This is a genomic window from Streptoalloteichus hindustanus (assembly GCF_900129375.1).
Lineage (GTDB): Bacteria > Actinomycetota > Actinomycetes > Mycobacteriales > Pseudonocardiaceae > Streptoalloteichus > Streptoalloteichus hindustanus.
The window spans coordinates 516,693-574,363 of the sequence record NZ_FQVN01000003.1; the positions used below are offsets into that span (position 1 = coordinate 516,693).

The 57,671-nt window shown below is 72.0% G+C and carries 49 protein-coding genes (1 of these 49 only partly in view); 22 read left to right on the top strand and 27 right to left on the bottom strand.

Features of this window, described 5'->3' with window-relative positions; translation table 11 throughout:
• Positions 1-286: 286 nt before the first annotated feature.
• A complete protein-coding gene (locus BUE43_RS35585) occupies positions 287-673 on the top strand; it encodes a DUF6247 family protein (RefSeq protein ID WP_268844422.1) in 387 nt (128 codons plus the stop codon).
• Between the two features lie 173 nt (positions 674-846).
• Here the strand turns inward: BUE43_RS35585 and BUE43_RS11555 are convergent, their stop codons facing one another.
• Positions 847-2,742: an Hsp70 family protein gene (locus tag BUE43_RS11555; RefSeq protein WP_073481974.1), complete on the bottom strand. Its 1,896-nt coding sequence runs from the start codon at positions 2,740-2,742 to the stop codon at positions 847-849.
• A 168-nt stretch (positions 2,743-2,910) separates the two neighbouring features.
• On the opposite strand from BUE43_RS11555, the gene BUE43_RS11560 reads away from it, so the two are divergent.
• From BUE43_RS11560 to BUE43_RS11570, 3 genes are all read left to right on the top strand, one after another.
• Positions 2,911-7,560, top strand: coding sequence for an ATP-dependent helicase (locus BUE43_RS11560; RefSeq protein WP_234995663.1), 4,650 nt, complete (start codon positions 2,911-2,913; stop codon positions 7,558-7,560).
• A gap of 385 nt (positions 7,561-7,945) precedes the next feature.
• Positions 7,946-8,869 (top strand): lytic polysaccharide monooxygenase auxiliary activity family 9 protein, encoded by a 924-nt coding sequence (locus tag BUE43_RS35080; protein ID WP_073481977.1) that lies wholly within the window; start codon positions 7,946-7,948, stop codon positions 8,867-8,869.
• Between the two features lie 189 nt (positions 8,870-9,058).
• Positions 9,059-9,559 (top strand): pyridoxamine 5'-phosphate oxidase family protein, encoded by a 501-nt coding sequence (locus BUE43_RS11570; RefSeq protein ID WP_073481980.1) that lies wholly within the window; start codon positions 9,059-9,061, stop codon positions 9,557-9,559.
• Positions 9,560-9,578: 19 nt separating this feature from the next.
• Here the strand turns inward: BUE43_RS11570 and BUE43_RS11575 are convergent, their stop codons facing one another.
• The 3 genes from BUE43_RS11575 to BUE43_RS11585 all read right to left on the bottom strand — a co-directional run bounded on the left by BUE43_RS11575 (position 9,579) and on the right by BUE43_RS11585 (position 11,792).
• On the bottom strand, positions 9,579-10,247 hold the full coding sequence (locus BUE43_RS11575) for a GntR family transcriptional regulator (RefSeq protein WP_073481982.1): 669 nt from the start codon (positions 10,245-10,247) through the stop codon (positions 9,579-9,581).
• A 41-nt stretch (positions 10,248-10,288) separates the two neighbouring features.
• Positions 10,289-11,080, bottom strand: a complete 792-nt coding sequence (locus BUE43_RS11580) for a maleylpyruvate isomerase N-terminal domain-containing protein (protein WP_073481984.1) — start codon at positions 11,078-11,080, stop codon at positions 10,289-10,291.
• 232 nt (positions 11,081-11,312) lie between these two features.
• Positions 11,313-11,792 carry an SAV_6107 family HEPN domain-containing protein gene (locus BUE43_RS11585; RefSeq protein ID WP_159447726.1) on the bottom strand — a complete coding sequence of 160 codons (480 nt, stop codon included), beginning with the start codon at positions 11,790-11,792 and terminating at the stop codon, positions 11,313-11,315.
• A 251-nt stretch (positions 11,793-12,043) separates the two neighbouring features.
• Between BUE43_RS11585 and BUE43_RS11590 the strand changes: the two genes are divergently transcribed.
• From BUE43_RS11590 to BUE43_RS11600, 3 genes are all read left to right on the top strand, one after another.
• A complete protein-coding gene (locus tag BUE43_RS11590; RefSeq protein ID WP_073481986.1) occupies positions 12,044-12,553 on the top strand; it encodes a YbaK/EbsC family protein in 510 nt (169 codons plus the stop codon).
• Positions 12,550-13,137 carry a GNAT family N-acetyltransferase gene (locus BUE43_RS11595; protein ID WP_073481989.1) on the top strand — a complete coding sequence of 196 codons (588 nt, stop codon included), beginning with the start codon at positions 12,550-12,552 and terminating at the stop codon, positions 13,135-13,137. The genes BUE43_RS11590 and BUE43_RS11595 overlap by 4 nt, the downstream gene beginning before the upstream one ends.
• Before the next feature lie 208 nt (positions 13,138-13,345).
• Positions 13,346-14,506 (top strand): methyltransferase domain-containing protein, encoded by a 1,161-nt coding sequence (locus BUE43_RS11600; RefSeq protein ID WP_083959574.1) that lies wholly within the window; start codon positions 13,346-13,348, stop codon positions 14,504-14,506.
• A 32-nt stretch (positions 14,507-14,538) separates the two neighbouring features.
• Here BUE43_RS11600 and BUE43_RS11605 read toward each other — a convergent pair whose 3' ends face one another.
• The gene (locus BUE43_RS11605) at positions 14,539-16,230 is read right to left on the bottom strand and encodes a DUF885 domain-containing protein (RefSeq protein ID WP_073481992.1); all 1,692 of its coding nucleotides are present in this window, start codon (positions 16,228-16,230) and stop codon (positions 14,539-14,541) included.
• Positions 16,231-16,410: 180 nt separating this feature from the next.
• On the opposite strand from BUE43_RS11605, the gene BUE43_RS11610 reads away from it, so the two are divergent.
• On the top strand, positions 16,411-17,106 hold the full coding sequence (locus BUE43_RS11610) for a DUF3153 domain-containing protein (RefSeq protein ID WP_234995664.1): 696 nt from the start codon (positions 16,411-16,413) through the stop codon (positions 17,104-17,106).
• A gap of 10 nt (positions 17,107-17,116) precedes the next feature.
• Here BUE43_RS11610 and BUE43_RS11615 read toward each other — a convergent pair whose 3' ends face one another.
• From BUE43_RS11615 to metF, 9 genes are all read right to left on the bottom strand, one after another.
• Positions 17,117-17,542, bottom strand: coding sequence for a hypothetical protein (locus tag BUE43_RS11615; RefSeq protein WP_143174090.1), 426 nt, complete (start codon positions 17,540-17,542; stop codon positions 17,117-17,119).
• Positions 17,543-17,568: 26 nt separating this feature from the next.
• Positions 17,569-18,174 (bottom strand): hypothetical protein, encoded by a 606-nt coding sequence (locus tag BUE43_RS11620; RefSeq protein WP_143174091.1) that lies wholly within the window; start codon positions 18,172-18,174, stop codon positions 17,569-17,571.
• A gap of 62 nt (positions 18,175-18,236) precedes the next feature.
• On the bottom strand, positions 18,237-18,611 hold the full coding sequence (locus BUE43_RS11625; RefSeq protein WP_073482004.1) for a hypothetical protein: 375 nt from the start codon (positions 18,609-18,611) through the stop codon (positions 18,237-18,239).
• A 538-nt stretch (positions 18,612-19,149) separates the two neighbouring features.
• Positions 19,150-19,698: a hypothetical protein gene (locus tag BUE43_RS33400; RefSeq protein WP_143174092.1), complete on the bottom strand. Its 549-nt coding sequence runs from the start codon at positions 19,696-19,698 to the stop codon at positions 19,150-19,152.
• A gap of 72 nt (positions 19,699-19,770) precedes the next feature.
• A complete protein-coding gene (locus BUE43_RS35085) occupies positions 19,771-21,447 on the bottom strand; it encodes an RHS repeat-associated core domain-containing protein (RefSeq protein ID WP_143174093.1) in 1,677 nt (558 codons plus the stop codon).
• A 54-nt stretch (positions 21,448-21,501) separates the two neighbouring features.
• Positions 21,502-24,594 carry a LamG-like jellyroll fold domain-containing protein gene (locus BUE43_RS11640; RefSeq protein ID WP_073482013.1) on the bottom strand — a complete coding sequence of 1,031 codons (3,093 nt, stop codon included), beginning with the start codon at positions 24,592-24,594 and terminating at the stop codon, positions 21,502-21,504.
• A 6-nt stretch (positions 24,595-24,600) separates the two neighbouring features.
• A complete protein-coding gene (locus BUE43_RS11645) occupies positions 24,601-25,809 on the bottom strand; it encodes a hypothetical protein (protein ID WP_073482016.1) in 1,209 nt (402 codons plus the stop codon).
• On the bottom strand, positions 25,769-26,656 hold the full coding sequence (locus tag BUE43_RS35090) for a hypothetical protein (protein ID WP_234995665.1): 888 nt from the start codon (positions 26,654-26,656) through the stop codon (positions 25,769-25,771). Before BUE43_RS35090 ends, BUE43_RS11645 begins: the two co-directional genes overlap by 41 nt.
• A 787-nt stretch (positions 26,657-27,443) precedes the next feature.
• Positions 27,444-28,337 (bottom strand): methylenetetrahydrofolate reductase [NAD(P)H], encoded by an 894-nt coding sequence (gene metF / locus BUE43_RS11655; protein WP_073482021.1) that lies wholly within the window; start codon positions 28,335-28,337, stop codon positions 27,444-27,446.
• Positions 28,338-28,453: 116 nt separating this feature from the next.
• On the opposite strand from metF, the gene BUE43_RS11660 reads away from it, so the two are divergent.
• The 3 genes from BUE43_RS11660 to BUE43_RS11670 all read left to right on the top strand — a co-directional run bounded on the left by BUE43_RS11660 (position 28,454) and on the right by BUE43_RS11670 (position 32,904).
• Positions 28,454-29,566, top strand: a complete 1,113-nt coding sequence (locus tag BUE43_RS11660; protein WP_073482024.1) for a polyprenyl synthetase family protein — start codon at positions 28,454-28,456, stop codon at positions 29,564-29,566.
• A 473-nt stretch (positions 29,567-30,039) separates the two neighbouring features.
• Positions 30,040-31,524, top strand: a complete 1,485-nt coding sequence (crtI, locus tag BUE43_RS11665) for a phytoene desaturase family protein (protein WP_073482027.1) — start codon at positions 30,040-30,042, stop codon at positions 31,522-31,524.
• 189 nt (positions 31,525-31,713) lie between these two features.
• Positions 31,714-32,904 (top strand): L,D-transpeptidase, encoded by a 1,191-nt coding sequence (locus BUE43_RS11670; protein ID WP_073482030.1) that lies wholly within the window; start codon positions 31,714-31,716, stop codon positions 32,902-32,904.
• A 91-nt stretch (positions 32,905-32,995) separates the two neighbouring features.
• On the opposite strand, the gene BUE43_RS11675 is transcribed toward BUE43_RS11670, so the two are convergent.
• Positions 32,996-33,355, bottom strand: coding sequence for a hypothetical protein (locus BUE43_RS11675; RefSeq protein ID WP_073482033.1), 360 nt, complete (start codon positions 33,353-33,355; stop codon positions 32,996-32,998).
• Between the two features lie 163 nt (positions 33,356-33,518).
• Between BUE43_RS11675 and BUE43_RS11680 the strand changes: the two genes are divergently transcribed.
• From BUE43_RS11680 to BUE43_RS11705, 6 genes are all read left to right on the top strand, one after another.
• Positions 33,519-34,367, top strand: a complete 849-nt coding sequence (locus BUE43_RS11680; RefSeq protein WP_073482036.1) for a helix-turn-helix domain-containing protein — start codon at positions 33,519-33,521, stop codon at positions 34,365-34,367.
• 1 nt (position 34,368) lies between these two features.
• A complete protein-coding gene (locus tag BUE43_RS11685; protein ID WP_073482039.1) occupies positions 34,369-34,554 on the top strand; it encodes a DUF397 domain-containing protein in 186 nt (61 codons plus the stop codon).
• A 344-nt stretch (positions 34,555-34,898) separates the two neighbouring features.
• A complete protein-coding gene (locus BUE43_RS11690) occupies positions 34,899-35,753 on the top strand; it encodes a polysaccharide deacetylase family protein (RefSeq protein WP_200797464.1) in 855 nt (284 codons plus the stop codon).
• Between the two features lie 295 nt (positions 35,754-36,048).
• A complete protein-coding gene (locus tag BUE43_RS11695) occupies positions 36,049-36,489 on the top strand; it encodes a CBS domain-containing protein (RefSeq protein WP_407697114.1) in 441 nt (146 codons plus the stop codon).
• A 542-nt stretch (positions 36,490-37,031) separates the two neighbouring features.
• Positions 37,032-38,477, top strand: a complete 1,446-nt coding sequence (mptB, locus tag BUE43_RS11700) for a polyprenol phosphomannose-dependent alpha 1,6 mannosyltransferase MptB (protein WP_143174095.1) — start codon at positions 37,032-37,034, stop codon at positions 38,475-38,477.
• Between the two features lie 94 nt (positions 38,478-38,571).
• Positions 38,572-39,576: a phytoene/squalene synthase family protein gene (locus tag BUE43_RS11705; RefSeq protein WP_073482045.1), complete on the top strand. Its 1,005-nt coding sequence runs from the start codon at positions 38,572-38,574 to the stop codon at positions 39,574-39,576.
• Positions 39,577-39,601: 25 nt separating this feature from the next.
• Here BUE43_RS11705 and BUE43_RS11710 read toward each other — a convergent pair whose 3' ends face one another.
• Positions 39,602-39,967, bottom strand: coding sequence for an Rv2175c family DNA-binding protein (locus BUE43_RS11710; RefSeq protein WP_073482048.1), 366 nt, complete (start codon positions 39,965-39,967; stop codon positions 39,602-39,604).
• A gap of 203 nt (positions 39,968-40,170) precedes the next feature.
• On the opposite strand from BUE43_RS11710, the gene pknB reads away from it, so the two are divergent.
• Complete coding sequence (pknB, locus tag BUE43_RS11715; RefSeq protein WP_268844423.1) at positions 40,171-42,303, top strand: Stk1 family PASTA domain-containing Ser/Thr kinase; 2,133 nt, start codon at positions 40,171-40,173, stop codon at positions 42,301-42,303.
• Positions 42,304-42,656: 353 nt separating this feature from the next.
• Here pknB and BUE43_RS11720 read toward each other — a convergent pair whose 3' ends face one another.
• The gene (locus BUE43_RS11720) at positions 42,657-44,033 is read right to left on the bottom strand and encodes a class II 3-deoxy-7-phosphoheptulonate synthase (protein ID WP_073482051.1); all 1,377 of its coding nucleotides are present in this window, start codon (positions 44,031-44,033) and stop codon (positions 42,657-42,659) included.
• A 158-nt stretch (positions 44,034-44,191) separates the two neighbouring features.
• On the opposite strand from BUE43_RS11720, the gene BUE43_RS11725 reads away from it, so the two are divergent.
• Both BUE43_RS11725 and BUE43_RS11730 read left to right on the top strand, forming a co-directional pair.
• Complete coding sequence (locus tag BUE43_RS11725) at positions 44,192-45,292, top strand: DUF2891 domain-containing protein (RefSeq protein ID WP_143174096.1); 1,101 nt, start codon at positions 44,192-44,194, stop codon at positions 45,290-45,292.
• Between the two features lie 683 nt (positions 45,293-45,975).
• Positions 45,976-47,319 (top strand): FAD-dependent oxidoreductase, encoded by a 1,344-nt coding sequence (locus BUE43_RS11730; protein WP_073482058.1) that lies wholly within the window; start codon positions 45,976-45,978, stop codon positions 47,317-47,319.
• A 121-nt stretch (positions 47,320-47,440) separates the two neighbouring features.
• On the opposite strand, the gene BUE43_RS11735 is transcribed toward BUE43_RS11730, so the two are convergent.
• The 3 genes from BUE43_RS11735 to BUE43_RS11745 form a co-directional block, all read right to left on the bottom strand.
• The gene (locus tag BUE43_RS11735) at positions 47,441-48,466 is read right to left on the bottom strand and encodes a 6-phosphofructokinase (RefSeq protein WP_073482061.1); all 1,026 of its coding nucleotides are present in this window, start codon (positions 48,464-48,466) and stop codon (positions 47,441-47,443) included.
• A gap of 311 nt (positions 48,467-48,777) precedes the next feature.
• Complete coding sequence (locus BUE43_RS11740; RefSeq protein WP_073482064.1) at positions 48,778-49,275, bottom strand: polyadenylate-specific 3'-exoribonuclease AS; 498 nt, start codon at positions 49,273-49,275, stop codon at positions 48,778-48,780.
• 70 nt (positions 49,276-49,345) lie between these two features.
• Positions 49,346-50,068, bottom strand: a complete 723-nt coding sequence (locus BUE43_RS11745) for a lysophospholipid acyltransferase family protein (RefSeq protein ID WP_073482068.1) — start codon at positions 50,066-50,068, stop codon at positions 49,346-49,348.
• Between the two features lie 210 nt (positions 50,069-50,278).
• Between BUE43_RS11745 and BUE43_RS11750 the strand changes: the two genes are divergently transcribed.
• On the top strand, positions 50,279-50,824 hold the full coding sequence (locus tag BUE43_RS11750; RefSeq protein WP_073482071.1) for a hypothetical protein: 546 nt from the start codon (positions 50,279-50,281) through the stop codon (positions 50,822-50,824).
• A gap of 46 nt (positions 50,825-50,870) precedes the next feature.
• Here the strand turns inward: BUE43_RS11750 and BUE43_RS11755 are convergent, their stop codons facing one another.
• From BUE43_RS11755 to BUE43_RS11780, 6 genes are all read right to left on the bottom strand, one after another.
• Entirely contained in the window at positions 50,871-51,830 is a 960-nt protein-coding gene (locus tag BUE43_RS11755) for an ROK family protein (RefSeq protein WP_073482687.1), read from the bottom strand.
• A gap of 8 nt (positions 51,831-51,838) precedes the next feature.
• On the bottom strand, positions 51,839-52,309 hold the full coding sequence (locus tag BUE43_RS11760; protein WP_073482074.1) for a hypothetical protein: 471 nt from the start codon (positions 52,307-52,309) through the stop codon (positions 51,839-51,841).
• A 208-nt stretch (positions 52,310-52,517) separates the two neighbouring features.
• Positions 52,518-53,750 (bottom strand): ArsA family ATPase, encoded by a 1,233-nt coding sequence (locus tag BUE43_RS11765; protein ID WP_073482077.1) that lies wholly within the window; start codon positions 53,748-53,750, stop codon positions 52,518-52,520.
• Positions 53,751-53,882: 132 nt separating this feature from the next.
• Complete coding sequence (locus BUE43_RS11770; RefSeq protein ID WP_073482080.1) at positions 53,883-54,323, bottom strand: SRPBCC family protein; 441 nt, start codon at positions 54,321-54,323, stop codon at positions 53,883-53,885.
• A gap of 74 nt (positions 54,324-54,397) precedes the next feature.
• Positions 54,398-55,186 carry a metallophosphoesterase family protein gene (locus BUE43_RS11775; RefSeq protein WP_073482083.1) on the bottom strand — a complete coding sequence of 263 codons (789 nt, stop codon included), beginning with the start codon at positions 55,184-55,186 and terminating at the stop codon, positions 54,398-54,400.
• A gap of 57 nt (positions 55,187-55,243) precedes the next feature.
• Positions 55,244-55,681, bottom strand: a complete 438-nt coding sequence (locus tag BUE43_RS11780) for a polyketide cyclase / dehydrase and lipid transport (RefSeq protein WP_073482087.1) — start codon at positions 55,679-55,681, stop codon at positions 55,244-55,246.
• 122 nt (positions 55,682-55,803) lie between these two features.
• Between BUE43_RS11780 and BUE43_RS11785 the strand changes: the two genes are divergently transcribed.
• Positions 55,804-57,606: an AMP-dependent synthetase/ligase gene (locus BUE43_RS11785; RefSeq protein ID WP_073482090.1), complete on the top strand. Its 1,803-nt coding sequence runs from the start codon at positions 55,804-55,806 to the stop codon at positions 57,604-57,606.
• A 51-nt stretch (positions 57,607-57,657) separates the two neighbouring features.
• Here BUE43_RS11785 and BUE43_RS11790 read toward each other — a convergent pair whose 3' ends face one another.
• Positions 57,658-57,671 carry the 3' portion of an SAM-dependent methyltransferase gene (locus tag BUE43_RS11790; RefSeq protein WP_200797465.1) on the bottom strand. 751 nt of this gene lie beyond the right edge of the window, so 14 of the gene's 765 nt are visible here — the last part of the coding sequence; its start codon lies off the right edge, out of view; its stop codon occupies positions 57,658-57,660.

The following is a 57,671-nucleotide window of genomic DNA, read 5'->3' on the forward strand; positions in this document are numbered from 1 at the left end:
GCGAAGTTGATGACGAAACCCCCCGACCACGGGCTCCAGCACGACGTGTCCGTCCCACAGGAGCAGCCTCAGGGCGTGACTCGCGGTCCTCGACCGGCGTGAGGCATACAGTTTCGCGTTACGCGAAAGTCAAAACATTTCGTTTTTCGCGTAACTCGTTACCGGCACACGCAAGCCAGTACTGCGACCACCCTCAGGTGCTCAGGCTTCTCACCCGGAACCACATCACCTCGTGGGCACCTTCCAGGGCCGGCTCCTGTCGGAGATTGGCCCTACCGTGTTCGGCGTGGCGGCCCCGCACCCCGAGCCGGAACACCCTGTCCCCGCAGCCGGGGACCCGGAGGGACTCGAACCAGCGGTCCAATGGGCAGGTGACGCCACGGCCGCGGCGAGGTACAGCTCACCGGCGGCCATCCGCGCCGCGCTCGTACCCGAGCAAGTGGCGGACTTCGACTCGGCCTGTGAGGCCGCCCTCGCCGACGCGCGTCGGTCTCTGCGCCTGGACCAGCTGCGCCACGTGCTGCGGACGTGGCGACGCATGGCGCTGCTGGCCAACCAGGACCCCGGCGCAGTCCGGAGGATGCTGGCCACCACCGACGAGGTCCAACGCGCCGGACGCCCTCGACAGGGCAGCGTGCCGTGGGAGCGACTGCGCGCCGACCTCGGCCCCTGACCCGTCACGACAAGGGCCATGAGCAGGAGGCAGGATCGGAACCTCCCGGCGTTTCGCGCCGCACTTGGGGTTCCGAACCGCTAACGACTGCTCGGGCTGTGTGACCGGAGGGCGACAGCCGTAGGCAGGTGCGGAATCTGCGCACGGCTGTCGTCGGCGTCGGGGTTCTGGGGTCAGGTGCCGGGTTGGACGTTCTTCTCGAAGAAGTCGGACATGGAGTCGGCGTTCAGGGTGCCCTGGCCCGCCTTCACGCCGATGAGGTAGCCGACGAGCGGGCGGTCCTTCACGGTGAAGACCGTCACGCCGACGGTGCCCATGGCGGAGCGGTAGTGGCCGCGCAGGCCGTTGCCGGCCCAGTCGGCCTCGACGCGGTTGCCCTTGGTCATGCCCAGGACCGTGTCCGCCGTCTGCTCGGCGAGTTCCATCGACTCGAAGTGGGAGTAGACGACGGTGTAGCCGACGCCGTCGGCGCCCTTGACCTGGCAGGTGACGGCGACGCCGGTGAACTTGACCAGGTCGCCGTACTCCAGGCCGGACGAGCAGTTGCCGTCCGCGACCTTGCCGGCGAGCTGGCGCAGGCAGGGGGTGAAGCCCTTCTCGTCCTTGTCGCCCGGCTTCTGGCACTCCTGGGCCGTGGGGAGGCTCGACCCGTTGGCGACGTAGACGCCGGTGATCGTGGCGATCGCCGCCACCAGCAGTCCGGCCAGGCCGATCAGGATCGGCTTGCGCCGCGACTTCCTGGCGGGCGTCGGGCTCATCGGCGGCGTGCCGTAGGAACCCTGGTAGGGCTGGTTCGCGCCGGGGATGCCGTGGGCCGGGGTGGCGGCGGCGATCGCGGCGGCCGACACCTGCTGGGAGGTGCCGGCCGGGTAGCCGGCGGCGGGGAAGCCGCCGCTGGCGGGGCCGGGAGCGGTCGGGGTCGCCGCCTGGGCCGGGAAACCGCCGGTGGGCGGGCCGGTGCGGGTCATCTGCGACAGGTCCTGGGTGCGCATGCTGGTGCCGTCCTGCGGCACGTGGTGCGCGCCCAGCGCGACGCCGGTCTCCGGCTGGTCCAGGCTGCTCGGCACGACGCGGAGCTGTTCGGCGATCAGGGTGGCGATCAGCGGGATGCGGCTGGAGCCGCCGACCAGGTAGATGCCGGCCAGGGACTGCGGGGTCATGCCGGTGGAGCGGATGGTGGCGGCCAGCAGCTCGACGCTGCGCAGCAGGCTGGGCCGGATCAGCCCCTCCAGCTCGGGCCTGGTCACCAGCACGTCGTCGAACGGCTCCGGCAGCGGGACCTCGGTCTGCGGGTGCCGGGACAGCGCCTCCTTGCCGGCCTTGACGTCCTCCCGCAACGCGCGCTGGGCGCGGCGGTCGCCGGTGGAGACCGGGCGCAGCAGCCGCTGCCAGCCAGCCGGGTCGCGCTGGGACACCTGCCGGCCGACGTGCTCCAGCAGCGCCTGGTCGACGTCGAGGCCGCCGAGGTCGGGCAGGCCGTCCTCGGCGAGCACGACGAAGCCGTTCTGCGTCGCGCCGACGACCGCGCAGTCGAACGTGCCCGCGCCCAGGTCGTAGACGGCCAGGGCCTGGCCGGGCGCCAGCGAGCGGTCGGGGAAGGAGGCGAAGTGCGCCGCCGCCGCGACCGGCTCCGGCACGAGCACGAGGTTGGGGCCGAGGCCGGCCAGCCGCGCCGCGCCCAGCAGGACGTTGCGGCGCACCGGCCCCCACTGCGCCGGGTGGGTCAGCCGCACCTCGTCGGGGGCCGCGCCGCCGAGCTGGCGCGCGGTCTCCTCGGCCACCCTGGCCAGCACGGCGGCCAGCGCCTCGTTGACCGGCACGATCGTGTCGCCGAGCAGGAGGCTGCCCTCGTCGACCCGGCGCTTGGGGTTGGGCTCGAAGCGCGCCGGGTCGAGCCGGGCGCGTCTCTCGGCGTCCCTGCCGACCACCAGCGTGCCGTCCTCGGCGGCGAACACCGCCGACGGCATGGTCGCCGCGCCGTCCACCTCGATCACCCGGGGTGGAAGGCCGTGGGCGGACAACACCGCCACGGTGTTGGACGTGCCCAGATCCACCGAAAGGACGCGCACCGCTCTCCCCTCGTCGCCGTCGCCACGCCGGTCCCGGTGTCCCCGCGTCGCGCAGTGCTGCTGGGCAGTGATGCTGCCACGTCACGCCCGGTCAGCGGGGCGGGACGGAGGAGATCGCCGCGACGGCGGGGGCGGGTGGTTGTCGGTGCCCTGGGTGAGGATGGGGACGTGACCAGCAGGGACGAGGTGTTGGCCGCGTTCTCGCCGGCGACCCGGGCGTGGTTCGCCGGGGCGTTCGCGGCGCCGACCGACGCGCAGGTCGGGGCGTGGGCGGCCGTCGCGGCGGGTGAGCACGCCCTGGTCGTCGCCCCGACCGGCTCGGGCAAGACCCTCGCGGCGTTCCTGTGGGCGCTGGACCGGCTGGCGCACGAGGGGCCGCCGGCGGAGCCGAAGCGGCGGTGCCGGGTGCTCTACGTGTCCCCGTTGAAGGCGCTCGCGGTGGACGTGGAGCGGAACCTGCGCGCTCCGCTGGCCGGCATCCGGCAGGCCGCGCACCGGCTCGGGCTGCCGGAGCCCCAGGTCAGGGTCGGGATGCGCACCGGCGACACCCCGGCCGAGGACCGGAGGGCGTTCGCCCGCACCCCGCCGGACGTGCTGGTCACGACGCCGGAGTCGCTGTTCCTGATCCTGACCTCGGCGGCGCGCGAGTCGCTGCGCGGGGTGGAGACGGTCATCGTCGACGAGGTGCACGCGGTCGCCGGGAGCAAGCGGGGCGCGCATCTCGCGCTCTCGCTGGAGCGGCTGGACGCGCTGCTCTCCCGGCCCGCGCAGCGCATCGGCCTGTCGGCCACGGTGCGCCCGGTGGAGGAGGTCAGCGCGTTCCTGGCCGGCGGCCGGCCGGTGCGCGTGGTGCAGCCCGCGCCGCACAAGACGGTGGAGGTCCGGGTCGAGGTCCCGGTCGAGGACATGGCGAGCCTCGGCGAGCCGACCGGGGAGGTCACCGGCTCGGCCGCCGGCGGCGAGCGGCGCACCTCGATCTGGCCGGCCGTGGAGCAGCGGGTGCTGGCGCTGGTGCGCGAGCACCGGTCGACGATCGTCTTCGCCAACTCGCGGCGGCTGGCGGAGCGGATGACCTCCCGGCTCAACGAGCTGGCGCTGGAGGAGGCCGAGCTCGCCGGGGACCTGGACGGCGCCGTGGACAACGCCGTCGCCGGGGGCGACCGGGCGCGGGAGCGGTTCCCCGCCGAGGCGGTCGGGCAGTCGGGCACGACGACGGGCACCACCCCGGTGATCGCCAAGGCGCACCACGGCTCGATGTCCCGGGAGCAGCGCAGCGCGGTGGAGGAGGAGCTGAAGTCCGGGCGGCTGCCGTGCGTCGTGGCGACCTCGTCACTGGAGCTGGGCATCGACATGGGCGCGGTGGACCTGGTGGTGCAGGTGGAGGCGCCGCCGAGCGTGGCGTCGGGGCTGCAACGGGTCGGCCGGGCCGGGCACCAGGTGGGCGCGGTGTCCCGGGGCGTGGTGTTCCCGAAGTTCCGGGGCGACCTGGTGGCGTGCGCGGTGGTGGCCGAGCGGATGACCGGCGGCGCCATCGAGGCGGTGCGGTACCCGCGCAACCCGTTGGACGTGCTGGCGCAGCAGATCGTCGCGATGGTGGCGTTGGAGCCGTGGGCGGTCGACGAGCTGGCGGGGGTGGTCCGCCGCGCCGCGCCGTTCGCGTCCCTGCCGGACTCGGCGCTGCACGCGGTGCTGGACATGCTCGCCGGGCGGTATCCGAGCGAGGAGTTCGGGGAGCTGCGCGCGCGGATCACGTGGGACCGGGTGACGCAGGAGCTGCGGGGCCGGTCCGGCGCGCAGCGGTTGGCGGTGACCTCCGGCGGCACGATCCCGGACCGCGGCCTGTTCACGGTGGTCACGCCGGGCGGGGAGGACGGCTCGTCGGGGTCCCGGGTCGGCGAGCTGGACGAGGAGATGGTCTACGAGTCGCGGGTCGGCGACACGTTCCTGCTGGGCACCTCGGCGTGGCGGGTGGAGGACATCACGCACGACCGGGTCGTGGTGACGCCGGCGCCGGGCCAGCCGGCGCGGATGCCGTTCTGGCGCGGCGACTCCCCCGGCCGTCCGCTGGAGCTCGGCAGGGCGCTGGGCCGGTTCGTCCGCGAGATGTCCACAATGGACGATCGGGCCGCGCGCGAGCGGGCCGGGCTGGCCGGGCTGGACGAGTGGGCGTGCGACAACCTGCTCGGCTACCTGGCGGAGCAGCGCGCGGCGACGCGGCACGTGCCCGACGACCGCACGGTGGTCGTGGAGCGGTTCCGGGACGAGCTGGGCGACTGGCGGCTGGTCGTGCACTCCCCGTTCGGCGCGCCGGTGAACGCGCCGTGGGCGTTGGCGATCGGCGCGCGGCTGCGCGAGCGGCGCGGCGTGGACGCGCACGTGGCGCACTCGGACGACGGCATCGTGGTGCGGCTGCCGGACGCCCTGGACGAGCTGGGCGCGGACGTGCTCCCGACGGCGGAGGACGTGCTGCTGGAGCCGGACGAGGTCGAGCAGGTCGTGGTCGCGGAGGTCGGCGGCTCGGCGTTGTTCGCGGCGCGGTTCCGGGAGTGCGCGGCGCGGTCGCTGTTGCTGCCCCGGCGCGACCCGAAGCGGCGCACGCCGCTGTGGCAGCAACGGCAGCGCGCGGCGCAGTTGTTGTCGGTGGCCGCCCAGTACGAGCAGTTCCCGGTGGTGCTGGAGGCGATGCGCGAGTGCCTCCAGGACGTCTACGACCTGCCGGGGCTGCGCGAGCTGATGTCGGACGTGCGGGCGCGGCGGGTGCGGGTGGTCGAGGTGGAGACGCCCGCGCCGTCGCCGTTCGCGCGCAGTCTGCTGTTCGGCTACGTGGGCATGTTCCTGTACGAGACGGACGCGCCGCTGGCGGAGCGGAGGGCGGCGGCGCTGTCGCTGGACTCGGCGTTGTTGGCCGAGTTGCTGGGCGCGGAGGCCATCCGGGAGCTGCTCGACCCCGAGGTGCTGGCCGAGGTCGAGGCCGGGTTGCTGCGGCTGACCCCGGACCGGCGGGCGCGCGACGTCGAGGACGCGGCGGACCTGCTGCGCTTCCTCGGCGATCTGTCCACTGTGGAGGCTGAGGCCCGGGGCGTGTCGGCGGAGTGGTTGGCCGAGCTGGAGGCGACGCGGCGGGCGATCCGGGTGCGGATCGCCGGTGAGCAGCGGTGGATCGCGATCGAGGACGCCGGCCGGGTGCGGGACGCGCTCGGCGTGGCGTTGCCGGTGGGGGTGCCCGAGGCGTTCACCGAGCCGGTCCCCGACCCGCTGGCCGACCTGTTGGTCCGCTACGCCCGGACGCACGGCCCGTTCGCCCCGGCCGACCCCGCCGCGCGGTTCGGGCTCGGGATCGCCGTGGTGACCTCGGTGCTGGAGCGGCTGACCGGCGTCGGCCGGCTGGTGCGGGGCGAGTTGCGGCCCGGCGGCACGCACACCGAGTACTGCGACGCGGAGGTGCTGCGCCGGCTGCGGCGGGCGTCGCTGGCGCGGCTGCGGGCCGAGGTGGAGCCGGTGGAGCCGGCCGCGCTGGGCCGGTTCCTGCCCTCCTGGCACGGCATGGCCCGCGGTCGCGGCGGGCCGCGCTCGACGGCCACGGTCGACGACGTGCTCGCCGTGGTCGAGCAGCTCGCCGGAGCGCCGCTGCCGGCGAGCGCGGTGGAGTCGCTGGTCCTGCCGTCCCGGCTGCCCGGTTACTCCCCCGCGATGCTGGACGAGCTGACCGCCGCCGGCGAGGTGACGTGGACCGGGTGCGGGGCGCTGGCCGGCGGGGACGGCTGGGTCGCGCTCGCCCCGACCGACCTGGCCGACCTGCTGCTGCCCGATCCCGAGGAGTCCGCGGCGGCGACGCCGGACACGCCGCTCCACCGCGCCGTTCTGTCCACTTTGGAGGGTGGCGCGCTGTTCTTCCGCGAGCTGGCCGACCGGGCGGGCGCGGCGCTGCTCGCGGCGGGCGAGCCGTCGCCGGACGACGAGGGGCTGATCACCGCGATCTGGGACCTGGTCTGGGGCGGTCTGGTCACCAACGACACGTTGGCCCCGGTGCGGGCGCTGGTGTCCGGGCGCGGCGCGGCGCACAAGCCGCGCCGGGCCGCTCCGCGCGGTCGGTACGCCCGTCTGCGGGCGCCCCGTCCGTCGATGCCCAGTCGCACCGGCCCACCGACCGTCGCCGGGCGCTGGTCGCTGGTTCCCGCCAGGGAGACCGATCCGACCCGACGCGCCCACGCCCGCGCCGAGGCTTTCCTGGAGCGGCACGGGGTGTTGACGCGCGGGGCGCTGGACACCGAGCGGGTCAGCGGCGGTTTCAGCGGGATCTACCGCGTGCTCCGGGCGATGGAGGAGTCCGGGCAGATCGTGCGCGGGTACGTGGTGGAGGGGCTGGGCGCGGCGCAGTTCGCGGTGCGCGGCGCGGTGGACCGACTGCGGGCGGTGTCGCGCGCCCAGGGGGACGGCCCGCGCGAGGGCGCGGAGACCGTGTTGCTGGCGGCGGCCGATCCGGCGCAGCCGTACGGCGCGGCGCTGTCGTGGCCGGAGCCCGTGGGGGCGACGAAACACCGGCCGGGCCGCAAGGCCGGCGCGTTGGTCGCGCTCGTCGACGGGGTGCCGGCGTTGTACGTGGAACGCGGCGGCCGGTCGCTGCTGTCGTTCACCGAGGACGGGGACGCGCTGCGGGCCGGCGCGGAGGCGTTGGCCCGCGCGGTGCGGTCGGGCTGGCTGGACCAGCTCGCCGTGGAGCGCGCCGACGGGGAGGGCGCCCTCGCCTCGCACCTGGCCGACGTGTTGCGGGACGTCGGATTCCGGGCCACCCCCAAAGGCCTTCGCCTACGAGCCTGAGTCCGATGTCCCGCGCACGACTTCCCGCGGCGCGTCGAGGTTGTCACGAAGCCGTCGGCACGGCCGGTGGGAGTGGACAGATTTCCGTCGTGTCAGCCCACCTCCAGGGAATAACGGGGCGGTAACCCTACGTTCTCCACCCCTCCCTGACAACCCCCGTGAGCAGGGAAGTACGCGCCCGTTTTCTCAATAACGGTCGAATAACCCGACCATGGCCGCAACCCCCGCCGACACCGCCATCCCAAACTGGTCTAGACCAGATGGCGGAACAGCTGTGCTCCCGCCAGCGGAATTCCCGGGTCAGCGGGTCGCCATCCTTGCTCCGGCACGCATAATGGAACATGATCCGCCGCCGTCCCCTGCAATCGCACACTGGGAGTTTCCCGTGACGAAGCGACGCACGACGGCGACCCTTGCCGTCCTCGCCAGCGTTCCGGTCCTGCTGTCGTTCCTGTCGGCCGGGACCGCCGCCGCGCACGGCTCGATGGAGAACCCGATCAGCCGCTCGTTCCTCTGCCGCAACGAGGGCCCCGAGGAGCCGAAGTCCGAGGCCTGCAAGGAGGCCATCCGGATGGGCGGCACCCAGCCGTTCTACGACTGGCACGAGGTCAACATCGGCAACGCGGGCGGCCGCCACCGCCAGATCATCCCGGACGGCCAGCTGTGCAGCGCCGGACGGGCGAAGTACCGCGGGATCGACCAGGCCCGCGCCGACTGGCCGGCGACCACCCTGCCGCAGTCCGGGCCGTTCACCTACAACTACCGGGCCACCGCGCCCCACCCCGGCACCTTCGAGCTGTACGTGACGCGGGACGGCTACGACCCCACCCAGCCGCTGAAGTGGTCGGACCTGGAGGCCAAGCCGTTCCTCACCGTCCGCAACCCTCGGGTGCAGAACGGCATGTACCGACTGAAGGGCCAGATCCCCGAGGGCAAGTCCGGCCGGCACCTGATCTACGCGGTCTGGCAGCGCTCGGACAGCGCGGAGGCGTTCTACTCCTGCTCCGACGTGGAGTTCGGCGGGGACGGGGCCGTGGTCCCGGCGCCGGCCGAGGTGAACCCCGCGTTCGCCAGGGAGATCGAGGAGCAGACGAAGAGCGGCGTCCACGCCGGGCACGGCGGCGGCCACCAGGCCCACGGCGTCGACCAGGCCGCCGTGGCGGCGGCGCTCGCGGACAAGGAGCAGGCCGCGGGCGGTTCGTCGTCCGACGTGTTCCCGCTGACCGTCGGCGGGGCGGCTGTGCTGACCCTGGGCGCCGGTGCCCTGATCCTGTTCCGCCGCCGGCGGGCCGCGCGGGGACAGGACTGACCGAAGGGCGCGTCCCTCCACTGTGGAGGGTTGAGGGACGCGCCCGCCTCTCCTGGCGAAGGAACCAGACTGTCCACAGTGGACCGTGAATGACGGGACCCGCCTTCGGCGCGCGACGCCGGGCGCGCCGCCGAGGGCGGGTCCCAGTTCGGTGCCCGTGATCATTTGTCGTTCTGCCACGCTGACCGGGTGCACGAAACCCCCGAGGACCTGGAGTGGTTGCAGCGCCTGCTCGACGACTCGTACGCCGCGGCGGGCTCCCCTCTCCGCTCGGTCATCACTCCGGAACGTCGTCTCGACGCCGCGGGCGCGGTCAGCGAGATGGGGGCGATGCGCGTGATGGCGCTCGCCACCACCACGGCCACGGGCGAGCCCCGGGTCGGCCCGGTCGACGGCCTGTTCTACCGGGGGCGCCTCCACTTCGGCTCGGGAGCCAACTCCCTGCGGTTCCGCCACGTCCGGGCCCGCCCCGCCGTCTCCGCCTCGGTCATCGACGGGGAGCGGTTGCAGATCACGGTCCACGGCAGGGCCCGCGAGGTGTTCCCGGCGCAGGACGACGGCCTGGAATCGTTCCTGGTCGGGGTGTACGGCCGCGCGGCGTGGGACAGCTGGATGAGCGCCCTGCCCTGGGCCCGGATCGAACCCGACCGGATGATCACCTTTCGGAACCAGGCCGCGCGGGAGCGCTGAGGCGCGCGGCGGGCCGCCGTCAGCACTCCCAGGCGTGGACGGCGCTGTCGGCCAGCAACGCCCCGAGCGTGGCCCAGTTCCGCTCCACCAGACGGCCGGCGCGCTCGGCGTCCCGTTCCTGGCACGCGGACACGATGTCGTCGTGCGCCCGCACCGACTCCCCGCCCAGCACGGAGGAGAAGCGCAGCAGGACGAGCCGGCGCAACGACGGCGTGTACCGGTCGATGGTGGCCGCCACCGCCGCGTTGCCGCAGACGGTGACGGCCACCCCGTGGAAGGTCTCGTCCGCCCGTTGCGCCGCGAGGACGTCGCCGGCCTCCAGCGCCGCCGCGAACTCCGCGTTCGCCTCCCGCATCGCCACGAGATCACCCGCGGTCAGCCGGGGCACGGCCGCCCGCACGGCGAGCCCGTGCATGGCCTGGACGACGACCTGCGCGTCCCGCGCGGCGCCGCCCGCCAGCGGGGTCACCCGCGTGTAGCTGTGCGGTTTGCTCTCGACCAACCCCTCGTCGGCCAGCCGCGCGAGGGCCTCCCGCACCGGGGTCCTGGACAGCCCGAGGTGTTCGGCCAGGTCGACGTCCCTGATCAGCTCGCCCGGCGGCAGGGTCCCGTCGACGATCGCGTCGCGGATCGCGGTCAGCGCCCGGTCGCGGAGCAGGACCCGGTCGTCCCCGCCGATGTGAGACATGCCCGCACACGCTCCCAGTGCTGTTCGTGGGGGTCAAGGAATCACCGCATGGCCAGTCGCAGCAACGCCCACAACTGCGCCACCGCGTCCTGGTCCCCGCGCATCGCCACCGCCCGGTCCGGCAGCCGACCCCACAGCCACAGGTAGACGGCGGCGGGGTCGCCGGTGACGAGCGCGTCCGCCGTCCGCGCCTCCTCCGGCGTCACCCGACGGGCCTGGGCGCCCGACGCGCTGGCCCGGGCCAACCACGCCCGTTCGCCCAGCACGACGCCGACCCGGGCGTCCCGGGTGCCCGCGACGCCGAGCGCGCCCAGGCGGTGGCCGAACCACAACAGCAGCGCCTCGTCCACCCCGTCGACGGCGATGTCGTCCGGGATCTCGGCCACCTCCGTCCCCCTGGCGCCCTGGACGTCCACGCGGTGCACCACGGTCTCGTGCGCGAGCCGCCGCCACCAGAAGCCGCAGGTCGGGTCGGCCGGCCACCAGGTGCGGCAGGGATCGGTCGGCCGGTGCCGCCGCAGCTCGGCCAGCAGGTCGACCAACGCCGCGAGCAGCGCGTCCTCCGGAGCCGCGCCCGGCCCGGCCTGCCCGACCGGCCCGGCCGAAGCTGCCGGCGCGGAGCCGGGAGGCGGGACGCCCCCGTCGCCGCTCCGCAGCCAGGCCAGGACCGCGCGGTAGATCTCGGTCACGTGCCGCACCGTCTCCCCGAGGGTCAACCCCGGGCAGCCCGGCACCGCCAGCACGCGGTCCGCGCCGCGCGCCGCCCCGGCAAGGAGCCGCCCCTCGTCCGCCAGGACGTCGAGCAGCCGGCCGTAGTCGATCAAGGCGGTCATCGCGAACTCCGATCGGTGGGGCCACGGCGTGGGTCGTGGGCGGGGAGCGGGCCGGCGAACCCGCGCTCGCCCCGGAGCCGACCCCCGGGCGGACAGCGGTCCGGGTGAGGCATTGCCAGCACGCGAACCGAACGAACCTGCTTGTGGCGCACCGGAACCCGGTGCGTCCGTAACCCTCAACCCTTTTCCTCCACCCGCGACGAGGTCCTTCCGGCATTCGGCCGAGCGGACGTCAAGGACGCACCCCGTGCACCGCGCGCTCGGCCAGGTCCACGAACTGGCCGACCTGGCGCACCATGTCGTCGGCGTCCCTCGGGGACACCAGCCGGGTGACCCCGGCCTGCACCAGGGAGCGCGTGCGCGCCCCGGCCGCGAAGAACGCGGCCCACTCCCGCAGCTCCGGCGCCACCGACGTGAGCAGCTTCCACACGCTGGTGGGCTTGCGCCCCTCGGCCAACGGCCTGGCCCTGGTGGCGAGCACCGCGGCGGCGGCGCGCAGCGCCGCGAGGTGCGCGGTGGTGTAGCGGTCGGCGTCCCGGGCGGCGCTCCCGGCCTCGGCCAGGCCGCGGCGGGCCTGCGCCAGCAGGGCCAACGCGGCCGGCGGGGGCAGCGGGCGCACGGCCAGCTCGTCCCTGGTCAGGGGGCGGGGACGCACGTCGGCCCGGTCGCCTCGGCGCGGGGCGGGAATCGAAAAGTCCAGCGGAACAGCCATCACGGCCTCCTCACGACGTCGCCTGCGCGGACGTGTTCCGCCGTGGGGAAGCCGGCGGCGCACCCGGCGGCGGGGTGCTTCCCCCACCCCGCCGACCGGGCGGCTTGTCGGGTCCGTCCTGGCGGACCCGGTTCGACCGTTCGATTCGAACGAACGTTCGAACAGGCTCAGGTTAACCCCGGGCACCGACAACCTCAAGCACCCGCGGGGTGGGGCGACGCGAGCCCGCCCCGGCGTGGTGTCATGGGTGGGTGAGTTCACTGGCGCACCCGGCGATCCGGAAGGTCACGACGGCGCTGAGCGAGGCGGGCCTGCTGGCGGCCGCCCGCGGCGTCCGGGTTCTCGACCAGGAGGTGCGCACCGCGGCACAGGCCGCGGCGGTCGTGGGCGTCCCGGTCGGCGCGATCGCGAACTCGCTGGTGTTCGACGCCGACGGCGAACCCTTGCTCGTGCTGACCTCCGGCGCCCACCGCGCCGACCCGGTGCTGCTCGCCGAGCTCGCGAACGTGGCCAGAGTGCGCCGCGCCGACCCCGACTTCGTCCGCACGGCGACCGGTCAGGCCATCGGCGGCGTCGCCCCGGTCGGCCACCCCGCGCCGCTGCGCACCCTCGTCGACCGCGCGTTGGCCGACCACCCGGTGGTCTGGGCGGCCGCCGGCCACCCCAAAGCGGTCTTCCCGACCACCTGCGCGGAGCTCGCCGCCCTGACCGGCGGCGCGGTGGTCCCGGTCGCGGTCGCGGACGGGAGCGCGGTCCGGTGACAGCGGCACGGTCCCCGGTCTCGGCCCAGCTCGTCGAGTGGACATCCGACCAGCTCCGGGCGCGGCTCGGCGAGGCGCTGACGGTCTACGTCACGGCCATGCGCTACCCGATGAGCACGGTGCAGCAGCGGGCGCCGATGTGGCTCTCGCACATGTTGCGGCCGGGCTGGCGGTGCACGGCCGCGGTCGGCGCGGACGGCTCGTTGCTGGGAATCGGCTACGGCTACCTCGGCGCGCCCGGCCAGTGGTGGCACGAGCAGGTGCGCCGGGGCCTGGTCTCGGTGCGCGGCACGGGCGCCGCCAGGGAGTGGATGTCCGACTACTTCGAGCTGACCGAGCTGCACGTGCGGCCGGACGCCCAGGGGAACCGGATCGGGGAGAACGTGTTGCGCCGACTCCTCGACGGCGTGCCCGCCGGACGGGTGCTGCTCTCCACCCCCGAGGGACCGACCAAGGCGTGGCGGCTGTACCGCCGCGTCGGGTTCGAGGACCTGCTGCGCGACTACCTCTTCGCGGGCGACCCCCGGCCGTTCGCGGTGCTGGGACGCACTCTTCCGCTGCCGTCGGACGAGTCCGGCCACTGATCGCAGGAGACCGCCGGAGCCGCACGGTGGTCGGTCGGAACCCACACCTTCGGGGTGGACCAGCGCCGCGCCTCAGCCGCACATGTTGTTGAACGAGGCAAACTCACCCTCGCTCCTGTGTCGGTCACGTCCGAGAGGCTTGCGGTGGGCACGCAGACGAACGGCGAGCGGTTCCCCTTCCCGACCTCGACGCGCGCGCTGACCCGCGATGGTGCCGGCGAGTGACGGCCTGCCGGCCGGGCTGGCGGGCGCGGTCGCGCTCACCGGCCCCGGCGGCGCCGCGTGGCGGGAGGCGTTCCGGCACGTCGACCGGGCCGGGTTCGTGCCGGCCCACGTCTGGGTCGGCGAGGGCCAGGGACCGCCCAAACCGGTGTCCAGGGACACCGATCCCGACCGGTGGGCCGAGGTGGTCGCCTCGGACGTGCCCGTCCTGACCCAGTTCGACGACGGCGCGACCCGCTGGCCCGACACCAACGGCCGGCACTGCACGGGCTCGGTCTCCCCGCCCAGCCTGGTGCTGACCCTGTTGGCGGCGCTGGCGGTCGAGGACGGCAACCGCGTGCTGGAGGTCGGCACCGGCACCGGGTACACCACGGCGCTGCTGGCCCACCGGCTCGGGCCGTCCCGGGTGACCAGCGTCGAGATCGACACCTACCTCGCGGCCACGGCGCGCGCCGCGCTGGCCGCGCACGGGTACCTCGTGACCGTGGCCTGCGCCGACGGGGCGTTCGGCCACCCGACCCGGGCGCCCTACGACCGGGTCCTGTCCACGGCGGCGGTCACCGTGGGCCGGCTCCCCTACGCCTGGGTCGCGCAGACCCGGCCGGGCGGCCGCATCGTCGCTCCACTGAGGACGGACTACTCCGGCGGCTCCGTCCTGACCGCCTTCACCGTGCACGAGGACGGCACCGCCACCGGACGCCCTCTGGGCCGCGTGCCGGCGATGCCGCTGCGACAACACCGGACGCGGCGGGTCGACACCGGCTCACTGCCGCACAGCGATCCCGGCGCGCAGCTCACCCAGACGACGCTCAGCCTGTGGCGCGTGGCCAGGAGGTTCGACGCGCGGTGGGCGATCGGGACCCAGGTGCCCGACTGCCACTGGCGGCACGAACCCCCGAGGGACGGCGCCCGGGAGCACGGGTTGTGGTTGCTGGACCCGGTGACCTCGTCCTGGGCTCACGTCCGGTACGGGGCCGCGCCCGGTCCCCAGTCGGTGTGGCAGGGCGGGCCGCGCCGGCTGTGGAACGAGGTCGAGATGGCCTACCTGCGGTGGAAGGACGACGGCAAGCCCGGCGTGGACCGGTGGGCGTTCACCGTGGCGCCGGACCGGCAGACGGCGGGCCTCGTGGCCCCGGGCGAGCGATGAGCGCCCGGGACCACGAGGTCGGCACGAGCCGGTCAGAGCTTGACGAGCTGCTCCCGCAGCGTGTCCAGCCCCATGGCACCCATCTCCAGCGCCTGCATGTGGAACCGCTTGAGGTCGAAGGCGTCGCCATGCCGCTGGCGCGCCTCCTCCCGCGCGGCGAGCCACAGCCGCTCGCCGAGCTTGTAGGACGGGGCCTGCCCCGGCCAGCCCAGGTAGCGGTCGATCTCGTCGCGCACGTGGCCCGGGTCGGTGATGGTGCGGGTGAGCATGAACTCCAGGCCCAGCTCCGGCGTCCACCGCTCGCCCTCGTGGAACCCGGTGCCGGCCGGGATCTCCAGCTCCAGGTGCATGCCGAGGTCCACCACCACGCGGGCGGCGCGGAACAGGTGGGCGTCGAGCATGCCCAGCAGGTTGCCGTCGTCCTCGAGGTAGCCCAGCTCGCGCATGAGCCGCTCGGCGTAGAGCGCCCAGCCCTCGCCGTAGCCGGACACCCAGCACATCAGGCGCTGGAACCGGTTCAGCCGGGCCTGCTGGTAGACGGCGGTCGCGATCTGGAGGTGGTGGCCGGGCACGCCCTCGTGGTAGACCGTCGAGACCTCGCGCCAGGTGCTGAACTCCTCCTTGTCCGCCGGCACCGACCACCACATGCGGCCGGGGCGGGAGAAGTCGTCGGTCGGGCCCGTGTAGTAGGCGCCGACGCCGCCACCGGGGGGCGCGATCTTGCACTCGAGCTTCATGAGCGCGTCGGGGATCGCGAAGTGCACGTCACGCAGGTCGACCAGCGCCTTGTCCGACAGCTGCTGCATCCACGCGGCGAAGGCGTCCTGGCCGTGCACCTGGTAGCGCGGGTTGGCGTCGAGCGCGGCGGCGGCCTCGGCCAGGGTCGCACCCGGCTTGATCCGCTCGGCGACCCGCTTCATCTCGGCCTCGATGCGGGAGAACTCGGCCCAGCCCCACTCGTAGGCCTCGGCCAGGTCCAGCTTCGCGCCGGTGAAGTACCGCGACCAGAGCCGGTAGACGTCCTCGCCGACCGCGTCCTTGGCCGGAGCCTTCGGCGCGAGGTCCTCGCGCAGGAAGCGGGCCAGGTCGGCGTAGGCCTCGGCGGCGGCCTTCGCGCCGGTCTCCAGGTCGGTGCGCAGGGCGGGGCCGACCCCGTCCGCGCCCTCGGCGGAGGCGATCAGGTTGGCGAAGAACGACCTGCCACCCCGCAGGCCGGCCCAGGTCTCGCACTGCTCGGCGACCCTGGTGACCTGGCGGATCGCCGCGACGTTGCCCCGGTCGGCGGCGCGCGCGAGCGAGGCGCGCAGCTGGGCGACCGCCTCGGGCATCGCGGTCAGCCGGCGGGCGACCACCGTCCAGTTCTCGGCGCTGTCGGTCGGCATCAGGTCGAACACCTGACGCAGGTCCTGCACCGGGCTGGCGATGACGTTGAGCGCCGACTCGTCCAGCCCGGCGTCGTGGATCTCCACGTTCAGGCCGACCCGCTCCTGGAACACCGCCTTGGCGGTCTCCTCGTCGGCGTCGGCGGGCCGCGCGGCCTCGAGGTCGGCCAGGGCGCGGCGGGCCAGCTCGGCGCGGGCCTGGTGGCCCTCGGGCGAGAAGTCGGTCAGCTTCTCGTCATGACCTGGAACGCCCAGGTAGGTGGCAGTGATCGGGTCGAGGGCCGCGTAGTCCTCGACGTACCGGTCACTGATCTCGTGCACACCGGTAGGGGTGGATGCCATGTGCGGGACGCTACCTGTTCACCCCGGGTGTTCCGCACCCCGTTTGGCCCTGTGCCACCACCGACTCATCCACCCGAAACGGTGATGCCGACCCCCGGGTTCCTCCGTTCGGCGCGGCGTCCGCGTGATCGCGGCCCGCTCGGGGCGCGCCGACGGTCACCCGACTGGCACGATGACCGGGTGCGCTCTGGGGTGGAGCAGCCGACCGCCCGGCGCCGTGCTCGGCCATCCGTCACGGTGCTGCCGGTGCTCGTGCTGGTCCTGGCGGTCCTGCTCGGCGGCTGCGTCCGGGTGAAGGCCGCGATGGCCGTCAACGAGGAGGACCGGGTCTCCGGCGAACTGGTGGTCGCCGCCCTGCCGACCAGGGAGGGCGACTCCGGGCCGCAGCTCCAGGTCCCCGACACGCTCCGCAGCCGGGTGCGGGTGCAGTCCTACTCCACCGACGGCTACGCGGGCTCGCAGCTGTTCTTCAACGAGCTGGGCTTCGAGGAACTCCGCGTGCTCACGAGCCTCACCTCCGCCACCAACTCCCGGTACCAGTTCTCCCTGCGCCGCACCGGCGAGACCGTCACGCTGGCCGGATCGGTCGACCTGACCCAGGTGCCGCCGGACCGCACCGACGTGCAGGTCCGGATCAGCTTCCCCGGCCAGGTGCTGACCACCAACGGCGACGAGGCGTCCGGCACGGTGAACTGGCTGCCCAAACCCGGGCAGGTCAACGAGCTCGCCGCCACCGCCCGCTACGTCGGCGCCGCCTCCGGCTCCTGGCACGGCTGGGCCCTCCTCGTCGCCGCCACCTGCGTCGCCGTGGCCCTCTTCGTCATCGGACTGGCCTTCCTCGCCCACCGCCGCCACGTCCGCCGCGAAGCCCACTGACCCGCCTCAGCTACTCCCGCCCCCGCGCCGAGGCGACTCGCCGGCGAAGAAACCCCGGCACCTCCTCCAGCCCAACCACCACCTCGAAGTACCCGGCCTCATCCGCGAACGCGAGGTGATCGAGCCGAGGAGGCGCAATCGCCTCCCACTCAGTCGCCCCGACCCGGAACTCGATGAACCAGAGCCACGGCCCGCTCGGTGCTTCGTCCAGATCAACGTCGATCTCCAGCTCACTTCCGGCTGGCAGGACATCCACGACCGACTCGCGCCACTGATCCAGCAACGGCAATAACCGGACCCGTCCCTCAAGCCACTGTTCGTGTGCCTCTCGCACCTCCAAAGCCTCCTTCTCGACCCTGTGCCGCCGCTCCCCCTCCCGCCACGTGGACCATCTCTGTAGTCCTGCCCGGACAGCAACCTTGAGGTACCTGTGCATCTTCCCTCCGAATGGGAGGTATCCCATCACATGCCCGAGGGGAGATATATCGCGTTCAGGCGGTCGACGTCATCACATCCGACCCAGAACCCCGCTGAGCAGAAAACCCATTTCGCAACGTCACTCGACCGCCAAGGGCCTTCGTACAGAACGCCGCGCCCAACAGCCCGCACAGCGAAGAACGCTTCCTCGCCTACTGCAACGCCCGGTGCCAGGTCAGCATCAGTCAACAACATGACGTCACGCGGCTCACTCCTCTCCGGAAGAACAGCAAGCAAGGGATCAGCGTCCCAAACCCTCCCGTAGTAGCCGGACACGCCGACAACCCGAAAATCATCAAGCCGGACGTCGACGTAGACCACCCCGAACGAGAGGATCCCGCATCCAGCCTCAACGACCCCACCCTCGGTGTAGAACTCACCCCAACCCTTGTGCTGAACGACCACAGTGCGCGCCAGCACAGAACCGGGGGCCGCGGTCCCGGACACGAACCTCAGGGAGCCCGCACCGAAGCCCGAACCACCCAAGTCGCCCGCCAGCAGGTACACAATCGAGAGCGACAGATCGACGCACGCTGCCAGCGTAGCCACTCTGGGAAAGGACATGCGCGGGAAACGAGACCTCTTCCTCACCAACCCCTCCGTCAACTTCCAGGTCCGATCACGTCACCCTCACCCGGCGGCAGCGGGAGAAGTCAGACGACAAACGCCACCTCGCGCGCCGCGAAGCGCAGCTCCATCATCTCCAGGTCAACCCTGAACAGGGCGGTGTCACGCTCGATGTCATACCAGTAGTCGAGACCGTGGAACACCTGCCCATCGTCGGGGCTGGCGTCCTTCTGGGACGCCTCCATCGTGGAAACTTCCCGGAAGGCAAGGGCGAACCTCTCGCGAGCGGCGATCGTCTCGAAGTGGAGGAACAGGCTCGGCACACTCAGCCCCAAGCCGAACTCCACACGCATGATGTCACAAGAATTATGGAGGTCAACGAATCCCAGAGCGGTGCCCGCGCATCCGATGATCTCGCTATCGAAGTTCCACCGATCCAGCCCCACGAAACCGACTTCCACAGCAAACTCCCCAACTGTCCAGCCACCAGGCTTTGACTTCGCCCAACCAGGACTGCCCGCCACGGCTCATTCGAGACGTCGCCACTCTCTGCGCCCGGATCTGGATGCGAACAGCGGAACAGAGAAGAGTAACTCCTCCCCCTCCCACACGCAAGGCGTAGCACCTGCCGTTCCGAGAACCTATCTGAACCTTCAGCTCACCAAGATAATTAAGTGTTGACGATATTCAACAGGCCCCACATGTCTCGGTCGTCGCACTCGGCGAACTCCATCACCTGCCCACCGTCGACATCAAGAAGGACCAATCCCTCCATCACTCGGAGTCCGAGTTGATGGCGCCCAAGGCCGTTGAGATTGATATCCATCATGAGGTCTTGCCCAGTTCTGTACGATCGCACGTCGAGCTGCTCAGCGCTCGTCGGAAACCGCCCTGGCGATCCAGCGCTCGACTCTCGATCCAAGGTCGATTCTCATGATTTCCTCTTTCGGGCAAATACGCGTTACGTCCTCAAACTTCTCCACCCTGACTATGGCGACACTAACTAAGTGAGGTCAACAATTGGCCGAACACAGCTGCGAGCACCGCCAGCAAGTACAAGGCCGCCGGCCTGCGTGGCAGATCCACAGGCGGAGGCACCGCAGCGCCGTACAGACGCCCGTCCTCCAGTGCCTTACTCAACCGAGACCCGATCTTTCCGGCACGCGCAGCATAACGTTTCGAAAGTTTCGACCACAACCATAGGTGGTCAAACTCCCACACTTCCTCATCTTTATTATTGAGTAGGATGTGAATACGATTGGACTCCTCATAGATTCTGACGATCTCACTCCAGGGGTACGCGGAGACAGTAAACCAACGCACAATTGTAATTCCACCGACATTCCAAACGATCCTCGGCCGCAAGCCTGATCGCCACACAAGCTCCAGCGGCAGGAGGGAAGCAAAGAGGGTCAACAATCCGGGCGGCACCCAAGACGGCACGGAAACAAGTTCCGCTTTAGGGAATACTGTCGCTCCAAGCAGGAGTACAGCCAGGGCTGAATAGTTAATTACACGACTGCGCAGAATTTCATTCTTGTCTTCCAAAGAATCTCCTCTCAAGACTGGCCGGAGACCGGTGGTGTCACCGGTCTCCGGCCAGTCTATCAATAACGCAAACTAGTTCCATCGCGCCCTGTAGGCCGCCTGTTTACGCGACTTCACGTACCTCTTAGCAGCCCACAATGACGACGGAGAAAAACTTCGCCGCGCAGCGAAATATCTGCCAGCATACCGCCCCACCAAGCGATGGCTCTGCACGACCGGGTACTTCGATGCCACGTGTCGCGCAACAGCCCAGCCTTTGAATCCCTTAAACGCGCCACCTACTCCCCCCAGGATGGCATGCGCCCACGGGTTTTCACTGCGCCTATTGACGTACCAGTTTGCTGCACCCAGGCCAGCGCCAACTGCAAAGCCAACACCAACGGCACAGCCGACTCCCGCTGACCCAACACAAACTAACCCGACCGCGACGCCCGTTGCAATGCCCCGCACCCAGTGGTTGTCCAGGCCCCTTTTAATCAGGTTCTTAAGACCGCCCCAACTCCAACGTCCGTCGAGGTCCCTGTCATTGATGGGATCGGCGTTGACGTAGTCGTAGTCGTTGGCGGAGCCGCCTTCCACCGGGTCGACTGACAGGAAGCGACCGAGTGAGGGCAGGTAGGGGCGGGCGCCCATCTGCACCACGGCGAGACTGCCCAGGTGCTCGTAAGGACGTTGGTGCTGGCCGAGCCAGCCGTAGTCCATCTGCCCCGGCTGGTTGTCAGGGACGTTGTCCGAGTTGACGGAACCGGAGTTGGAGAGCGGCTCGCCGTACGGGTTGTAGGTCCGCAGCTCGCCGACCTGTTTCCCGTCCTGGCCGGTCGTCAGCGACAGGTCACCACGCACAGAGGGGTGATCCCAGGTCGGCTGAGTCGCGCCATCACCACCCTTGAGCGTGAACAGCACACCGCCAGGCAGAGAGAACGACCGCGTGATCATCCGCTTGTCACCACTGAGGGCGAAGTCGGCAGTGTCACCCGTCCCCGTGTGCCCGTAGAGGACGGTGGTGTCCTTGCCGCCCTGCACGTCACGTCGCACGATCCGGTCCGTCACGTCCCTGAGGTAGGCGACATCGGCGGCCTCTGGTCCGGTCACCCTCAGCGTCTGGTGCCGGCCGGCCGAGTCCCAGCCGAGGAAGGTCGAATGGTCGCCCTGCTTGATCTCGGTGGTGTTCCCCTCCGAGTCGTAGCTGAAGGTTGCCGCGACCGCCCCGTGCGTGGAGAGAACCCGGTCGGCGGCGTCGTAGCAGTAGCCGGTCTCGGCCCTGCCGCCTGGGCTTTCGTCAATCAGCCGCACACGGTTGGTGTTCGCGCCGGCATTCCCCTGGGTGCCGCTCGGACAGGTCGCCGACGCCTGAGAGGTGAAGTCGTAGGTGTAGTGGTGTCCTGTCACCCACGCCTCGGTCAGTCGCCCCACAGCGTCGTAGACGTAGTTCGGACCGTTCGGGCGCGCATCGACACCGTTGAGGGACTCGTCGATGATGGTGCCCGACCGCGACCGGGTCACCGCGGAAGTGATCTCCCGCCCGTCAGCCGTCTTCCAGGTCAGCGAGAGGACACGTCCCGCACCGTCCTTGCCGAGCTTGGAAAGCGACGTCCCGTTGCTGTAGTTGACCGAGCTGATCTCGCCAGCCGCGTCGTAGGAGACGGTGGCGAGCACGGTGTCACCGAGCTTGGTGCTGAGCACCCGTCCCGCGTCGTCGTAAGTCGGCGTGCTGACCTGCGGCGGGTCGGCGGGATTCGGCGGAGTCACCTTCTCCGAGACAGCCCGGCCGGCTCGGTCGTAGCTGGTCTCGGTACGGGTCCCTCACACGTCGGTGTAACTGACAGTTCGGCCCAGCAGGTCCGCCTTGGTCGTGGCCGTGCCGTGCACGTCACCGACCGAAGTGGTGAGCGGGTCTCCGCCAACCTTGTAGTCGTGAACAACCTTCCGCTCACCGGCAGTGGAGTTCGCCGGGTAGGTCTTCTCGACGACTCGACCACGCTCGTCGTACCGGGTACAGATCCAACCGCCGCCACCGGCGCTTTCCGCGATCACCCGGCCGCGCAGGTCGTAGACCTGCTCTTCGGTGCGCGCTGGGCCGGACGCGGGCTTGGGTCCGGTCGAGCCCTTCGCCAGACCCGACTGCGGAATCGGATCCACCGCAGATGTGCACGGGTTGTCGCGCGTCTCGGTGTTCCCGTAGTGGCTGTAGACGGTCGCCGCGCCAGAAGGCGTCTGCTTGCCGACTCGTCTGAGGTAGCCGTTACCCGGCTTCTCGTAGGCGGTCTTGGTGGTCAGACGAAGGCCACCCGGGTCGGAGGTCGAGGAACCCGCCAGACCGTAGGCGGGGTCCAGCCCCTCCCGGTAGTTGGTCGTACTGCGGTGCTCGGGGACCGAGTCGGAGTCGAGCTCGACCGTTGAGGTGGTGAGGCCGTAGTCGGGAGTGAGCTTGTCCGCGGGCACCTTGGCCCAGTCGAAGCCGTTCTCCTTCCGCCAGGTGAAGTCGATCCCGTTGCTGCCCCGCGTCTGGTTTCCGGACAGTGCGTGCCGGATGTAGTCGATGCGTAACCGGTGTGGGCCAGCGGACAGGGCGATGGCCTGCCGCCCCTGGTTCACGCGACCGGCCGCCCCCATGTGCTTGCTGACCTCCTTCTCGCTCAGGGGACGGTCGTAGACCGCGACCTCGTCGATCAGAGTCTGCGCGGTGTTCCCGTCAACCCGGGCTCCGATGCGCACGGGCGCGGCGTTGGCCCCGGGCTTCGCACCCGGAGTTCCCTCGCCCGCCTTCTTGCCGTTGATGTAGTAGGCCACCTTCCCCTGGGAGTCCCGGGTCACCACCACGTGGTTCCAGTGGTTGGGGGCCAAGGTCTCCGTCGAGAGGCCGGGCCCCGCGGTGGTGCCCGCGCCCTGGAGGAAGTCCAGCTTGAAGTCCGGCCGCAGCACCAGGTCGAACGAGGCGTTCCAGCCGGAGGCGTTGTCAACCTTGTTGATCAACATCTGGTGCGCGTTCTCCACCACGCGCGGCTTGACCCACATCTCGACGGACATGGCCCCGGTCAGGTTGAGCGCGTCGTGGTGCGGAATCTCCACCTTCCCGCCGGAGAAGTCGACGGCTCTGCTGTTGTCATCCGGCATCGCACCATCACGCTGGCGAGCCACCGATCCCGAGTAAGTGCCGTTCCGACCGTTGCCAGAGCTGTCCCTAGCGGTCTCGTCGTTGTCTCCGAGACGCCAGTAACCACGTGGCTTCGACTCCACGACGTTGGGGGCATAGGTGCGGTCGACCACGAGGTTGTCGTCGACGTAGAACCGCATGCCATCCGTCGCGCCATCTTCCGCCGTGCCGAACATGTAGGAGCCCGCGCTGTCCACCTGGAGCTGACCGGTGAGGCGTCCCGAGTAGGCGCTCTTCAGGTCCAGTCCTTCGGCTGGGGCGTTGGCGCTCCAGTCAGTGTTCGGCCCACTGGTGTTGTAGCTGTTCGCCGGGCCGGACATGGTGGCGTTGGACCACCACGCGGCCGACAGACCGGTCATGCCCTCGTCGTAGGACGTCCGCTTGCTGGGGATCTTGTCACATCCCGCTGGGGCTGGGCTCTTGGGTCGCCGGTCACCGCCGAAGCACGCCTCCGGAGCGGGTCCGTAGGTCTCGACCGGGTTGCCCTTCGCGTCGTAGATCGTCGTCGTCTTCCGCCCGGCGGCGTCCGTCTTCGACAACTCCTTGTCGGCGTCAGCCCACTCGTGTTTGCCGGCCTTTCCGGTCGCGTCCGTGTCAACGAGCATCCGCCCGGCGGCGTCACGCGTGACCCGACGTGAGTAACCCGAGGCGGGACTCACTCCGGCAACGTCCACTTCCGTCCAGTCCGGTCCGTACGAGTAGTCGTGCCTCGGGCGCTGCGTCGGCTTCTGGTCGACTCCCGTCGGTTCCGGCGCCTCCACCCACAGAGCACGTTTCTGCCCGTCGTACCCCAGCCGATGGTTGGGGGCTTGCGTGTCGCGCTTCTGCGGGTCGACGACGATCCAGTCCATCGAGGCGCTGGTTCGCATCTGGTCGAGCAGGTGAACGCTGTTGAAACTGAACTGCGTGAGCTCCGCGCCCGGGTTCTGGAGCTGTGCCAGCCGGCCGTTGAGGTAGTAGAGATGCGACTTGGCGCCGTCCGGAAGTGCCACCGTGCACAGGAAGCCGGGAGGCGGAGGCCAGTCGTAGCCGGTCCACTTCGGGCATTCCTGGGATCCCGAGTAGTGCAGGGTGATCGCCCGGTTGGAGACCGGGTCGATGATCTTGGTCAGGCGAGGGATCGGATTCGACGCGTCCGGCGTCGTCCACTCCATCCGAGCCGCGGCCGGCTTGCGCGCGTCGACGGGCGACGTAATCGACACGATGTTCCCGGAGGAGTCGAACACGTAGGTCGTGCCGTCAGAATCGATCAGCGTGAGCTTGCCGTCACCGTCGCGCGACAGGGTGCCGTACTCGCCGGCAGGTGGGGCGTACCCACCATCGGCGAGCTTGGTGTAGGTGTGCGCGGCGCCCGTGGTGTCCGTGAGCACAACCGTGCTGTCCGTCAGGGCAGCCTTGGTGTAGCCCGTGCCCGTGCCGTCGAGGTCAGCGGACACCGACCACCCCGGCGGCATCGTGGCCGCGGTCGGCGAGAGCCAGGACGAGGGGACCTCCACCGGAGCGTCAACGTCCTTCTTCGCCCAGAGGCGGACGAAGGCGTCCCGGAGGTGTTCCTGGTACTCCACCCGGATCGGGTAGTACTTGCCGACCTCCAGTTGCTTGGCGGTCCCGAACCGGGGCGGCTCGGTGCCGCCCATCCAGGTCGACCACTCGTCGAACACGAGGTCATTGCCGATCCACACCCGCATGCCGTCGTCGTGCTGGCCACCGAACACGTAGCTTCCGGTGGCAGGCACACGCACGTAGCCCTACCAGCGAATGCGGAACCCGTCCTTGGGAATCACCGGCTCATAGGGTGAGCCGTCGGGCCACCAGTACGAGACCTGGGGATCGGTGCGCACCAGCACCGGCGAGTCCGTGTCCTTGATCCCGTCGTTCGAGGTGCCCGTGTAGTAGGAGCCGACGAGGCCGGTTTCCTCCACGCCCTGGGAGTTGTAGGTGAACTGGACGGAGACGTCGCCACCAACGGTCTTCATCGCTGGAGTCGAAGCCCTGGTGATGACGTTTCCGGTCGAGAGGTTGACCGTCACAGGTCCTACCGCGTCACCGGGCACCGGGCCCTGAGCACCCAGCCGCAGGTCCACCTTGAACTTGCGGGAGGCGGCCAACGTCGACACCGTCTCCGGCATCTTGTCCCTGGCCCGTGCCGTCCAGGTGTAGTTCACGCCGTCCTTGAGGACTCCGACCGGCACGGTCCAGGACGGGCTGTCGAGCCACCCGGACTTGGCCACCAGCCCCGACTGCCCGTCGGAACCCGTGGCGACGGAGAACTCGTACTGAACCGTGTCGTTGTCCGGGTCAGTCACAGCCCCGACCGTCAGCACCGGCTGCTTGGTCGACACCACCGCCCGATCAGACGGACCTTGGAGTGACGGGGTCGCCGGGGTGCCGTTCTTCGTGGAGAAGCTGTAGACCTGTGAGACGTTCCAGGAGTTGGCCGGCATATAGCCGTCCCGAACCCTGGCGTACCAGTAGTAGGTCTTGTTCCATTCGAGTGCCGCGGCCGGGATCTTCCACACTGCGGGATTCGACCCACCGGTCTTGGTGATCGTCCCGGAACTCGCGATCTGAGTGGCGTAGACGTGGACGGGGTCCGTTCCCACGTAGAACTCGACGTACCGGTCGTCTCCGTTGGGGTCCACGGTGTCGACCCCGACTTCGATGTCCCTGGTGTGCCACGAGCATCCGTCGCAGCCGGGCTGACCGGTGACGTACGGCCAGTCGTTGTAGGAGATCAACAGGTACGACGCGGTCGGGGCGGCCTCGTCCACGGCCAGCTTCTTCCAGTACGCGGGGTCGCTGTGGCCGTTGTCGTTGACCATGAAACCGTGCCAGGCGGCGGATCCGTTGGCGTAGTTCGCCATCCAGTCCGTGATGTCCACGCTGGACTCGCTGCCACCGGCGCCCTCACCCTGCTTACCGCCGGTCGCCTGCCCCGGCTGGTTGTTCCAGGTCATGGTGGCCGCGTCCCACGCGATGTTCGCACCCCAGAGCCAGACCCGGCTGACTGGACCACATCCAGTAACCACGCCACTCGGCATGCAGGATCTGCTTGCCACGGATCGGGTCGATGTTGTAGTTCACATACGCCCGGTTGTTTCCCGCGCCGGGGTAATAGCCGACTTTGAGCACACAGCCAGCGGAGTCAGCACACAGCTGGCGGCTGTAGTTCTGATCAGGCCAGCCATCACTCACGTACGTGTTGGTGTAGACGTTCGGTCCGTAACCATGCGGATCGCTGAGCGCGGGATCAACCGTGACCGGGTACTTACGTCCCTGGGTCGACAGCCACTTGCTGTCAACGCTCAGGACGACCAGCCAACCCTTGTCATCCCGCTCGAGCCGCTGCGACACCGGTTCCCGCACGGGCTCCATTCCGCTCGCGTCCCACACTGTGGGGGCCGGAATCACCAAGCGGGCCTTGCCCGCCCCGTCCTTGACCGCGATCGAGCCGTCCTTCTCCGGCTTCGGTTCGAGGTTGGCGGCGACACGCAGCCGGTACTTCCACTCCGGCTTGGACGGCGCCTTGTGGAGGACCAGGTCCTGCTTGAATCCTCGGTTCAGCACGCGGACCTTCAGGTCCACACCGTCCTGAACACCCTCATAGACAGCGGTGGAGCCGTCCCTCTTCGCGTCACGCACCGCGAAGTCGATGGGCTCCAGCTCCGCCGAGGCTCCGTCCCGCGTCTGGGCCCGGATCACGGCACCTGGCCCGCTTCGTTCAGGCACTCGCGAGTCGGTGACCGCCGCCTTTGGTTTGAGCACGCCGTCCTTGCGTTCCAGCTTGGTGTCTACGGGCACCATCTGGCCGCCACCGTCCGGAAACGTTGACGAGATCCCGGTAGAGCTTCACCGCCCTCGTCCCGTCCGGGTTGCGGAAGACGTTCGCGGTGGGCTTCCGTTCGACGAGCTGGGACTGACCGTCGACGTAACCGGAAGAGTCCTTCACCGGAGCGGTTGACGGCTTCTTCGTGTCTCCCACAGGTGATGACTGCGAGAAATCACCCTTGGGAAACTCCGGTTGCACCGAGGACCCCGGCTCGTTTCGCAACGGCCGAATATCCGTCGGTTTTCCGGACGTGGGCTGTGGCGACTCGGCGAGCGAGACCGAAGCGGTCACCGTCGCCTGGGCCACGGACACACCTAATGTGACCGCCAGGGCGAGAGCGACCATGCGTCTCGCTCGTCTGCGGGCATGCCGAAATCTGTCGGCACGCGTCATGACAAGAACCCCCTTCACGAGCATCGATGCGGGCCCCCGACTCCCGCGCTCAAACAGGGTTGATCTTGAGTAATCGCCGACACGGACGACAGGGGTCAAATGGATGAAACGGCACCATCGCCGCGTGACCGACGTCACCCGACGATTGCTCCGAAAAGCTCTGCCGCTATTGCCCTACATGCGGATCGGCGGGAGCCCGCACGAGGAGGTAACGAAAGAAACCGCGAGAGCGTCCGCTGTGCGCTCTTCTCACGAACGTTGCGGGGTCTACCGCCTTTCTACCTACAGCCTCAAACAAGCTGATACTGCAAACGCCTCAGCGTTTCGCGCGCATGGCGGCGAGAGTAGGGAGGCCGACAGGAGAAGGGGTCAGGCGCGGGTGGGGACGAGGCCGAGGCGGGAGACGACCTTGCTCGTGGCCAGGGAGCGGTTGAGGGTGTAGAAGTGCAGCGCGTTCACGCCCTCGTCGAGCAGTCGTTGCCCCATCTCCGTCGCGATGTCGACGCCTTCGGCGCGCAGCGCCTTCGGGTCGTCGGCGTAGCGCTCGATCCGCGAGGTGATGGTGGAGGGCACGGGCGCGCCCGCGAGGTGGGCCATCTTCTGGACACCGCGGAAGGTGCTGATCGGCATCATGCCGGGCAGCAGCGGCACCTCGTCGAGGTCGATCCCTTGCGCGGCAACACGATCGCGGAGCCGCAGGAAGTCCTCGACGTCGAAGAAGAGCTGCGAGATCGCGTAGTGCGCGCCGGCTCGGATCTTGCGCACCAGGTAGGTGGTGTCGGCCTCGAGGTCGGTCGACCGGGGGTGGCCGTAGGGGAAGGCCGCGACCCCGACGCAGAAGTCACCCAGTTCGCGGACCAGCCGGACCAGGTCCTCCGCGTAGGCGAGGCCCTGGGGGTGCCGAATCCACTCGCCGTGCACGTCGCCGGGCGGGTCGCCCCGCAGCGCGAGGACGTTGTGCACGCCGACGGCCGCGTACCAGCCGATGACGTTGCGCAGCTCGGCCACCGAGTGGTTGACCGCCGTCAGGTGGGCGACCGGCACGAGCGTCGTCTCCTGCGCGATGCGCCCCGTCACCCGGATGGTGCGGTCCCGCCGCGTGCCGCCGGCGCCGTAGGTAACGGACACGAAGGCGGGATCGAGCGGCTCCAACGAGCGGACCGCGCGCCAGAGCTGCCGCTCGCCCTCGGAGTCCCGCGGTTCCAGGAACTCCACAGAGAAAACGGGCCGTCCGCAGCGCACCCGATCGACCACCGCCACCATGCTTCGGAGGGTACTTCCGGGACCGATTGCCGAGAGCGGGGTCTCAGGGAATGGGAACAGACATCGTCAAATGACCCCGGCACACGTCGCCGACAGCCCCCTTGGAGGATGGGGGCGTGCCCGCAACGCCAGACAGCAGCCTCCACTCCGGCCTCGACGTCGACCTGCCGGGCCACGTCGAGCGGGAGCTGACCGCCTTCCTCGCCGAGCGGCGGGAGGAGGCGGAGCGGATCGACGAGTCCTTCGCGCGGGCGGTGGACGCGTTGTCCGGCTTCGTACTCGGCGGCGGCAAGCGCATCCGCCCCACCTTCGCCTGGTGGGGGTGGCGGGGCGCCGGCGGCGACCCGGACGGCCCGGAGGCGCCGGCAGTGCTGCACGCGCTCAGCGCGCTGGAGCTGATCCAGGCGTGCGCGCTGGTGCACGACGACCTCATGGACGACTCCGCGATGCGGCGGGGCTCCCCCACGATCCACGTCGCCTTCGGCGAGCGGCACCGCACCGAGGCGTTGCGCGGAGCACCGGAGCGGTTCGGCCTGGCGGCGGCCGTGCTGCTGGGCGACCTGGCGTTGGCGTGGGCCGACGACATGCTGTTCGAGGCGGATCTGCCCGGCGCGGCGTTGCGCAGGGCCGCCGAGCCGTGGCGCGCGATGCGCACCGAGGTCCTGGCCGGCCAGTACCTCGACGTGCTCACCCAGGCGCGCGGAGACGAGTCCGTGGAGGCGGCGCTGCGCGTGCCCCGGATGAAGACGGCCGCCTACACCGTGGAGCGCCCGCTGCACCTGGGCGCGGCGATCGCGGGCGCCGACCGGTCGCTGGTCGACGCGTTCCGCCGGTTCGGGGCGGACCTCGGCATCGCGTTCCAGCTCCGGGACGACATGTTGGGCGTGTTCGGCGACCCGGAGGTCACCGGCAAGCCGGCCGGGGACGACCTGCGCGAGGGCAAGCGCACGTTGCTCGTCGCGCTCGGGTTGGAGCACGCCGAGGCAAGCGGGCGTGCTGACGCGGCCAGGGCGCTGCGGGCGGCGGTGGGCGACCCGGAGTTGTCCGAGGAGCGGGTGGCGGTCGTGCGGGAGCTGCTGGTCGACCTCGGCGCGGTGGCGGCGGTGGAGCGGCGGATCGAGGAGCTGCGGGAGAACGCGCTGGCCGCGCTCGCCGCCGCCCCGGTCGCGGAGCCGGCGGCGACCCGACTGGCGGAGCTGGCCGTCGCGGCGACCCGACGCAAGCACTGAGTGGCGGAGCTTCGGGCGGATGGCGGCGGTTCGGTCTTCTGGCTTCGGCATCTCGGGCATCTCGGGCCTCCTGGTTGGCGCGTTCGGGGTGGTCGGGACGGACGGGACGGACGGGACCAGGAAACACGATTCGTGGTTTTCGTGTCGTTGTTTGTCCACAGGCCTCGGTAGTTATCCACAATCACACCATTGCCGGGTGAATTTTCGTGCCCTCTTTGGGTCGCTATCCACAGGCTGGTTTTTGGGTGGGCGGCCGGGGGCGGGATGTCGATAGGCTGGAGCGGGGTCGCCCCCCAGGGTGGGTGGGGGCTGTCCGGAGGTAAGGGCCGGGGAAGCGAAGACCCGGCCCGCCCGGCGATCATCTCCCCGGCACACAGCCAGCGAGGCCAACCCGGCCCGCCCCCACCGGTTCGCCGCCCGGCCGAGGTCCTCCCGGCCCAGCGGCCCCTTCCCTCCCCCTCGGAGAACCAGTCGTGAGACGAGTTGCGCACGCCACCGTGCCCGGCCGCACCGATCACGTGGTCGTGGTCGGCGCGGGTCTGTCCGGGCTGTCGACGGCCCTCCACCTGCTCGGCGCCGGCCGCGCGGTCACGGTGCTGGAGCGCGAGCCGCACCCGGGCGGACGCACCGGCCGGCTGGACGTCGACGGGTTCCGCATCGACACCGGCCCGACGGTCATGACCATGCCGGAGCTGGTCGACGACGCCCTCGCCGCCGTCGGCTCCTCGCTGGCGGAACGCCTGGAGCTGACCAAGCTCGACCCCGCCTACCACGCCCGGTTCGCCGACGGCAGCACCCTCGACGTACACACCGACCCGGAGGCCATGGAGACCGAGATCCGCCGTCTCGCTGGCCCCCAGGAGGCACTGGGCTACCGCCGGCTCCGCGCCTGGCTGACCGAGCTGTACCAGGCGGAGTTCGACCGGTTCGTCGCCTCGAACTTCGACTCGCCGCTCGACCTGCTGCACCCGTCGCTGGCGAAGGTCGCGGCGCTGGGCGCGTTCGGCCGCCTGGACAACGCGATTGGCCGGTTCGTCCGCGACGAGCGGGTGCGCCGCGTGTTCTCGTTCCAGGCGCTCTACGCGGGCCTGCCGCCGCAACAGGCGCTGGCCGCCTACGCCGTCATCCCGTACATGGACACGATCCGCGGTGTCTACGCGGTGCGCGGCGGGTTGCGGCAACTCCCCCAAGCGCTCGCCGACGCAGCGACCGAGGCCGGTGCGAAGTTCCGCTACGACACCACCGTCGCCGGCCTCGAACGCGCGGGCTCCCGGGTGACGGCCGTCCGCACCGCCGCCGGCGAGCGCATCCCCTGCGACGCCGTGGTCCTCACGACGGACCTGCCCGTCTCCTACCGCCTGCTCGGCCGCGCGCCGCGCCGCCCGGTCGGGCTTCGCTGGTCCCCCTCCGCCGTGGTGCTGCACCTGGCCAGCGACCGCCGCGCCGAAAATTTCCCACATCACACGATCTCGTTCGGCGCGGCCTGGCGCGGCACCTTCCGCGAGATCATCCGCGACGGCCGGCTGATGTCGGACCCGTCGTTGCTGGTCACCACGCCAACCGGCGTCGACCCCGCGCTGGCCCCCGCCGGCCGGCACCTGCACTACGTCCTGGCGCCGTGCCCGAACCTCCAGGCCGGACCGCTGGACTGGGCGCGCCTCACCCCGGCCTACGTCGACGAGCTCCGGGACGTGCTCGCGGCGCGCGGCCTGCCCGCCGCCGACGGCGAGCTCCTGCACGTGACCACGCCGCTGGACTGGGCCGCGCAGGGCCACGCCGCCGGCACCCCGTTCAGCGCGGCGCACACCTTCGCCCAGACCGGCCCGTTCCGGCCGCGGAACCTGGTGCGGGGCACGGAGAACGCGGTGCTCGCCGGCAGCGGCACCACGCCCGGCGTCGGCATCCCGACCACGCTGGTCTCCGGCCGACTCGCCGCGGCGCGGATCACCGGGCGGTAGTCGCACCTCCGGGTGATCAGCCGACAGGGGAACCTGCTATCTCTAGGTCCTCACCCACGGTGGCCGTCTCTCCCCGAAAGGGAATGACGGCCCGCTCGAACGTGACCGAGGTCACGTTGGTCATTGCCCAACGTCAGGGCGAGCCAGAGCGTCAAGGGGGGCGGAGGGCAACGACAGTAAGGGGAACCCATGCTGGGGGAACGACGCCGGGTCCGGCGTTGGGTGACGGTCGGCGCGACCGCACTGGCCGCGGTCGCCCTGGCCGCGACGATGACCTCGTGCAGTGGGAGCAGCACGCCCAGGGCCGAGGCGCAGGGCAACGCCTCGCCGGCGAGTCCACCGCCGCAGCCGGCCAAGGTCGCCGTGGCGCCGGCCAACGGGGCGGCGGACGTCGCGCCGGTCGCGCCGGTGAAGGTGGACGTCGTCGACGGGACGATCACCGAGGTCGCCCTGACCAACCAGGAGGGCAAGCAGGTCAAGGGCACGCTCGCGCCGGACAAGAAGAGCTGGGTGGTCGGCGAACCGCTCGGCTACGGCAAGAGCTACACGTGGACGGGCAACGCGCTCGGGGCCGACGGCAAGCCGGCGCCGATCACCGGCTCGTTCACCACGGTCAAGCCGGCGCGCACGATCAGCGCCAGCGTCAACGTCGGTGACCACGAGACCTACGGCATCGCCATGCCGATCATGGTCAACTTCTCCGCCCCGGTGCCGGACAAGGCCGCGGTGCAGAAGGCGATGACGGTGGAGTCCTCGGTGCCGACCGAGGGCGCGTGGGGCTGGATGGACAACAAGACCGCGGTGTGGCGGCCGAAGGAGTACTGGAAGCCCGGCACCCAGGTCACCGCGAAGATCAAGCTCTACGGCGTGCCGCACGGCAACGGCGTCTACGGCGCGCAGGACGTGACGTCCACGTTCACCATCGGCCGCTCCCAGGTGGTGCAGGGCAACACGTCGACGCACCGCATGGTGGTCCTCCGCGACGGCCAGCAGATCGCCGACTACCCGGCGAGCTACGGCGCCGACAACGACCCGGGCCGCGTGACCCGCAACGGTCGCTACTGGGTCATGTCGCGGCAGAACACCGTGCGGATGAAGAACGACAAGTACAACTACGACGTCGTGGTCAACTGGGGCGTGCAGCTGTCCTACAACGGCGAGTACGTCCACGCCTACGACAGCTCCGCATGGGCGCAGGGCAGCCAGAACGTCTCGCACGGCTGCGTCAACCTGACCACCGCCCGGGCCAAGGAGTACTTCGACGGCGCGCTGGTCGGCGACCCGGTGGAGATCACCGGCTCGGCGATCGACATCCCGCCGACCGGCAACGACATCTGGGCGGTGCCGTGGGACATGTGGGTGGCCAAGTCCGCCGCATGAGCCGCGAGCTCGACAGAGGACGCGACGCGCCAGTGGGCCCCGCCCGCTGGCGCGTCGTCGCTTTCCGGGATCGTCCGAAGTGGACCTCGGCTCAGCTCCGGCGGTCGAGCGTCGGGGCCTCCGGCACCTCCATCCCGCACACGAGGAGCACCCGGTCGGGATTGGTCAGGTACTCGTGCGTCTTCCGCACCACCGCGCACGGCCACGGCTCGCGGAGCAGCCACCACCCCCGCCACCGGTGACCGCAGCTCGCGCAGTGCCCCGCCGCGTCCGGCCGGTGCTCCCGGAGCAGGGACCGGACCAGGCTGACGATCGTCGGCACCTCGATTTCCGCGAGACGCAGCCTGGCTTTCTCCGACCCGTCCCCCACGACCAGTTCCACGTTGTCCAGGTACTCGTACAGCCGATCCTCCAACTCGTCGAACGCGGCGACCACCGCCGTCGACACCATCCCGATCCTCCCTCGACGTGGATTCGCCCTGGCGCCGGAAATTTCCGGTCAATGTCAGGCCGACACGCAACCGCACTTTCGGGTGAATGGTCGTGAATGGGCTGGCGGAAAACCCTCATCGATCCCCTACCTTCCTCGCCGAGTCCGACGGAAGGAGCGATCGATGGCGGAGCCGACCCCCACGGTGCGGGCCCGGCAGGTGGGCGCCGAGTTGCGCCGACTGCGAGAAGCGGCCGGCTATACGGCAGCCCAGGTAGCGGGTTACCTGGACATGTCTCCCAGCAAGGTCAGCCGGTTGGAGAACGGCCGACGCGGCATCCAGGTCGAGGACGTCGCGGCGCTCCTGACGTTGTACCGCGTCAACAGGCCGACGAGGAGCGATCTGCTGAACCTGTGCCGAGGCTCCGGTGAACGTGGATGGTGGCAACGCTCCTACCGTTTTGTGGACGGAATGTCCTCCTACGCGCAGTTCGAATCCGAAGCGACCAGGATCACCAATTTCCAGCCACTGCTCGTGCCAGGACTACTGCAAACTCCTGATTACATGCGCCTGGTGTTCGAGAATGGCCATCTCCCGAAAGAAGATGTCGAGCAGCGCATAGCGCACCGGCTTGCCAGGAAGAGCGTCATGAGCAAGGTCCAGCCACCGCAGTTCACCGCGTTGATCGACGAGGCAGGTCTGCGCCGCGTGATGCGGATGCCAACAGTTGCCGTCGAGCAACTTCGCTACATCGTGCTGATGGCTCAGCGGCCGACCGTGACCCTGCGGGTCGCCCCCTTAGCCGCAGGGCATCTTCCTACGAGTAGCCCATTCGTGATCATGGATTTCGCCGAGAATCCCTCGATCATCGTCCTTGAGGCGCCGACCACGGCGGTCTACATCGAAGATCGCCAAGAGGTGCCGGTCTACCGCAAACTTCTGCACACGATGTTGCGCCTCTGCCTCAGCCACGACGAATCCGTCCGCTTCGTCGCCTCGATGGCCGACGAAGCCGAAGAAGCAGGAAGCTGAAGTGACCGCCATCCACGAGAGCCGGCGGTGCTGGCGGAAGAGCAGCTACAGCGCGCTGAACAACGACTGCGTCGAGGTGGCGCCGGCCAGCGGGGACGTCGCCGTCCGGGACTCGAAGAACCCCGACGGCCCGGCCCTGACCTTCTCCCACAGCCAGTGGCGGTCCTTCCTCGCGCGTCTCGGCTGACCGCCGCCTCGGCTGCTCCACTTCTCCTCGGCGACGCTCCCCCGGTCGGCGGCCCGCGACGTGGCGCGAACGCGCCCGTCGCGGGCCGGTCCGGGTGCACACCGAACGGGTCACCACTGTGCCCCGGTTGGCCGTTCCGTTATCTACCGACCTGATCACCACATCAGTTCGTCGGTCATTTTCTTGCGGCGAAGTCGCAGGTCACGAGCCTGATGTGAACTTTGAGTGGACGGATCTCCACAAGCCGCTGGTGTAGGCATTTACAGAGTCGTAACATCGCGCGACGGGGTGCCTCCGTACGGTGTCGGGGCACCAGAACCCGGCCCGACCGAGGAGCTGATCGCGTGCCCAGACCCGTGCGGACGCTGAGTCGACGAGGACTGCTGACCCTGCTCGCCGGGTCCGCGCTCGTCGCCTGTGGAAGTCCGAACACCCAGCCGGTCGGGGCGACCAGTTCGGCGAAGCCGGGGGCGCCCGCGCAGGGCTACCGCCCGCTCCGGGACGACCTGATCTCGCGGTACGCGATCGACCGGCCCAAGGCGTGGGGAACCGACGTCACCGGCGTCATCACCCGGTTGAACACCGACGAGAAGGTCGTCGCGCTCACGTTCAACGCCTGCGGCGGCGACGACGGCAACGAGGTCGACCAGCGGCTCCTGGAGCTCCTGCGCCAGCGGCAGGTCCCGGCGACGCTGTTCCTGAACGCGCGGTGGATCGACGCCAACCACGCCGTCGCCGAGGCGCTGGCCAAGGACCCGCTGTTCGAGATCGCCAACCACGGCAGGACGCACCGGCCGCTGTCGGTCAACGGGCAGACCGCGCTCGGGGTGCACGGCACGCAGAGCGTGGCCGAGGTGATCGACGAGGTGGCCGGCACCCACGAGAAGATCACGACGCTGACCGGCCGGGCGCCGCGCTTCTTCCGCTCCTACGGCGGGTACTACGACGACGTCGCCGTGCGCGTGCTGGCCGACCTCGGCGAGAAGGCGGTCAGCTACGAGGTCAACGCCGACGAGCGGGGCACGGCCCCGGCCGCGCAGGTGGAGCGGAACGTGAAGGCCGCCAGGGCCGGGTCCATCGTCATGGCGCGGATGAACACGCCCAACGGGGGCGTCGTCGCCGGTCTCACGGCGGCCCTGCCGAAGCTGACCGCCGCCGGCTTCCGGTTCGTGCGCCTGTCGGACGTGGTGAAGGCCTGAGCCGACGCGCCCGGCGCCGGCCGGGACAGCACGTTCCGTGGCGTCGCGCGGGTTCGAACGGCTCGTCGTGGGTACCTCAGGGACGTGCGCCGACCGCTGTGGGTGACGCCGTGTGGCCGCCGCCCCCTCGTCGGCGCATGCTGGGGCCGGCTGTTCGGAACCCGGATTCCCCGGCGGGGACCGACTGCCGGGGGAACCACCTCAACCGACTTCCCGGACCGCCGGCCGAGTCACGGTCGGCCCGGGTCGCGGGCGCCCCGCCCGCCCGGGTCGGCGCCGGAGGAAGGAGGTACCCGTGACCACCCGCCAGAACCTCAAGGCTCGCGACATCATGCACGGGGAGGCCCGGTGCATCGGTGAGAACGGGTCGCTGTACGAGGCCGCCCGGATGATGCGCGACCTGGACGTGGGCGCCCTGCCGATCTGCGGGGAGGACCAACGGCTCAAGGGCATGATCACCGATCGGGACATCGTCGTGCGGTGCTGCGCCGAGGGACACGACCTGCGGAACACGCGGGCCGGCGAGTTCGCCGGCGAGCTGCACTGGATCGACGCCGACGCCGACCTGCGCGACGTCCTCGACCTGATGGAGAACCACCAGGTCAAGCGAGTCCCGGTGATCGACGTGAAGAACGGTCACCGGCTGGTCGGGATGATCAGCGAGTCGGACCTGGCCCGCAACATCACCGACGAGCAGCTCGCCGAGTTCGTCTCGAAGATCTTCACTCCGCACTGACCCCGCCGACCCACCGCCGCGCCGGTCGCACAACCGGATGCACGGTGGATGGTGCTCTCCTGACGTGCCCCGGCAGGAGAGCACCGTCCAGCGCCCACCCGGACCCAGACGGCAACGAAGTGACACGGGTCACACATGTGACGGCGAGAAAGGGGAGCTCGTCACACCCGTGGGACACGACGGCGTTGCCCGTCGGGCTGTCCGGGCGTTGTGGGACCATGTTCGGCGCGATGCCCGCGACTCCGTCACTGCCCCGTCCCGGCACCGACTCCGGCACCAGCCGGACTCCGGTGACGGACGCGCCTGCCCGCAAGAACCCGTGTGCCGAGCCGACACTACGGCATCTCCCGACGGGCGGCGCCCGGGCTGACTCGCGGACCGGCACGGCGGCCGAGCCCGCCTCGCCCCCCGCGTCCCCGTCGAGGGCCGCGTCCCCGCTGACCACCGGACCGACGCCGGCCGGGTCGCCGACCCGGCCGACCACCGGGTCGGCGCCGACGCGGGTCGCGGTCCGCTCGCCGCTGGTGTGGCGGCGTCCGCTCATGAACCCGCGCACGCTCCTGCTGGGCCTGCTCGGCACCACCCTGCTCGCCCTGGGCGGGGTCGGCGCGGGCGGCACGCTCGTCCGGGACCCGCTCATCGTCGACAGCGCGCTCTCGTGGGTGCGGTATGGGCACGGGCGCGACCTGGCGACCGGCGTGGTCTACGTCGGCGTGGCGCTCCTGGTCTGGGCCTGGGTCCGGATGGGCCGCGAGGTCCGCGCCGAGCGGTCCAACGCCCACGGGGTGCTCACGACCATCGCGGCGTGGTGCGCGCCGCTGGCGATCGCGCCGCCGCTGTTCAGCCGGGACGTCTACAGCTACCTCGCGCAGGGCAACCTCGCGTTGCAGGGCTTCGACCCGTACGCGGTCGGGCCGTCAGTGCTGCCGGGGCCGCTGACGGACAACGTGAGCTGGCTGTGGCAGAACACGACCGCGCCCTACGGGCCGCTGTTCGTGCTCGTGGCCAAGGGCGTGGTCGCGGTGACCGGCAACAGCGTGATCAGCGGCGTGCTCGTCATGCGCCTGCTCATGCTGACCGGCCTGGCCATGCTGTGCTGGGCGCTGCCCGGCCTGGTCCGGCACCTCGGCGGGCGCACGTCGCTGGCGTTGTGGCTGGCGGTGGCGAACCCGTTGACCCTGGTCCACCTGGTGGCCGGGGCGCACAACGACCAGCTCATGATCGGTCTGCTCGCGCTGGGCACGCTGTTCGTGCTGGACGGCCGGCACGTCAGGGGCATCGCCCTGGTCACCGTCGCGGCGGCGGTCAAGGCGACCGCCGTGGTGGCGCTGCCGTTCCTGGTGTGGGTGTGGGCCTCGCGGCTGCCCGGCTCGACGTGGTCCCGGTTCGCCCGATCGGCGGGCGCGGGGCTGGCGGTGTTCGCCGGCCTGTTCACCCTGTGCACCGTGCTGGCCGGGGTCGACCTCGGCTGGATCAGCGGGCTGAAGACCTCCTCGGCGATCATCAACTGGCTGTCGCTGCCCACCGGCCTCGGCATGCTGGCCCACTCGTTCGTGGGGCTGTTCGCCGACGTGGCCCACGACCCGTTCATCTACGTCGGGCGGACGCTGGGCTCCCTGCTGCTCGCCTACGTGGCGGCCCGCCAGTGGTGGGCGGCCAGGGACGGCGACGCCCGCGAGGTGGTGCGCCGCGCCGCGCTGGTGCTGCTGGCCGTCGCCGCGCTCGCCCCGGCCACCCTGCCGTGGTACTTCAGCTGGGCGCTGGCGCTGGCCGCCGGCCTCACCTGGCGGCTCCCGGTGATGGCGCTGGTCGTCGGCGGGTCGGTGTGGCTGCTGCTGGTGACCTACCCGTCCGGGGACAGCGCGCTCACCTCGTGGGGCTTCCTGACCGGCGCCCTGCTCGTGTCCGTGCTGGCCGGCGTCTCGCTCGTGCGGCCCGACCCACTGGGCCTGTCCAGCCGGCCGGCGACGGGCGAGGCCCGGGCGTGAGGCGCCCTCGGTCCGGGTGTCCCGCGCGGACCCCCGGGAGCGGTCCCCTGAGCACCGGACGCGGTCTCCCGAGCACTGGGCGCGGGCTCCCCCGATGAGCGCGACCGAACTGGACGCGGCCGGGATCACCGAGCCGCGCCTCCGAGCCGCGTACGCCCGCTGCCGGCGGCTCAACGCGCACCACGGGCGCACCTTCTTCCTCGCGACGCGGCTGCTGCCGCCCGCGCTCCGCCCCTCGGTGCACGCCCTGTACGGGTTCGCGCGCTGGGCGGACGAGATCGTCGACGACCTGGCCGACGGGCGGAGCGTGCCCGAGCGGGCCGCCGCCCTGGACCAGCTCGCCACCGACCTGGCCCGGGCGCTGGCCGGCGGCCGACCGGGTCGGGGGCGGCGGACCCCGGTGCTGGTCGCGCTGGCCGACACCGCGCGGCGGCACGGGATCGACCCCGCGTTGTTCGACGACTTCCTCCGCTCGATGCGGATGGACCTCACCAGGACCGAGTACGGCACCTGGGCGGAACTGGCGGAGTACGTGCGCGGCTCGGCGGAGGTGATCGGCCTCCAGCTCCTGCCGGTGTTCGGCACCGTCGTGCCCGGGGAGCTGGCCGAGCCGCACGCCGCCGCCGTGGGCGCCGCCTTCCAGCTCACCAACTTCCTCCGGGACGTCGGCGAGGACCTGGACCGCGGCCGGCTGTACCTGCCCGGCGCGGAGCTGGCCGCGTTCGGCGTGGACCGCGAGCTGCTGAGCTGGTGCCGGACGACCGGCCGGACCGACCCCAGGGTCCGCCGCGCCCTGGCCTACCTCGTGGCCTACACCCGGTCGATGTACCGGGGGGCCGAGCCGGGCGTGGCCATGCTGGCCCCGGCTGCGCGGCCCTGCGTCACCACCGCGTTCACCCTCTACCAGGGGATTCTCGACGAGATCGTGGCCGCCGACTACGCCGTCCTGCGGCGGCGGGTGGTGGTGCCGACCGCGCGGCGGCTGCGGGTGGCGGCGCCGGCGTTCGGCCAGGCCCTGCTCAGCCGCGTCGTGCGCCCGGCGGACCGGGCGCACGACGCGGACGCCGACCTTCCGTCCCGCGCGCCGGAGGCGCGCTAGAAGCCCCCGCGTGCCGGGGGGCGCGCTAGAAGCCCATCGCTTGGGCGCGCCGCTTGACCTCGCGGCCCCGGTCCGACCGCAGCGCGTTGATCGGGGTGCCGGGCAGCGTGGAGTCCTCGCCGAACAGCCACCGCAGGATCTCGTCCTCGCGGTAACCGGAGTCGCGCAACAGCGTGATCGTGCCGGCGAGGCCCTTCACCACGCCCTCGGCGCCGAGGAAGTCCTCGGGGACGACCAACACTCCGTCGCGGCGGAACGCCAGAAGATGACCATCACGGACCAACTGGTGCACCCGGGAGATCGAGAGACCGAGTCGCTCGGCGACGTCGGGCAGCGGGAGCACCGCCACCTCGGGGCCAAGGACATCCGGGGCGACAGGGATCGCACTCACAGCGTCACGATGCCACAACCGACCCCCCGATGCCGTGCACCGACCGGCTGACGTGCGCGTCCCCACCCCCGAGCGGGCGGCGGCCGGCCGGCGCAGAGCGAGATGGGTCACCGGGGGGAGCCGATCACAAGATCAACTACGTCCCACCCCGGGCCGAAGACCGGCCACGACCGCGGGCACACCCGTCCGTACCATCGTGCCCTGTGGACCGCCGGGGGGTTGAGTTGATCGGCACGGTGCTGGAGCACCGCTACCGCGTTGACGCGTTGCTCGCCCGAGGTGGCATGTCCGTCGTCTACCGCGGCCTGGACACCCGCCTCGACCGGCCGGTCGCCATCAAGGTGATGGACGACCGGTTCTCCGGCGACCGCAAGTTCACCGACCGGTTCGAGCGCGAGGCGCGCGCCGCCGCCCGGCTGCACCACCCCGGCATCGTCGCCGTCCACGACCAGGGCGTCGACCGCAGGGTCGACGGCGACCGGGTGTTCCTGGTGATGGAGCTGGTCGAGGGCGGGACCGTGCGCGACCTGCTGCGGGAGCACGGCGCGCTGCCGGTCCCGCTGGCGCTGAGCGTGCTGGAGCCGGTGCTCTCCGCGCTGGCCGCCGCGCACAACGCCGGGCTGGTCCACCGCGACGTCAAGCCGGAGAACGTGCTGATCGGGCGCGGCGGCGTGGTCAAGGTCGCCGACTTCGGGCTGGTGCGCGCCGTGGCGGAGGCCGGGACCACCAGCGCGAGCGTCATCCTGGGCACCGTGGCGTACCTGGCCCCCGAGCAGGTCGCCACCGGCGCGGCCGACGCGCGCAGCGACGTCTACTCCGCCGGGCTCGTGCTGTACGAGATGCTCACCGGCGTCCCGCCGTACACCGGCGACACCGCGCTGTCGGTCGCCTATCGGCACGTCAACGACGACGTGCCGGCGCCCAGCACGGCCGCGGCCGGCATCCCGCCCGCGCTGGACGAGCTCGTGGTGCAGGCGACCCGCCGTGACCCCGCGACCCGCCCCCAGGACGCGGCGGCGTTCCTGCTCGCCCTCCAGCGGGTGCGGGCCGCGCTGAACATCGACCGGGTCACCGTGCCCACGCCGACGACCGTCCCGGCCGCCGCGGCCGCGAGCAACGGGAGCCACCCCAGCACGCCGCCGGCGCCGCTGGCCGCCGACCCGCCGACCGAGCGCATTCCCGCCGTCCGCGACATCGACGAGACGCAGCGCATCGCGCCGGTCAGCTCGGCGACCATGGTCCACCCCGCGCCGGCGCAGAGCGGCCCCCAGCCGATCGGCCCGCAGGGCACCAGGGCGATGTCGCGCACCGACCTCGCTCCGGCCGCCACACCGCAGGTCGGAACACCACCGGGTGGAACACCCGCGCCCGGCGCCGTCCAGCCGGACCGGGCCGCCGAGCGGAACGGGAAGAAGCCGGGCGGGGCGAAGGCCGCCGCGCGCAGGCGGCCGAGCCGGCGTCTGTTCACGCTGTGGATCGTCGTCGTGCTCGTGCTGGCCTCGCTCGTCGGCGGGGTGGCCTGGTGGTTGGGCAGCGGGCGGTGGGCCACCATCCCGAAGGTCGCCAACTTCGAGCGCGCCACCGCCGAGAACGTGCTGCGCGGGGCCGACCTGGTGCCGCGCGTGCGGGAGGAGAACGACGACTCGGTCGAGCAGGGCAAGGTCGTGCGCACCGACCCGGACACCGGCGTCCAGGTGCTGCGCGGGGCCGAGGTGACGGTCGTGGTGTCCAAGGGCCGGCCGAAGGTGCCGGAGGTCCCCGCCGGCGCCGCGCTCCAGGACGCCGAGACCGCGATCCGCGACGCCAAGCTCCAGCCCCGCACCGACAAGGGCCTGGACGAGTTCCACGAGTCCGTGCCCGAGGGCAGGGTGATCCGGCTCAACCCGGAGCCGGGGACGCCCGCGCCGGCCGGCACCCCGGTGACGATCATCCTCAGCAAGGGCGCCAAGCCGACCCCGGTGCCCGACGTCAGGGGCATGAGCCGGGACGACGCGTTCGCCGCGCTGCGCAAGGAGGGCTTCGAGCCCTACGACGCCGGCGCGGAGTTCTCCGAGCAGCACGACAACGGCAAGGTCATCACCACCAAGCCCGGCCCCGGCGAGACCCTGACGAAGCAGAACCGCCGCGTGGGCGTGGTGGTGTCCAACGCCGTCACCGTGCCGAGGTTCCAGGGCTCCACGCTCCAGGACGCCAAGAAGACGGCGGAGGAGCTCAAGCTGAAGCTGAAGGCGCGGGGCCTGCGCCCGGACAAGCACAGCCTGGTGCTGGACCAGTCGGTGGACCCGGGCACCAAGGTCAAGCCCGGCACCGAGATCGAGGTCGAGACCTTCCCCTGATCCCGAGCCCGGCCGGACCGGCCGTCACGTCCTGACCCTCCTGGGGCGTCGGCGGCTCGGGTCCTGCATATCGCACAAGCACTTTCGTATACGAAGTGCCCTCTAGGAGCAGTACGCGACCCTGCATTTCGTATACGAAGTGCCATCCAGGACAGCGGCACCGCGCACTTCGTATACGAAGTACCAGACAAAGATGTTGGCGTACTTCGTATACGAAATACTTCGAACCGCTCGGGCCGGACCGGGGAGAGACCGGCAACGCGAAGGGCGGGGCCGGCGTGACACGCCAACCCCGCCCCTTCACGTGCTTCGGAGCCCTGCCGTCACCCCGTTCCCGGAAACGGCCAGACCGCTCAGGACCGCAGCATCTCCGCGACCAGGAACGCCAGCTCCAGCGACTGCTGGGTGTTCAGGCGCGGGTCGCAGGCGGTCTCGTACCGGCCGGCCAGGTCGGCGTCGGAGATCTCCTGGGCGCCGCCCAGGCACTCGGTGACGTCCTCGCCGGTCAGCTCGATGTGGATGCCGCCCGGGTGCGTGCCCAGCGAGCGGTGCACCTCGAAGAAGCCCTGCACCTCGTCCACGATCCGGTCGAAGTGCCGGGTCTTGTAGCCGGTGCTGGCCTCGTGCGTGTTGCCGTGCATCGGGTCGCACTGCCAGATCACCTGGTGGCCGGAGGCGGTCACCTTCTCGATGATCGGGGGCAGCACGTCGCGCACCTTCTGATTGCCCATCCGGCTGATCAGCGTCAGCCGACCGGGGGAGTTGCGCGGGTCGAGCCGCTCGACGTACTCGACCGCCATCTCCGGGGTGGTGCTCGGACCGATCTTCAGGCCGATCGGGTTGGCCAGCAGCTCGGCGAAGGCGACGTGCGCGCCGTCGAGCTGCCGGGTGCGCTCCCCGATCCACACGAAGTGCGCGGACAGGTCGTAGAGCTGACCGTCGTCCAGCCGCAGCATGGCCCGCTCGTAGTCGAGCACGAGCGCCTCGTGGCTGGCGTAGAACTCGGTGCTGTGCAGGCTGGAGTCCTGCACGCCGCACGCGCCCATGAACCGCAGGCCGCGGTCGATCTCGCTGGCCAGCGCCTCGTACCGCTCACCGGCCGGCGACGTGCGCACGAAGTCCTTGTTCCAGTCGTGCACGCGGTGCAGGTCGGCCATGCCCGCGTGGGTGAGCGCGCGGAGCAGGTTCATGGCCGCACCCGCGTTGGCGTAGGCGCGGATCATGCGGGACGGGTCGTGCACCCGGGCCTCGGGCGTGGCGACCAGTGAGTTGACCATGTCGCCGCGGTAGGACGGCAGGCCCAGCGCGTCGGTGTTGGCCGAGCGCGGCTTGGCGTACTGGCCGGCGATCCGGCCCAGCTTCACGACTGGCGTGCTCGCGCCGTAGGTGAGCACGACGGCCATCTGGAGCAGCGTCCGGACGTTCGCCCTGATGTGCGGCTCGGTGTTGTCGGCAAACGTCTCCGCGCAGTCGCCGCCCTGCAGCAGAAACGCCTCGCCCCTGGCGACGGCGGCGAGGCGCTCCCTGAGGAGGTCGACCTCGGCGGGCACGGTGATCGGCGGGACGCTCTCCAGCACCGCCCGCACCTTGCGGGCCTGCTCGGGGTCGGGCCAGTCCGGCTGCTGGGCGGCAGGCCGGGCGAGCGCGTCGTCGAGGCGGGCCCGCAGCTCCTGCGGGAGCGGCGGCAACGCCGGGAGCGTGTCCACGGGCACGTCCACGGTCCAGTTCACGGGTACCAGGGTAGGGCGTGTCCGTTGTCTCCTGTTCTCCGGGCGGCCCCTCCCGCCAGGTGGGACACGATTCAGATCCCCGGCCGCCCCTCGGGGCGGAGCGCGGCGCTGCCGAACGGGCGCTGTCCGCGCGCCCCACCCGGGAGAGGATGCCCGCCATGACCCGCCTGGACGACACCGAGAGAGCCGGACTGCTGGCCAAGGCCGTCGACAACGTCCGCCGTGACTACCCCGTGCACTGGACGCACCTCGTCCACTCCGCCGACGAGCTCACGCCGCAGCGCGTGCTGCACCCGGTCTTCGCCGGGTCCTACGACTGGCACTCCTGCGTGCACCAGACGTGGTTGCTGGTCCGCCTGCTGCGACTGCGCCCCGAGCTGCCCGGCGTCGGCGACGCCCGCGCCGCCCTGGACGAGCTGGTGACGCCGGAGGCGTGCGCGGTGGAGGCGGACTTCTTCCGCGCCGAGAAGGGCGAGCACTGGGAGCGCCCGTACGGCTGGGCGTGGCTGTTGGTGCTGGTCGCCGAGCTGCGGAACTGGGCCGACGGGACTGGGCTGAACGAAGCCGCGTTGAACGAAGCTGGCGGCGGCGACCGGGACGCGGCCCGCCGGTGGGCGGAGGCGTTGCGCCCCCTGGCGGAGGTGCTGCGTGGCCGGCTGCTCGCCTGGCTCCCCTCCGCCCGGTTCCCGGTGCGGGCGGGCACGCACGGGAACACCGCGTTCGCCCTGTCGCTGATCCTCGACGCGGCGCGCGCCGTCGACGACAGCGAGCTGGCCGAGTGCTGCGAGCGCACGGCGCTCCGCTGGTACGGCTCGGACACGCACTACGGGGCCTACGAGCCGGACGCGGCCGACTTCCTGTCCCCCGCGCTCGCGGAGGCGGACCTGATGCGCCGGGTGCTCGACCCGGCCGCGTTCGCCGGGTGGCTGGACGGGTTCCTGCCCGACCTCGCCGAGCCGCGCTGGGCTGGGCTGCGGGCTCCGGTGCCGGTCGACGACCCGGGCAACCCGTACGGCTCGCACCTCGCCGGGTTGGCGTTGTCCCGGGCCTGGTGCTGGTGGGGGATCGCGCGGGCCCTGCCCGCCGGCCACCGGTTCCGGTCGCTGGCCGAGGCCGCGGGGCGCGAGCACGCCCAGGTGGGGCGGACGTACCTGTTCGGTCACGGCTACGCCGCCGAGCACTGGCTGGGCACGTTCGCGGTCTACCTGGACCTGGGGGCGCTGGGGCCGGGCGAAGGCCGGGCGACGCCCGGTCGGTGATCGCGGACCGGCCGCGCCTTCCCCGGCGCGACCGGCCCGCCCGGCGGGGTTCCCGTGCCGACCACACCGGCCGGGAACCCGGGTCTGGGGTGGGGGCGACGAGCCGGCCGGCCCCGGCGTACCGCGCGCCGTGGGCCGGCCGACCGTCAGCCGGACCGAAGCAGAATGATCAAGGTCGACGAGGGCGCAGCCCGCTCTGCCGCTGAGCTACGGGCCCCGGCGCCGTCACCGCCAGCGGCCGGGCCCGGCGGGAGTCGAACCCGCGACCCGCTGCCCGAGATTCCGCCCTCGTCGGCGTACCGCCCCGATCCGGCCGCCCCTGACGCGGCCGTCCGGCTCGTCGACCGGGTGGAACCCACCCGGGGAGCCGGTCCCGGTCGGTCAGGGACGCATGGGCAAGTCCGGAGACCGCCGGCCGAGCCGACACGCTCTCGCAGTAGCCCCGCTCTTCACCCCGGTGATGTTGCCAGCGGAGCTTCCTTGCGCGCCAACGGTTTTTCACCGCGACGAACGGGAGGCGCGCCGCGGGGACCACCGCGGGGCTGGGCCGATATGAGCAGGCCCACAGCGCCCGATCAGCCCATGATCGCTTAGGCAAGGCTAACCTTCACGAGGAGTTCCCTGCCCGCGCCCCGGGACCGACCGATGCGGGCGCGCACCACCCCAGACACGGAGGAACGTCTATGAGTCGCCCGCTGCGGGTGGCGGTCGTCGGCGCGGGTCCCGCGGGCATCTACGCGGCCGACATCCTGACCAAGTCGGACACGCCGGTGAGCATCGACCTGATCGAGCGACTGCCCGCACCCTACGGCCTGATCCGCTACGGCGTCGCACCGGACCACCCGCGGATCAAGCAGATCGTCAACGCCCTCCAGCGGGTGCTTGAGCGGCCGGAGATCCGCCTCCTCGGCAACGTCGACTACGGCGTCGACCTGAAGCTGGAGGACCTGCGGCAGCACTACGACGCGGTCATCTTCGCCACCGGGGCCGACCGGGACCGCGACCTCGCGGTGCCCGGCGTCGACCTGCCGGGCAGCTTCGGCGCCGCCGACTTCGTGTCCTGGTACGACGGGCACCCCGACGCGCCGCGCGACTGGCCGCTGACCGCGCGCAGCGTGGCCGTGATCGGCGCCGGGAACGTGGCGCTGGACGTCGCCCGCGTCCTCGCCAAGACCGCCGACGAGATGCTGACCACCGAGATCCCGGACAACGTCTACCGGGGTCTGGCCGCCAGCCAGGTGACCGACGTGCACGTCTTCGGCCGCCGCGGCCCCGCGCAGGCCAAGTTCACCCCGCTGGAGCTGCGGGAGCTGGACCACTCCCCCAACGTCGAGGTGATCGTCCACCCGGAGGACATCGAGTTCGACGAGGGCAGCATGCGCGCCATCAACGGCAGCAACCAGGTGAAGATGGTCGTCAAGACCCTCCAGGACTGGGCGCTGCGCGACCCGGGCACCCGCCCGCGCCGGCTGCACCTGCACTTCCTGCACAGCCCCGCCGAGATCCTCGGCGAGACCGAGGTCACCGGCCTGCGCACCGAGCGGATGGAGCTGGACGGCGACGGCGGCGCGCGCGGCACCGGCGAGTTCCACGACTGGGACGTCCAGGCCGTCTACCGCGCGGTGGGCTACCTCAGCACCCACCTGGCCGACCTGCCGTTCGACCACGACGCCGGCACCGTGCCGCACGACGCCGGCCGCGTGCTCGACCTCGACGGCCAGCACATGCCGGGCGTCTACGTGACGGGCTGGATCAAGCGCGGCCCGGTCGGCCTGATCGGCCACACCAAGGGCGACGCGCTGGAGACCGTGGGCAGCCTGCTCGCCGACCAGCCGACGCTGCCCACCCCGGCCGAGCCGGACCCCGACGCCGTGCTCGACCTGCTGCGCGAGCGGGGCGTCGCGTTCACCACGCTCACCGGCTGGAACCAGCTCGACCAGCACGAGCGGGCGCTGGGCGAGGCCAGGGGCCGCGAGCGGATCAAGGTCGTGTCGCGCGAGGAGATGCTGGACATCTCCACGCGCTGACGTGCGGACCGGTACCCATGCGGCGCCCCCTGCCTCCGCGCCGCATGGGTACCTCCCACCCGTCCAGCGTTCCCCCCGGGCGACCGGCCGGACCGGCCGACCGGACGCCGGGATCAGCCGATCAACCGAAGAAGACCTCGGCCTCGGCGTAGCGCTCCAGCGGCACGGTCTTCAGCTCCGCCGTGGCCTCGGCCAGCTTGACCCGCGTGATCTCCGTGCCGCGCAGCGCGACCATCACGCCGAAGTCGCCCTCGTGCACCGCGTCCACCGCGTGCAGGCCGAACCGCGTGGCCAGTACCCGGTCGTAGGCGGTCGGGGTGCCGCCGCGCTGGGTGTGGCCCAGCACGACCGCCCTGGACTCCTTGCCGGTGCGCGCCGCGAGCTCGTCGGCCAGCCAGGTGCCGACGCCGCCCAGCCGGACGTGCCCGAACGCGTCCGTCTCCCCGGTCTGCAGCACCTCGGCGCCGCCCTCGGGCACCGCGCCCTCGGCGACCACGATGATCGGCGCGTACTCGCGCTCGAACCGGCGCCGCACCCACTCGCAGACCTTGGCCACCGAGAACGGCCGCTCCGGCACGAGGATCACGTTCGCGCCGCCGGCCAGGCCGGAGTGCAGCGCGATCCACCCCGCGTGCCGGCCCATCACCTCGACGACCAGCGCCCGGTGGTGCGACTCGGCCGTGGTCCGCAGGCGGTCGATCGCCTCGGTCGCGATGTGCACCGCGGTGTCGAAGCCGAACGTGTAGTCGGTCGCGGACAGGTCGTTGTCGATCGTCTTCGGCACGCCGACGACGCCGATGCCCTCGTCGACCAGCCGCCTGGCCACGCCGAGGGTGTCCTCGCCGCCGATGGCGACCAGCGCGTCCACCCCGTACCTGGCCAGGTTCTCCCGAATGCGCTCCACCCCACCGTCGATCTTGTACGGGTTGGTCCGGGACGACCGGAGAACGGTGCCGCCCCTGGTGAGGATGTCCTCCACGTCGTCGAGCCCCAGCGGGCGGACCTGCCCCTCGACCGGACCGCGCCAGCCGTTGAGGAACCCGACGACCTCGTGGCCGTACACCTCGATGCCCTTGCGGACGACCGCCCTGATCACCGCGTTCAGGCCGGGGCAGTCACCGCCGCCCGTGAGCACGCCGATGCGCATCTGCTCGCTCGCCTCCGTTCTGCGGGACGCCCGCACCCGAGATCACTTCGGGACACCCGCGCCCGACCGCCGCTCGCGGGCGGAGGAACACCGCGCCTCACCCACGGGCAGCTCCTGTTCGCCGAGCCGGCCGCTGTGACCGGCGTCGCATACCACGGGGTCGAGCCTGCCACGCTCTGGATCGGTGCAGCAACGGGGGGTGTCGAATTGCCCACATGGCGAGCGGGATTCGGCCGGCGGACGGCGGGGCGTGCCCGGACCGGACGCGGTCCGGGCACGCCCCGGGGACGAACGGGTGGCGGCCGGGTGGCTCAGCGCTGGCCGAGGCGGCGCCGGTGCTCCTCGATCACCCGCCAGCGCGCGAGGTTGTGCCGCGCGTCGGCCAGCGCGTCGTGCGCGTCGAGCGGGGCCGGCGGCAGCTTCGGCTTGCCCGTGTCCTCCCAGCGCTGCCGCAGGTCGCGGGTGAACCGGGGGATCGGCTGGGGCAGGGCGGGCATCGCGCCCCAGAGCTGGGCCAGCGCCACGTGGTCGTAGGCGGCGAACCAGGCCCACAGCTCGACCTCGCCGCCGTGGGCGGTCAGGAACTCGAACAGCTCGTCGCGGATGCGCGAGCGGCCGCGCCAGGTCGGGTCGGACGGTGGAGGGAGCTTGGGCAGGACGTGCTGCCGCACCCACGGCCCCGCCCGGTCCGGGTCGAACTCGGTGGACACGGCGTAGAACTCGCGGCCCTCCTCGTCCACGACCCCGATCGACACCAGGTCGATGGTCCTACCATCCTCGATGAACTCGCAGTCGTAGAAGAACCGCACCGACCAAGCCTAAAAGGCCCCGATCGGCGGCTTGTCAACGCCCACCCGAACGCCTCCGAACGGCGGCCGGTCAGGCCGCCGGGCGGTCCCGCCAGTCCCCGCCGTCCCCGCCCGACGCGGCGAGCTCGTCCTTGACCTTGGCGGCGTAGACGTCGACGTACTCGCGCCCGGTCAGCTCCATCAGCGCGTACATGATCTCGTCAGTGATCGACCGCTCGACGAACCGGTCGCCGGCCAGCCCCTCGTACCGGGAGAAGTCCAGCGGCTCGCCCACGACGATCCGCACCGGGCGGGGCCGCCACATCCGCGACCCGATGGGGTTGACCTCCTCGGTGCCGAACATCGCCACCGGGATGACCGGGACGCCGGCCTCCAGTGCCATCCGGGCCACGCCGGTCTTGCCCTTGTACAGCCGGCCGTCCGGGGAGCGCGTGCCCTCCGGGTAGATGCCGAGCAGCCGGCCCTCGCTCAGCAGCCGCACCCCGGTGTCCAGCGCGGCCTGGGCGGCCAGCGCGCTGGACCGGTCGATCGGCACCTGCCCGACGCCGGAGAAGAAGTACTTCTTGAACCGGCCCTTCAGGCCGCGCCCGGTGAAGTACTCGCGCTTGGCCAGGAAGGTGACCCGGCGCGGCACCATCAGCGGGAGGAAGAACGAGTCCGCGACCGCGACGTGGTTGCTGGCCAGGATGGCGCCACCGGTGCCCGGGATGTGCTCCAGCCCCTCGATCCGCGGCCGGCACGCAGCCCGCATCAGCGGACCGAGCAGGACGTACTTCATCAGCCAGTACAGCACTCGCGGAGCGCCTCCCTCCAGCACACACTCGGTAACCAGCGTACGGAGCGCCGGACGGCCGGCACAACGTCGGCCCCGGCAGGCGGGTGAGCCGCCCGCGTGACGCGGCCCCGCCCGCCGGCATCCGGGTGGTCGCTCGGTGCCGCGGGGCCGGACCCCCTGCCATCATGGCGGGACACCTTTCGGCGCGAGGCAAGGGAGGCCGGGGGAATGACCGGACGCACCCCCAGCCAGGACGGCCCGGAGGACGTCGACGCGGCGTTCGCCGAGATCGTCGCGGACCTCGAACGGGAGGGCGGCCTGCGCTGGCCCGACGAGGCCGAGCTCGACCAACGCCCGGACCGGCCCGTCCGCCCCGACGCCGCCTCGCCCGACGCCGCGGGCGCGGTCGACCGGCCAGGGGGCGGCGTGGGGACGGCGCCGGAGCCACCGGCTCCGTCCACTGTGTCCGGTCAGGGGATGGCTCGGGGCGCGTCCCCCGAAGCCGGGTCGCCCCCGGCGGACTCGCCGGACGACCACTACGTGCCGCCGGAGCCGCCGCCCCTCCCGCCGCTGCGGGCGCCGACCGTGGGGGCGTTGGCGCTGCTGGTGGTGGGGGTGCTGCTGCTCGTCGTCCCCTCGCTCGTCGGGCTGAGCCACCAGCTCGCCATGCCGCTGGCGCTGATCGCCCTGACCAGCGGCATCGCCTGGCTGGTGCTGCGGATGCGCCAGGGGCCGCCCCCGGACTCGGGATGGGACGACGGCGCCCAGGTCTGAGGGCGCGGCTCCGGGCTCGCTCCGCCACCGGCCCGGCCGGCGGAGGTCAGCGCGCGGGGCGGCCGTTGCGCACGACGTCCACGGCGAGGTCGTGGGCCATGGCCGCGGCGCCGACGATGCCGGCGTCGTCGCCGAGCTGGGCGGTGCGGATGCGGGCGAGCGGGCGGTGCCCGGCCCCGGTGACCACCGAGGCGTAGTGCTGCCGCGCGTCGTCGAGGAACAGCGGGGCCGACGCGGAGACGCCGCCGCCGATCACCACGACCTCCGGGTCGTAGACGTCGGCGACCAGCGCCAGGCCCTCCCCCAGCCAGCGGGCGAGGTCGGCGACGGCGCGCTGGGCGAGCGGGTCGCCGTCCCTGGCCGCGCCGGCGACGCGGCGACCGGTGACCGCGCCCGGATCGCCGGCCGCCTCCCTGCCGAGCACGGTCGACGATCCGGGGTACTCGGCGAGCAGTTCGACGGCGGTCGCGGCCAACGCCGTGCCGCTGCAGTACCGCTCCCAGCAACCCCGCTTGCCGCACGCGCAGGCGCGGCCGTCCGGTACCAGCCGGAGGTGCCCCAGCTCGGGCGCGACGCCGTGCGCGCCCCGGAACACCCGCCCGTCGACCAGCAGCGCGCCGCCGATCCCGGTGCCCAGGGCCACCAGCACGGCGACGTGCGCGCCGCGGGCCGCGCCGAACCGGTACTCGGCGAGCGCCGCGGCGTTCGCGTCGTGTTCGAGCACCGCCGGCAGCCCCAGCCGCGCCGAGACGCGGTCGGCCACCGGCACACCCCGCCAGGCCAGGTGCGGGGCGAACCGGACGCTCCGCCGGTCGGCGGTGACGAACCCGGCGACGGCCAGGCCCACGGCGGCCACGTCGTGCCGCCCGGCCAGCTCCTCGACGGCGTGCACGATGGCGTCCTCCAACGCCTCGGCGCCGGGCGGGGTGGGCGCCCTGGTCGTGTCGAGCACGGCGCCCCGCGCGTCGACGACGCCGGCGCGGACGCTGGTGCCGCCGACGTCGATGCCGACAGTCAGCACTCGGCCCCTCCGTCCCCGGTCGGGGCGGCGCGGCGCACGGTGATCCGACGCACCCGGGGCTCCGCCGCGGCCTGGTCGGCGGCCGGCGCCCGGTCAGCCGGCGTCGGGTCAGCCGCCACCGGGTCGGCCGACGTCGGATCAGCTGGCGTCGGCGGCTCCTCCCGCCGCTGCCCCGTGCCGCCGCCCTGCTCGACCACGGCCCGCAGCGTCGCCACCAGGCCGGTCACCTGCTCGGTGATCCGCCCGGCGAGCTCGGGGCGCTCGCCCCGCAGCAGCGCGAGGCCCTGGCAGACCGGGCACCAGCCGCAGGCCCCGGCGTCGTGGCCGGCCTCCGCGCCGGCGCGCATCCGCTCCAGCCACGGCTCCGCGCGCTCGGCGACGGCGTCGACCAACGAGCGCAGCTCCTCGGCCAGCCGGCCGCCGGCGTCCCCGTGCTCCCCTCCCGGGTTCCTGTTCGCGTTCATCGACACTCCAATCGGCGGGCGGCCACGGCCGGCGGCCGCAGGAGGGCGGCGGTGCTGGCGGCGGCGCTGGGCAGCGACAGAGTTTGGCGGAACGGCAGGCTGGCGCCGGGGACGGGAGTGCGTGCCCGAAACGCCGAGTCCACCCCACGCCTCCCTCCGCCACGTCGGTGAGCCGCGCGCCCCCGCCCTCTCCGCGTCGGGGCGGACGTCACCGCATCCACAGCCGGGGATCGGGCCGGAAGGACACCAGCAGGCCGGCCTCGTCGGCGGTGGCGTCGCTGACCTCGCAGCGGCGCAGCACCGCCGGCAGCGCGACGAGCCGGCGCCGGCCGTCGACGGTCACCGCCAGTTCGTCGCCGACCCTGGCCAGGTCGATCTCGGCCTCGGCCGGCAGCGGCACCGCCAGCCGCAGGTGGAACTCGGAGTCCAGCGCCCGGCCGCCGCCGGTGACCGACACCAGGGGCTGGCCGGCGGGCCCGGCCAACGGGTCGTCGTCGCCGTAGAGCTGGGCGGCCAGCTCGACCAGGGCGGGGACACCGACGGGCTCCGCGGCCCGGTGCTCCACCACGCGCAGCGGCGCGTCGCCCACGACCGCCAGCTCCGCCGCGCCGCGCAGCTCGGCGAGCACCGCGTCCTGCTCGGCGCGCCGGGTCCGCATCCACCGGGCGGCCGGCGAGTCCTCGGCGCCGGGGTCGGGCAGCAGTCGGTTGACGACCAGCCCGTCGACCCGGATTCCGTGCAGGGCCAGGGCGGTCAGGGTGCGGCGGGCCTCGGCCGCGACCACCCGCTCCGGCGTGAGCACCAGGCGCACGCTCGTGCCCTCGCGCTCGGTGAGCAGGGCCCGCAGCTCGGCCAGCCGCCCCGCCAGGCGGCCGAGGGCGTCCGCGGCGGCGTCCCACCGCTCGACGGAGCCGCCGGCCAAGCCGGCGAGCAGGCCCCGCACCACCCGCCGGTGGGTGGGGAACAGCCGCTCCAGGTAGGTGGCGAACGCCTCGGGCACGGCGAGCAGCCGCACCGTCTCGGCCGTCGGCGCGCAGTCCACGACCACGGTGTCCCACGGGCCGCCGCGGCTGAGCCGCTCCACCTCGGCCAGGGCGAGCAGCTCCTCCACGCCGGGCAGGACGGTCAGCTCCTCGGCGGCCAGCTCGTCCACGCCGGCGCCGGCGAGCACGGTGCCCAGGTGGCGGCGCAGCTCGCGCCACGCGTCGTCGACCAGCCGCCGGGTGTCCACATGGGACACGAACAGGCCGCCGCCGGCCTCACTGTCCACTTCGGACGGTTCGGGGCCGGCGGGCGTCCCGAGGACGTCGGCCAGCGAGTGCGCGGGGTCGGTGGAGACGACCAGGACCTTGCGCCCGGAGCGGGCCAGGTGTGCGGCGGTGGCGGCGGCGAGGGTCGTCTTGCCCACGCCGCCCTTGCCGGTGAACAGCAGGACGCGCACGCGTCGCATCTTCCGCCACGGCCACCCGTCCGTGCCATTCGGGTCGCCCCGGTGGCGGTCGGACCGATCACCGGGCCCGCGTGACGGGCCCCGCTGACAGGCAGGGCCGACAGGCGGGGCCGGCGGCGGGGGTCAGGCGGCCCGCTCGACGTGCCGGCGCAGCTCCCTGAGCGCGGAGTCCATGATCATCTTTTCCGCCTTGCGCTTGAACAGGCCGATCATCGGGATCGCCAGCTCGACCGACAGCGAGTAGGTCACCCTGGTCACCCCGGCCTGCGGCTCCAGCACGTAACTGCCCCGCTGTGCCTTCTGCATCTGGCCCTTCACCAGCTGCCAGCTCACCGCCAGCCCGTCGGCCGACCACTCGTAGGCCAGCACGTACTCGTCCTTGACCACCCCGGCGTCCAGCTCGAACCGGACCCGCGCCGGCCGGCCGTCCGGGCCCGTCTCCAGCACCTCGGTCCGCCGCACGCCGTTGGCCCACTCCGGGTACGCCGCGAAGTCCGCGATCACCGCCATGATCTTCTCCGGCTCGGCGTCGATGACGATGGACTGGGTGGACTGGTCGGCCATGTCCGCAGGCTACCGCGCCGCTCCCGCCCCGGGAGTCGTGCGGCGAGGCACGCCACGGAGCCGGTTCTCCGCGCTCACCAGTGCAGGACGAACGGCTCCCCGCTGCGGCGGAAGTGCCCCACGTTGACGCACTCGGTGTGCCCGATCCGCACCCGCCGGGCCAACGGCTGGTGCACGTGGCCGAACAGCGACCACCGCGGCCGCTGCCGGTGGATCAGCTCCAGCAGGTGCGTCGAGCCCAGCTCGTCCTTGCGCGCCCGCACGTCGTAGGTCAGTTCGGCGACCGCCGGCGGGATGTGGCTGCACAGCACGTCGACCGCGTGCAGACCGGCCACGGCCTCCGCGTAGTCCTCCGCCGTGCGCAGGTGCGGCGCCCACGGCGAGTTCCGCCGCCACAGCTGGCCGCCCGGCGGCAGCAGCGCGCCCCCGACGAAGCCGACCCGCAGGCCGCCGATCTCGGTGACCTCGCCGTCGAGCACGTGGATGTGGTCGGTGAACTCCGGCCACAGCGCCGGCGCGTCGACGTTGCCCGGGGTGGCGTAGGTGGGCGCGGTCAGGGCGCCGAACATCGCCGCGTACTGCTCGCGGGCCGCGGCCTCGACCACCGCGCCCGGGTCGTCCAGCTCGGCCCACAGCGACCGCGCGTACCGCCCGGCCTCCCCCGGCGCGCCGTGGTTGCGCAGGTGGGCGAACCGGGCCACCCGCTCCGGGCCGAACACCGCGCCGAGGATGCCCTTCGAGTGGTCCTCGTAGTCGACGAACTCCAGCAGGTCGCCCAGCACGAGCAGGGCGTCCGCGCCGTCGCCCGCCCTGGCCAGCGCCTCGGCGTTGCCGTGCACGTCCGACACCACATGGATCCGCACTCCCCCACCCTAGGGCCGGACGGGGGAGTGATCACCCGCCGGTGGGACGGCGACGGGTCAGCCGTCCGCCCCCGACCCGGGCGTCGCCGACCCGGGCGTCGCCGACCCGGGCGTCGCCGACCCGGCGGGCGGGCAGCCGGCCGGGCGGCCGGCCTCCAGCGCGGCCTTGACCTCGAACGCGACCGCCTTGGCCGCCAGCAGCCGGCGACGCGCCTCGCGCGCGGCGGCCTTCGGCGGCAGCGGGGCCGGCTGACCGCCGGGGCCGGCGCCGTCGGCGCGCAGGAAGTAGTGCAGGACGGTGCCGTCCAGCACCGGCTCCAGCCAGACCTCCATGGTGCCGACCAGCGCGCCCCGCACCGCCCAGCGCACGCCCTCGGCGCCCCGGTCCGCGTAGACCTCCAGGACCAGATCCGGCCAGAAACGACGGCAGGCGGCCGAATCCGCGAACACCGCGGCCACCGCGGCCGGGGGCACGGCGACGAACGTCTCGTCCATGAGGTCGACAGAAGGCACGCGCGAAGGGTGCCACCCTCGCTTTCCATGCCTGGCGAGGCCTATCGTCTGCGGGTCCCCGCACGCTAAGTTTCCCGCCAGTAACCCACCGCTCGGAGGTTGACGTGCGTGAGTTCAGCGTCCCGGCCACCACACCGGTGGCCGACGAGGAGAACCTCACCGACATGGTGTGGGCCAACGCGGAACGCTTCGGCACCGCCGTGAGCTTCCGCCGGCGGATCGACGGCGCGTGGGTGGACGTCACCGCCCGCGAGTTCGCCGACCAGGTCCTCGCCGTGGCGAAGGGCCTGGTCGCGGCGGGGATCGCGCCCGGGGAGCGGATCGCGCTGATGGCCCGCACCCGCTACGAGTGGACGCTGCTCGACTTCGCGATCTGGGCGGCGGGCTGCGCCAGCGTCCCCGTCTACGAGACCTCCTCCGCCGAGCAGGTGCAGTGGATCCTGTCCGACTCCGGGGCCTCGGCCGTCCTGGTCGAGACGGACGCGCACCGCGCCACGCTGGACGGCGTGCGGGACCGGCTGCCCGACGTGCGGCACGTCTGGCAGATCGAGGGCGGGGACCGCCACGACGCCGTCGAGGAGCTGCGGGCGCTGGGCGCCGAGCTGCCCGACGCCGAGGTGCGCTCCCGCAGCCGCGCCGTGCGCGCCGACGACCTCGCCACGATCATCTACACCTCCGGCACCACCGGCCGCCCCAAGGGCTGCGAGCTGAGCCACCGCAACCTGCTGGGCGAGGTCCGCTCCGACGTCGCGGCGTTCCCGCAGCTCATGGCGCCGGGCAGCTCACTGCTGATGTTCCTGCCGCTGGCCCACGTCCTGGCCAGGGCGATCACCATCTGCTGCGTCTACGCCAGGGCCACGATCGGCCACACCCCCGACATCAAGAACCTGGTCACCGACCTCAGCACCTTCCGCCCCAACTTCGTCGTCGCGGTGCCGAGGGTGTTCGAGAAGGTCTACAACGGCGCGAAGCAGAAGGCGCACTCCACCGGCAAGGGCCGGATCTTCGACATCGCCGAGGAGACCGCGGTCGGCTACAGCGAGGCGCGGGACCGCGGCTCGGTCGGCCTGGGCCTCAAGCTCAAGCACCTGCTGTTCGACAAGCTCGTCTTCAGCAAGCTGCGGGCGGCGCTGGGCGGCCGGTGCATCGCGGCGGTCTCCGGCGGCGCGCCGCTGGGCGACCGGCTGGCGCACTTCTTCCGCGGCGCGGGCGTGACCGTCTTCGAGGGCTACGGCCTGACCGAGACCAGCGCCGCGGCCTGCGTGAACACCGCCGACGCGCTGCGGATCGGGACGGTGGGCCGGCCGATCGCCGGCACGTCGGTGCGCATCGCCGAGGACGGCGAGGTCCTGGTCAAGGGCGAGGTCGTGTTCCGCTCGTACCGCAACAACGAGGCGGCGACCAGGGACGCCCTGGAGGACGGCTGGTTCCACACCGGCGACCTCGGGGAGCTGGACGACGAGGGCTTCCTGCGCATCACCGGTCGCAAGAAGGAGATCATCGTCACCGCCGGCGGCAAGAACGTCGCGCCCGCGGTGCTGGAGGACCGGCTGCGGGTGCACCCGCTGATCAGCCAGTGCATGGTCGTCGGCGACAAGCAGCCCTTCATCGGCGCGCTGATCACCGTCGACCCGGAGTTCTTCCCGGCGTGGAAGGCCCAGCACGGCAAACCGGCCGAGGCCGAGGTGTCCGACCTGGTCGACGACCCCGACCTGCGGGCGGAGATCCAGGCCGCGGTGGACGAGGCCAACAAGGCCGTCTCGCACGCCGAGTCGATCAAGAAGTTCCGCATCCTGCCGGTCGACTTCACCGAGACCGGCGGGGAGCTCACGCCCAGCCTGAAGCTGCGGCGCAACGTGGTGGCCTCGACCTACGCCGAGGACATCGCCGCGATCTACACGAGGTGACGCCCGGCCGGGCCGTGCGGCACGTCGCTGCCGCACGGCCCCGGAACGCGACTAGCGCTTGTGGG

Coding starts and splice junctions, on each gene's coding strand:
- BUE43_RS11585 (WP_159447726.1), bottom strand. CDS start 11,792: ATGGCTGTTCCGCTGGACTTTTCGATTCCCGCCCCGCGCCGAGGCGAC.
- BUE43_RS11605 (WP_073481992.1), bottom strand. CDS start 16,230: ATGGCATCCACCCCTACCGGTGTGCACGAGATCAGTGACCGGTACGTC.
- BUE43_RS11670 (WP_073482030.1), top strand. CDS start 31,714: ATGCTGGGGGAACGACGCCGGGTCCGGCGTTGGGTGACGGTCGGCGCG.
- metF (WP_073482021.1), bottom strand. CDS start 28,337: ATGGTGGCGGTGGTCGATCGGGTGCGCTGCGGACGGCCCGTTTTCTCT.
- BUE43_RS11645 (WP_073482016.1), bottom strand. CDS start 25,809: ATGACCTGGAACAACCAGCCGGGGCAGGCGACCGGCGGTAAGCAGGGT.
- BUE43_RS35090 (WP_234995665.1), bottom strand. CDS start 26,656: ATGGTGCCCGTAGACACCAAGCTGGAACGCAAGGACGGCGTGCTCAAA.
- BUE43_RS11725 (WP_143174096.1), top strand. CDS start 44,192: ATGACCCGCCTGGACGACACCGAGAGAGCCGGACTGCTGGCCAAGGCC.
- mptB (WP_143174095.1), top strand. CDS start 37,032: ATGAACCCGCGCACGCTCCTGCTGGGCCTGCTCGGCACCACCCTGCTC.
- BUE43_RS11735 (WP_073482061.1), bottom strand. CDS start 48,466: ATGCGCATCGGCGTGCTCACGGGCGGCGGTGACTGCCCCGGCCTGAAC.
- BUE43_RS11680 (WP_073482036.1), top strand. CDS start 33,519: ATGGCGGAGCCGACCCCCACGGTGCGGGCCCGGCAGGTGGGCGCCGAG.
- BUE43_RS11615 (WP_143174090.1), bottom strand. CDS start 17,542: ATGCACAGGTACCTCAAGGTTGCTGTCCGGGCAGGACTACAGAGATGG.
- BUE43_RS11705 (WP_073482045.1), top strand. CDS start 38,572: ATGAGCGCGACCGAACTGGACGCGGCCGGGATCACCGAGCCGCGCCTC.
- BUE43_RS11770 (WP_073482080.1), bottom strand. CDS start 54,323: ATGGCCGACCAGTCCACCCAGTCCATCGTCATCGACGCCGAGCCGGAG.
- BUE43_RS11760 (WP_073482074.1), bottom strand. CDS start 52,309: ATGAACGCGAACAGGAACCCGGGAGGGGAGCACGGGGACGCCGGCGGC.
- BUE43_RS11575 (WP_073481982.1), bottom strand. CDS start 10,247: ATGTCTCACATCGGCGGGGACGACCGGGTCCTGCTCCGCGACCGGGCG.
- BUE43_RS11730 (WP_073482058.1), top strand. CDS start 45,976: ATGAGTCGCCCGCTGCGGGTGGCGGTCGTCGGCGCGGGTCCCGCGGGC.
- BUE43_RS11780 (WP_073482087.1), bottom strand. CDS start 55,681: ATGGACGAGACGTTCGTCGCCGTGCCCCCGGCCGCGGTGGCCGCGGTG.
- BUE43_RS11750 (WP_073482071.1), top strand. CDS start 50,279: ATGACCGGACGCACCCCCAGCCAGGACGGCCCGGAGGACGTCGACGCG.
- BUE43_RS11600 (WP_083959574.1), top strand. CDS start 13,346: ATGGTGCCGGCGAGTGACGGCCTGCCGGCCGGGCTGGCGGGCGCGGTC.
- BUE43_RS11580 (WP_073481984.1), bottom strand. CDS start 11,080: ATGACCGCCTTGATCGACTACGGCCGGCTGCTCGACGTCCTGGCGGAC.
- BUE43_RS11675 (WP_073482033.1), bottom strand. CDS start 33,355: ATGGTGTCGACGGCGGTGGTCGCCGCGTTCGACGAGTTGGAGGATCGG.